Below are 55,031 nucleotides of genomic sequence, written 5' to 3' on the forward strand. Positions count from 1 at the left end.
CTGCCGGTGCCGGCTCGGAAAAGGCTTTCCTGCCGCGCGGCGAGTGCTAAGTTTCAGCGAGAGAAAAGAGGAGCGGAGAACCCAATGATCGGTCTGGCAATTGCGGCTGTTGTCGTCATCTACGCCATCATCATCTACAACGGCCTCGTGCGTGCGCGCCAAGTCAAGGAAGAGGCCTGGTCGGGCATCGACGTGCAGCTGAAGCGCCGTGCCGACCTGATCCCGAACCTGCTCGAAACGGTGAAAGGCTACGCTGCGCACGAGAAGGACACGTTGGAAAAGGTCGTGGAACTGCGCAACCGCGCCCAGGCCGTGCCGGCGGGGGATGTTGCCGGCCGCGCTGCCGCCGAGGGCATGCTGAGCCAGGCGCTCGGCCGCATCTTCGCGCTTGCCGAAGCCTATCCCGACCTCAAGGCCAACGAGAATTTCGCCGAATTGCAGCAAACGCTGGAGACCACCGAAGGCGAGATCCAGATGTCTCGGCGCTACTACAACGGCGCAGCGCGCGATCTCAACGTCAAGGTCGAAAGCTTCCCGTCGAATCTCGTGGCGAGCGTCTTCAAATTCATCAAGGCGCCCTATTTCGAAATCGACAACCCGGCCGACCGCGCCGTTCCGACTGTCAAATTCTGATCCCGGAGCTTTTCCATGACGCGGATTGCTGCGCTCCTGACGCTTTGCTTGTTCATTCTCGTCGGCGGCGCGGCGCGGGCGGAGGAGTTTTTCGACCGCTACGATTCCGATATCAGGGTGGCGAAGAATGGCACGCTGACGGTGACGGAGGTCATCCGCGTCTATGCCGAGGGCAACCAGATCCGGCGCGGCATTTATCGCGATTTCCCACTCACCTTCGTCGATGCCAATGGCCGGGAACTACAGGTCGGCTTCAAGATCCTGAGCGTCGAACGCGACGGTAAACCGGAGCCCTATCACACGGAAAGCATCCGCCGCGGCGTGCGCATCTATTTCGGCTCGGCCGATGTGCTGCTCGATCCCGGTTATCACGATTACCGCCTGACCTACGAGACGACACGGCAGATCCGCTTCTTCGACAGCCATGACGAGCTGTTCTGGAACGTCACCGGCACGGAATGGGCGTTTCCGATCCGTGAGGCGACCGCGACCGTCACCCTGCCGGAGGGCGTGAAGGCGGAGGAGCTGACCTATTTCACCGGCCCGCTCGGCGCGACGGACAAGAACGCGCGGGCGGAAAATCGTGGCAACCGGGCCACGTTCGAAACCACCCGTCCGCTCGGCGTCATGGAAGGGCTAACGATCGGCGTGAAGATGCCGACCGGCAGCATAACCAAGCCGACGGCGGCGGAGGAACGCATGCTGTTCCTCCAGGACAACAAAAGCCTCTTTCTCGCCTTTGGCGGCTTGATCCTCGTCGTCGGATATTATCTCTGGGCCTGGCTCTCCGTCGGCCGCGATCCGCCGGCCGGCGTCGTCGTGCCGCGCTGGGATGCGCCGGAGGGCATGTCGCCGGCGCTCGTCAACTATATCGACGAGAAGGGGTTCGGCGGGCAGGGCTGGACGGCCGTGTCGGCCTCCTTCCTCAACCTCGCGGTCAAGGGGCTGGTCGAGCTCAAGGACCTCAAGAACTCCATCACCGTCACCCGCACCGCCAAGCCCATCGAGGGGCCGCTGCCGACAGGGGAGGCCACCCTGATGTCGTCGCTGCGCGCCGAGGGCAGCCTCTTCGTCATCGAAAAATCCAATGGCAAGCGCGTACAGACGCTCGGCAAGGATTTTCGCGAGGCGATGGAGCGGGAACACCGCCGCAAATATTATCTCGCCAACTGGCCGCAGGCGATCGGCGGCGTGCTGCTGTCGCTCGTCTGCCTGGCGGCACTGCTGATCTTCGGCGCGCTGCCGGAGGAGGGGATCGCGCTGGTCGTCGTTCCCATCTTCGCCTCGGTCTTCATCTCGATCTTCGCCGTGGCGCTCGGCCAGAATCTGCGGCAGGCGCGCTCGCTCGGCGCGCGCATCTTCGCGGTCGCCATCATCGCTTTCGTCGGCTTCATCTTCCTCACCGTGTTCGGCGGCCTCGCCATCGGCTTTTTCGTGACGGGGGCGGCGAATGGCCATCTGCCGCTGCTCGCCGCGCTCTGCGGCATCCTCGTCACCAATCTTGTGTTCTTCTTCCTGATGGGCGCACCCACCCCGCTCGGTCGCAAGATGATGGATGGCATAGAGGGCCTGCGGCAATATCTGACGCTGGCCGAAAAGGATCGCATGAACATGGCCGGTGCGCCGGACATGTCGCCGCGCCATTTCGAGACCTTGCTGCCCTATGCCGTGGCGCTCGGCGTGGAAAAACCCTGGGCCGAGACCTTCGACCGCTGGCTGCTGGCAGCGGCTGCGGCCGGCGCGGCGGCGACCTACCACCCCGCCTGGTATCACGGCGACAGTTTTTCTTCCGGCAGCTTCTCCAATCGCATGGGCGGCTTTGCCGGCTCCATGGCTGGTACCATGACCTCTTCGCTGCCCGATCCGCCGAAAAGCTCGTCCTCCGGCTTCTCCTCCGGCGGCGGTTCCTCCGGTGGCGGCGGAGGCGGTGGCGGCGGGGGCGGCTGGTAGACTTTTCGGCATTGAGCGGATGACATTTGCGCCGGGGCTTGCTAAGTCCCCGGCCAGTTGAAAAATCAGATGTTTGTGAACGCCTATGCCCGATCTTCTGCTTGAACTCCGCTCCGAGGAAATTCCCGCCCGCATGCAGCGCAAGGCGGCAGGCGACCTGAAGAAGCTCCTGACCGATGCACTGGTCGAGGCGGGCCTGACCTATGAGGGCGCGCGCGAATATTGGACGCCGCGCCGCCTCACGCTCGACATCCGCGGCCTCAATGCCCGTTCGAGCGATGTGCGCGAGGACATCAAGGGACCGGCGACGTCGGCACCCGACCAGGCGATCCAGGGCTTCCTGCGCAAGGCGGGCCTCACCTCGATTTCCGAGGCGCATGTCCATTCGGATCCGAAGAAGGGCGATTTCTACGTTGCCCATGTCGTCAAGCCCGGTCGCCCGGCCGACGAGATCGTTGCCGGCGTGATGCCCGGCATCATACGGAATTTCCCCTGGCCGAAGCCAATGCGCTCCGGCGCCGGCTCTGCCAAGCCCGGCTCGCTGCAGTGGGTGCGCCCGCTGCAATCGATCGTCTGCACCTTCGGCTCGGAAACCGAAGAGACGCGCGTCGTGCCCTTCGAGGTTGGCGGCATCGTCGCCGGCAATATTACCTATGGCCACCGCTTCCATGCGCCCGAGGCCATCACGGTTCGCCGCTTTGAGGACTATGTCTCGAGCCTCGAAAAGGCCAAGGTCGTGCTCGATGCCGAGCGCCGCAAGCAGATCATCGCCACGGACGCCAACAACATCGCCTTTGCCAACGGCCTGGAACTCGTCGAGGACGAGGGCCTGCTGGAGGAAGTCTCCGGCCTCGTCGAATGGCCGCAGGTGCTGATGGGCACCTTCGAGGAAGAGTTCCTGGCGATCCCCTCGGAGATCATCCGCCTCACCATCAAGACGAACCAGAAATGCTTCGTCACCCGCAAGCCGGGCGCCGAAACGCTTTCCAACCACTTCATCCTCGTCTCCAATATCGAGGCGAAGGACGGCGGCAAGGAGATCGTTCACGGCAACGGCAAGGTCGTGCGCGCCCGCCTGTCGGACGCCAAGCACTTCTGGCTGCGCGACCAGGGCAACCTGCCCGATCTCGAAACGCTCGAAGCCTCAGCCGCGAAATTCAACCTCGATCTCGCCAAGCCGCTCGATCAGCGCATGGCCAAGCTCGACGCGCTGAACGTGACGTTCCACGCCAAGCTCGGCACGCAGGGCGCTCGCGTCGAACGCATCCGCAAGCTCGCCGCCGAACTCGCGCCCGTCGTCGGTGCCGATCCGGCTCTCGTTGACCGTGCCGTGGTGCTCGCCAAGGCGGACCTGCGTACCGAAGCCGTCGGCGAATTCCCGGAACTGCAGGGCATCATGGGTCGCAAATACGCGGCGCTGCAGGGTGAGGATGCCGCCGTCGCGGCCGCGATCGAGGACCACTGGAAGCCGAACGGCCCATCGGACCGTCTGCCCGCGGAGAAGGTCGGCCTGACCGTGGCGCTCGCCGACAAGCTGGATACGCTTGTCGGTTTCTGGGCCATCGACGAAAAGCCGACCGGCTCGAAGGATCCCTATGCGCTGCGCCGTGCCGCCCTTGGCGTCATTCGCATGCTGCTGGAAAAGAATGTCCGTCTGCCGCTCGCTTCGGTGGCGAAGGACCCGGATCTCATCGCCTTCTTCCACGACCGCCTCAAGGTCTATCTCCGCGACATGGGCGCGCGTCACGATCTCATCGACGCCGTGCTGACGCCCGAGGCCGATGACCTCCTGATGGTCGCCCGCCGCGTCGAGGCGCTGACGGCCTTCATCACCTCGGAAGAGGGCCAGAACCTGCTCGCCGGCACCAAGCGCGCCACGCAGCTTCTTGCCGCCGAGGAGAAGAAGGGTACCGTCGTCGATGGCGCCGTTTCGCCCGCCCTCCTGCTGCTCGATGCGGAAAAGGCGCTCTACGCCGCCGTGGAAAGCGCCTCGAAGGATGCGGCCGGCGCCGTCGCCAAGGAAGACTTCCGCTCGGCCATGGAAGCGCTCTCGACGCTGCGCGGCCCGGTCGACCAGTTCTTCACCGACGTGCTCGTCAATGACGAGGACCCGGCGATCCGCGCCAACCGCCTGGCATTGCTGGCCGCCATCCGTTCGGCGACCGGCACGGTTGCCGATTTCTCCAAGATCACGGGGTAAGGGACGGGCGCTGATGGTCGGGAAAATCCTCATCAGCGCCTGCCTTGCCGGCCTGCCGGTCCGTTACAACGGCTCGGCCAAGCCGCTGATCCACGATGCCGTCGAACGCTGGAAGGCGGAAGGGCGGCTGGTGACGCTCTGTCCGGAGCTTGCCGGCGGGTTCCAGGTGCCTCGGCCGCCGGCGGAAATCGAAAACGGTCTCGACGGAGACGACGTGCTCGACGGGCGCGCGCGGGTGCTGGAGATTTCCGGTGGGGATGTCTCCGCCGCCTATATCGACGGCGCGCGCATCGCGCTCGATGTGGCGCGTGAGAACGATTGCCGTCACGCGTTGTTGATCGACGGCAGCCCGTCCTGTGGCTCCGGGTTCGTCTATGACGGCTCGTTTTCCGGAAAAAAGCATGCAGGGCAGGGGGTGACGGCAGCGCTTCTGCGGCGCAATGGCATCGCCGTTTATTCCGACCGCGAGGTCGACCAACTCGTGGATGCGATCGGCTGACACGAATACGCCCCTGCTTGAGGTCAGGGGCGCATCGTCCGCTTGCGCGGAATCCTGTCAGTCTGGAGGGACCGAGAGGCAGGGTTCTTTCAATATGGGGTCAGTTGACCCGCAATTCAAACCCTGCCGGATCAAACTCCCGTGAAGAGGCCATCGTCGCCGTCTTGGCTGCATGCGCTGTATCGCTGTCGAGCGCGCTCGTCTTGGCGGTGTCGTCGATGGCGACGGTCGTGTCCTGCGCCGGTGCCACAGCATCGGCAGCCTGTACGGTTTCAGCCGGTGCCTTGCTGACGAAGAGTACAGGCGAGCCGCCCATCCAGGCTTCGGTGCGGAAAATCTTGCGCTCGCCGTCGGCTTCGCGGATCTCGACCTTCTGCGTACCCGGCTCGATCGCGTCGACGTGGTAGTCGGCCGCTTCGCGTTTGGGCTTCAGTGCCGGGCAGTTTGTGCAGCTTACGCTCGAAATACTTCCGGCGGAGACGGTTCCGGCCGTGGGAACGAACGAATCGGCGAAGGCGGGGGCGGCGGCGAGCACCAGAGCAAGGGTCGGCAGCAGGGTACGCATCAAAGGTTCTCCCTCATGGTTGCAGGGAGAATAGCGCCAGCCGGTTACGGTCCCGTCAGGGGAAATGGTAAACTTTGAACTACCGGGCGTTTTTAACCGCCCGGATCATGCCTGTTCGCGGGCGACGGCGCGCCAGCCGATATCGCGGCGGCAAAAGCCGTTGTCCCATTCGACCTTGTCGAGCGCCTGATAAGCTGCGGCCTGTGCCGCGGCAACCGTCGGCGCGACGGCCGTAACATTCAGCACACGTCCGCCGGTCGCAACCAGCTGGCCGTCCTTCAGGGCTGTGCCGGCATGAAACACCTTGGTCGCGGCGTCATCGGCGGGAATGGACCGGATCGGCGTATTCTTTTCATAGACGGCCGGATAGCCCCTGGAGGCCATGACGACCGTTAGCGCCGGGGCATCACGCCATTCTGCCGAAACCTTGTCGAGCCGGCCGATGGCCGCCGCGTGCAGGATCGGCAGGAGGTCGCTGTCGAGGCGCATCATCAGCACCTGGCATTCAGGATCGCCGAAACGGACGTTGTATTCGATAAGCTCAGGCCCCTTGGCCGTGATCATCAGGCCGGCGAAGAGCACACCCTGAAAGGGATGGCCATCGGCTGCCATGCCGCGGATCGTCGGCTCGATGATCTCCTTCATCGTGCGCTCGACCATCTCTGCCGTCATGACCGGGGCAGGGGAGTAAGCGCCCATGCCGCCGGTGTTCGGGCCGGTGTCGCCGTCGCCGACGCGCTTGTGGTCCTGGGCGGAGGCGAGCGGCAGCGCGTTCACGCCGTCGCAGAGGCAGAAGAAGCTTGCTTCCTCGCCATCGAGGAAGGCCTCGACCACGACTTCCGCACCGGCCGCGCCGAAGGCGCCTTCGAAGCAATCGTCGACGGCGGCCAGCGCCTCGTCGAGTGTCATCGCCACGGTCACGCCCTTGCCGGCCGCAAGTCCGTCCGCCTTGATCACGATGGGTGCACCCTCGGCCTGGATATAGGCCTTGGCGGCAGCGGCATCGGTGAAGCGCTGGTAGGCGCCGGTAGGAATGTCATATTTCGCGCAGAGATCCTTGGTGAAGCCCTTGGAACCCTCGAGCTGGGCGGCGGCGGCGGAAGGGCCGAAGACGGCGATGCCGGCGGCGCGCAGCACATCGGCGATGCCGGCGACCAGCGGGGCTTCCGGGCCGACGACGACGAAGCCGACACCGTTTTCCTGGCAGAAGGAAACGACGGCGGCGTGGTCATCGATGTCGAGCGAGACGAGTGTGGCGCATTCCGCGATGCCGGGATTGCCGGGCGCCGCATAGAGCGTATCGAGGAGCGGGGACTGCGCCAGTTTCCAGGCGAGTGCATGCTCGCGTCCGCCCGATCCGATCAACAGAACCTTCATGCCCGTACCCTCGATCCGTCCTTGGTTGTGAGGGCGGGTTAAGGGCAAAGCGGCGAAAGATCAAGGGCTGCGGGGTCTCAGAGGGTCGCCGCGCCCTTTTCCTCCACGCTGCGGCCGAGGTTTTCCAGTTCGGTGTCGATCAGGTGCACGTCCTCGTACCAGCCGTCGTCCTCCACCATGGCGCTTTCGGTGGCGGCGCGCTGGAGGGCGCGGGCTTCGGTGCGCAGTTTCTCAAGCTTGGCGATCTTCTCCTTGCGGGAAAGGCCGGTATCGCTGCGGATCGCGTTGAGTTTCAGTTCCATCGTGCTGACGGTCATAGGAATACTCCCTGTTCTCGTCCATAAAACACCGGCGCAGGCGAATCGTTCCGACGCGCATCACCCGACGGATGGTTAGCGAAACGGTAATGAAACGCGGCTAATCCTAGGCAAATCGAAGGTTCGGCGACCCGCGGCGGGTAGGCCGGTGAAGCGAGGACTTTGTTTTGCGTATCCGTATTCCGACCGCAATGATTGCGGCCGCCCTCATTCTTTCGCCCGTTTCCGCTCTGGCAGGCGACGGCGAGCATTTCTGGTCCGGTGACTGGTATCTGAAGGTTGGCGCTGCCGGCTTTGCCGCGCCGCGCTATCAGGGCGCCAAGTCCTATCTGTTCCAGGTCACGCCGATGATCTCGCTCGGCAAGGCCGGCAGCACGGTGCGCTTCTCCTCGCGCAACGACAATCCGTCCTTCGCGCTGATCGACAATGGCGGCTTCCGCGCCGGCGCCACCGGCAAGCTGATCATGCCGCGCGACGAGGATGATTCCGAGGATCTCAAGGGTCTGACGCCGGTCAAGCTCGGCGGTGAACTCGGCGCCTTCGCCGAGGCCTATCCGACCGACTGGCTGCGCGTGCGCGGCGAAGTGCGTCACGGCATCCGCAGCCATCACGGCGTCGTCGCAGACCTCTCCGCCGATGCTTTCGTCGATGTCCGCCCGGATGTGCGCATCTCCGCCGGTCCGCGTATGACGCTCGCCTCGAAGGACTATATGAACGCTTACTACGGCGTGAAGCCGAGCCAGACCGCCAAGTCGGGCCTTGCAGCCTACAACCCGGACGGCGGTGTCGAATCCGTCGGCGCGGGCGCGGCGATTACCTGGCAGGTCAACGAGAAGATCGAGACCAGCGCGTTCGCCGAATACAAGCGTCTCGTCGGCCCGGCCGCGGATTCGAGCCTCGTCAAGCAGCGCGGCGACCGCGACCAGTTCCTGATCGGCCTTTCGGCGACGTATCGCTTCGATTTCACGCTGCGCTAAAGCTCTGCGGCCTCGTGGCGGCTTGACCCCGGTCAAGCCGCTTGCGATCTAGGCTGCATGATGAGCCAGACACCCGATTCAAGCCGCCCCGATACCGGTCGTGTAGCCGATGCCCCCTCCAAGAACTGGGTCTACCGCGTCCTGCCGCGCGGTCTGTGGTCCTATGCCCAGCTCGCTCGCTGGGACCGGCCGATCGGCTGGCAGCTCCTGATGCTGCCCTGCTTCTGGTCGGCGGCGCTGGCGGCCAATGTGGCGGCCTCCGCCGGCACGTTCAGCGGCGGGCGCCTCGTCTGGCATCTCCTCCTGTTCTTTATCGGCTCGGTCGCGATGCGCGGTGCCGGTTGCACCTATAACGACCTCGTCGACCACGAGGTCGACAATGCGGTGGCGCGCACCCGCTCGCGCCCGTTGCCGTCAGGCCGCGTCACGCGCAAGCAGGCGAAGATCTTCATGGTTCTGCAGGCCCTTGCCGGTCTGGTCGTGCTCCTGCAGTTCAACACATTCTCGATGGTGCTCGGCGTTGCCTCGCTCGCCATCGTCGCGATCTATCCCTTCGCCAAGCGCTTTACCGACTGGCCGCAGTTCTTCCTCGGCATGGCCTTTTCCTGGGGGGCGCTGATGGGCTGGGCAACCGAGTTCGGCACGCTCGCGGCAGCCCCCGTCGCGCTCTACATCGCCGCCATCGCCTGGACGATCGGCTATGACACGATCTATGCCCATCAGGACAAGGAAGACGATGCGCTGATCGGCGTGCGCTCGACCGCGCGCCTGTTCGGAGAGAAGACCGCGCAATGGCTGATGGGCCTCTACGGGCTGACGGTCGCGATGATCGCCGTCGCCTTCTGGCTGGCCGGCGTCGGTCTGGTGGCGTGGCTTGGTCTTGCCGTCGTGGCGCTGCTGCTCGCCCGCCAGATCGGCTCGCTGGAAATCGACGACCCCGAACAGTGCCTGGCGCTGTTCAAGTTCAACGGGGTCGTCGGTCTGATCCTGTTTGTCGGGCTGATCGCCGCGCTGCCTTTCGCGTAAGGCCTATCCAGCCGAAGCGAGATCGCTTCGGCGTCGAACAGGCAATCAAGTCGATCAGGCGGTCTTGAGGACGTTTGCCGGTGCGCCGGAGTCGATCCGCCGCGCGCCGCCATATTCCGTCGTGCGGTCGAAACCGATGCCCGAGGCGCCGGAACGGCGGCTGGTGGCGACGACTTGGAACGCATTGAGCGCGCCACGGTGGAAGGAGAGGGCGCAGAGCGAGAGATAGAGCAGCCAGATGCGGGTCTGCGGCATGCCGACGAGGGCGGCACCCTCTTCCCTGCGGTCGTAGAGGCGGCGCACCCAGTGCTCGGTCGTGTAGCCGAAATGCTCGCGCACGGCTTCCACTTCATGCACTTCGAAGCCGGCCTGTTCCAGCGCGCCGGTGGTCATGCCGATATGGTCGAGTTCGCCGCCGGGGAAGATGTATTTGATGATGAACTGCATATAGGGCGTCAGCCGCGGGAAGTCTTCCGGGCGGGCCGTGTTGCGGCGGAAGCTGGCCTGGCCGAAATAGACGCCGCGCGGGCGCATGTGCTTGCGCAGGTACTTGTAGAAATCCTGGTGGTTGGCGATGCCGACATGCTCGATCATCTCGACCTGGGCGATCTTGTCGAAGACCTGGTCGTCGGAGAGGCTGCGGCAGTCGCGCAGTTCCACCTTCACGCGGTCGCCGAGGCCCATATTGGCGACCTTGGTCTTCACATGGGCGAACTGCTCTTCCGAGAGCGTCGTGCCATAGGCTTCCACACCGTAGTGCTGGGCGGCATAGCACAGCAGACCACCCCAGCCGCAGCCGGGGTCGAACAGCTTGTCGCCGGGCGCAAGCCGCAGCTTGCGGCAGATGAGGTCGAGCTTGTTCAGCTGCGCCTCGTCGAGCGACGAGTCCGGTGTGGGGAAATAGGCCGAGGAATAGACCATCTCCTTATCAAGGAAGAGCTCGTAGAAGGCGTTGGAGAGATCGTAGTGGAAGCCGATCATCTCCTTGTCGTTGCGGCCGCTGGAAGGCGTGGCCGCCGCCGTCTTGGTGAAGCGCTTGACGAAGGAGGAAACGGAATAGCTCTTCAGAAGGATGGGCAGCGCCATCTTCAGCATGCGCACCTTGTTGATCTTCTTCGGCAGCGAGAGGAACTGCAGGTGATCGACCCGGCGCATCGCATCGACCGGGTTGGCACCGACGATGTCGAGATCGCCCGTCGCGTAGAGTTCGGCAACGCTGATCAGCGACGGCGCGCGCAGCAGGCGGCGCAGCACGTTGGCGGAAGCGATGACGAAACGGATGTCGTCCTTGGCGCCGGTGCCGAGCGGGATGATCGTGCCGTCCCAAAGCTCAAGGCAGATATTGACGTCGAGATGTCTCGCCAATTCTCCAATGACGGCCTTGGTTGCTTGCAGTTCCCGTTCCGTACCAAGTTCACGCGACATAGAGAGGCTTTCCCGACGTTTTTAAACCGGAGTGCAATGTGCTGTTTCACTGCCTGTTGTCAACCGCTGCGGGCGAAATGTCGGGGAATACAGGAGGCTCGAAGCCCTGACTTACCGGTAGCGCGGCGCCCGCGCACCGGTCGCGCTGCGCTCTTCGAGGCGCCGCAGGGTTGCGGGGTGTACGGCCAGCTCGAAACCGCGGCGCGGCGGGCGGCCGCGCTCGATGAGGGCGGCATCGGCCTTGCGGATCTGGACGAGGAGGTGAGTGAAGAGCTTTGCCATTGTGATCGTGTCCCTTGCGTTCGTTGCGGCGTCAGCCGCTCGTGTTGAACGCTCTTTCCCACGCGCCGCGCGGCAAGAGTGTTCCGGAGGGAACAAGGCACGAAAAAAGCCGGCCGCAGGGGACGGCCGGCTTTGGGTCCATTCCCTGACGCGAGGCGGTCGCGCCCGGAATGGCCGAAGGGAAAGGGCGCCGTCGCGACTGGAGGAAAGCGCTGACGCCCCAAGGGCTCATGTTATCGGCATGCTCAACGGCGGGCGATGATCTCCCGGCCGTCGATCTTCATCTGCACGCCGAGCTTGCCCGTCGTGCGGCGGACGAGGAAGCGCGGGCGGCGATCTGCGAAATAGGAGTGGCGGCGGCGCGGCTTGGCCGGCCGGTTCGAACCGGTCAGGTGGTCGTCGAGCGGGCGGGCGACGCCGTCGGCTTCCACCATCAGCATGGGGATGCGATAGGCTTCCGCCCAGCTGCGCCAGTCGGCGGCGATGTCGCAGAGGTCATGCGCCACGAGAAGCGGGATGCAGAGATCCGGGTCGTCGTGGTGCAGTTCCAGCGTCACGGTCACGTCGCCATTGCCATGGTCGATGGCGCGGGCGGCGACACCCTTGAAGGCGCGGGCCGGCAGCGCGATGGAAAGCGGCAGGCCGCTCGACGGGAGGACCTTGCGCAACACGGCGCCGCGCTCGTCAAGCGTGATGGTGGCATCGGTTCCCTCGCCGCGCAGCTCGAAGGTCATCGCCTGCGGGAAGCGCTTGGGATCGAGCCGGAGCGTGGTGCCGGCCCAGGCCGGCTTGGAAACGGTATTCAGCATGTCTTTCGCCCTTGTTTTCCTTGAGAGCCGGTGTCCGGTCTTCTCATCGGGACTTTTCGTCCTCTGAGGGCGAGAATAGGCGGGGTCCCTTCCACGCCGCTTAAAAATCGCGGTTAAGAAAACTTTGCGCTTTCTGATGGTTATCAAAACCGCACGGGCTACGGTTTAGGAGACGTGAACATCGTGCGGAGCAATTGAACCGTCGCGGAGAAAGGCCCGGACAAGCCACGCGCGCGAGAATGGGGTAAAATCGGCCTGCGTATGATCCGAAGGAAGAGTGCCCTCGATGCTGTCGACCTATACGAGCTACAACCTCATCGCGAACGACATGCTGAAGTCGTTGAACCGGACGGCGACCGAGACGGTCAATGCCCGCGATGCGGATTACTACAAGGAAAACATCGGCAAGGTCGCCTCCGTCGACGAGTTCCTCGACGACTACCGGCTCTATTCCTATGCCATGAAGGCCTTTGGTCTCGAAGAGATGACCTATGCGAAGGCCTTTATGAAGAAGGTGCTGGACAGCGATCTGACGGACAGCGCAAGCTTCGCCAACAGCCTGACGGACGAACGCTACCGCAACTTCGCCGCGGCTTTCAGCTTTGCCGCATCGACGGCGTCCGCGCAGACCGAGGTGCAGCTCGACGAGACGATCGGCCTCTATACCGCCACCGCCAACAATGCCGGCAACGTCATCAAGGAAGAGACGCGCTACTACAACATCGTCATCGACACCACGACGAACGTCGACCAGTTCATCAACAATGAACGCATGCGCAACTACATGCTCACCGCCTACGACATCGATCCGAACACCTATTCGCGCGCGACGATCCGCGGTGTGCTGACGAGCGATCTCAACGACCCGGCGAGCTATTTCAACACGCAGTTCGAAGCCAAGAAGACGGTTGCCGTGGCGGCGATCCAGACGGCGGCGGACGAGCTTTCCACGCTGACGAACAATGCCACCAATGCCGCCCGCATTGCCGAACTCAAGGCCGAAATCACCAGGCAGAACGCCGTCGTCACCGGTGTCGAGAAGTACCGCGCACTCGCGGAAGCCTACAACTTCAACCCGGACGGAACAGCGGCGGCCGGCTCCGTGCAGAGCGCCAGCCAGAAGGCCGGGACGAACGAACTCTACACGCTCTCCAATCCGCGCGTGACCTCGGCGGCAGCGCTCCTCAATCAGAGCTATTTCGAGGAGAAGATCAGCTCCATCTCCACTGTGAGCGAGCTTGTCAGCGATGCGCGCCTGCTCAACTACATCAAGGCGGCCTTCGGGCTCGACAAGCTCTCCGTGGTCAGCTCCACCGTCACCAACATCCTGACGAGCAGCGCGGACCCCAACGACGCGACAAGCTACATCAACCTGTTCGGCGCCGAGGACAGGGCGGCCTATTTCGCGATGCGCAACGCCTTCAATTTTCAGGAGGACGGCACGCTCGCGGCCGGCGATAGCGCCCAGACGGCCACGCAGACCGCGACCACCTCCCGCGCCTACATGAACACCTACAACGACAAGGACGACGAAGCCGACGCCACGGCCATCAAGCGCTTCAAGAGCCAGATCAGCGCGGTCAAGACGGTCAACGACTTCGTCGGCGAGGCCTCGGTCTACGACTTCGCGTTGAAGGCCTTCGGCCTCGATCCGACGAAGGTTTCCGTGCTGACGATCAAGAACGTCCTGAAAAGCGACCTCAACGATCCCAAGAGCTATGTGTATCAGCTGAAGGACGAGCGTTACGTCGAGCTCGCCAAGGCGTTCAATTTCGATGCGAAGGGCAACATCACCGCGCCGAAGCTGGCGCAGTCCGAGGCCGAGATCATTGTCACGTCCCGCGCCTATGTGACGGAAAAGTCCCGTTTCGGAACGGAGGACGAGAAGGCGGCTGCCCAGGAGGAGGCGAAATATTACTCCGTCCAGATGCAGAAGATCGAATCCGTCGATGAATTGCTTTCCGACAAGCGCCTCGTCGATTTCGTGCTCGAGGCCAACGACATCGACCCCGAAAGCGTCGACAACGAGTTCCTGAAGAAGATCTTCGCCTCCGACCTCGACGATCCCGCGAGCTTCGTGAACCAGCAGGCGGATCGCTCCTACCGCAAGATCGTCGCGTCGTTCAACTTCAACGCGGAGGGTAAGGTCGAGCAGCCCGACGATGCCCAGATCCAGTCGCGGCGCGGCATCTACGAGACGATCGACAGCTATGTGCGCCAGATGCTGGAAGAGGAAGCGGGCAATGACAATGCCGGCGTGCGCCTCGCGCTCTATTTCGAACGCAAGGCCGACACGGTCTCCAGCGCCTACGACATCCTGGCCGACGACGCGCTTTTCGAGGTGTTCAAGGTACTCTTCCAGCTGCCGGACGAGGTGGGCAGCGCCGACATCGATGCGCAGGCCGACATGATCAACCGCTATCTCGAGCTTGAGGATCTGCAGGACTCGGAGAAGGTCTCCAAAATGATCGTGAAATTCTCCGTGCTCTACGATCTCGACAACCAGACGACCCAGAATCCGGCGCTGTCGGTGCTCACCAGTTCCGGCTCGAGCGGCATCAGCGCCGAGACCATGATGTCGCTCGCGCAATTGCGCACCGGCGGATAAGGCTGGGATTTCGTTTTCGCCGCATTGCCCGATGCCGAAGCGATGCGCTCCGGCGGGAAATGGTTTAGACGGCCACGACCTTGCCGGGGTTCATGATGCCGGCGGGGTCGAAGGCGCCCTTGATGCGGCGCATCAGGTCCATCTCGATGGGGGCCCGCACCGCCGCCAGCTCGTCGCGTTTCAACTGGCCGATGCCATGTTCGGCGGAAATCGAGCCGTTGTATTTCAAGACGACGCCGTGCACGAGATGGTTGATCTCCCGCCACCGGTCGAGAAAAGCCTGCTTGTCGGCGCCGACGGGCTGCGAGATGTTGTAGTGGATGTTGCCGTCGCCCATGTGGCCGAAGGAGCAGATGCGCGCGCCCGGCATCGCCGCCATCACGGCCGCATCGGCTTCCGCCATGAAGGCGGGGATGGCGGAGACCGGCACGGAGACATCGTGCTTGATCGAGCCGCCCTCCGGCTTCTGGGCCGGCGACATGCTTTCGCGCATGTGCCAGAGCGCCTTGCGCTGCTCCTCGCTTGAGGCGATCACGGCATTCTCGACGAGCCCCGCCTCGACGCCCTCGGCCAGCAGCGCTTCCATCATGCGGCTCGCCGTCTCGGCGGCATCCGACGTGGAGATATCGATCAGCACATACCAGTCGTGGCGGGTGGCGAGCGGATCGCGCACGCCGGGAATGTGCCGCGTGGTGAAATCGACGCCAAGGCGCGGCATCAGCTCGAAACCGGTGAGTGCGGTGCCGCAGCGGCTGGATGCGCGCTCGAAGAGGGCCAATGCATCCTCGACGGATTTCAGCCCGGCAAAGGCCACCTCGTGGCCAAGCGGGCGCGGAAAGAGCTTCAGCACCGCGCCGGTGATGACGCCGAGTGAGCCCTCCGCGCCGATGAAGAGATCGCGCAGGTCGTAGCCGGTATTGTCCTTCTTGAGGCGACGCAGGCCGTTCCACACCTCGCCGGTCGGCAGCACGACTTCGAGGCCGAGGCAGAGCTGGCGCATGTTGCCATAGGCGAGAACGGCGGTGCCGCCGGCATTGGTGGAAAGGTTGCCGCCGATCTGGCAGCTGCCCTCCGAGCCGAGCGACAGCGGGAAGAGCCGGTCGACGCCTTCCGCCGCCTTCTGGATCTCCGCCAGCACCGCGCCGCCATCGGCGACGATGACATTGCCGACCGGATCGACATCGCGGATGCGGTTGAGACGGGAGAGCGACAGCACGACATCCGCCATGCCCTCGCGTGGCACGCTGCCGCCGACATGGCCGGTATTGCCGCCCTGCGGCACGATGGCCGTGCCGGTTTCGGTGGCAAGCGCAAGGATGGCCGACACCTCCTCCACCGAGCCGGGGCGCAGCACCAGCGGCGAGATGCCATGGTAGAGCCCGCGGCTTTCGACGAGATAGGGCGCGATATCCTTGTCATCGACAAGCGCATAGGCCGGACCGGTGATTTCGGCGAAACGGGAAATCAGCGCGGGGGAAAGCGTTGCGGCAACCATGGTCGTCGTCTCCATATTATCCGCGCGGGGCGGCGGCCCGCTGCAAACGGTCGTTGATTGCCTCGCCGAGGCCGGTGACGGGAATGGGCGAGAAGGCGATGGATGCAGCACCCGTGGCATCCGCCTGCTTCATATAGCCGAAGAGATTGGCGGCGGCTTCCGCAAGGTCGCCGGAGGGGCTGAGGTCGAGCACCAGGGCGGCTTGCCCCTCGCCGGGAAGCGGCGTGCCCCCGAAGCGGATCAGCACTTCGCCAGGTCGCACGTCATCCGCATCGAGCCGCACCGGCGCATCGGGCGCATAATGCGAGGCGAGCATGCCGGGTGCCTCGATGGTCGCACCGGCCGTCTCGTTGCGCTGAACAGGTCGGCCGGTGACGCGCTCGATGTCCGCAGCGTCCAGACCGCCCGGCCTCAGCAAGCGGATCGTCTCGCCCTCGACCTTGATGATGGTGGATTCAAGTCCGACGACCGCCGGCCCGGCGTCGAGGACCAGCTCCAGCTTGGCACCGAAATCCTCCGCGACATGGCGCGCCATGGTCGGACTGATGCGGCCGGACGTGTTGGCGCTGGGGGCGGCAAGCGGCTTGCCGAAGGCGGCGAGCAGTCGGCTGGCAAAGCCCTTGGGAATGCGGATGCCGACTGTATCGAGCCCGGCGCGCGCCAGCGGATGGATGGCGCTCTCCGGCCGGATCGGCACAACCAGCGTCAGCGGCCCCGGCCAGAAGGCCTCGGCGATCGTGCGCGACAGCGGGTCGAAGACGGCGTGTTTTTCCGCCATGGCGAGATCGGCCATGTGGCAGATCAGCGGATTGAAGCGCGGCCGGCCCTTCATTTCGTAGATGCGGGTAATGGCGAGCGGATTGGTGGCATCGGCGGCAAGGCCGTAGACCGTCTCGGTGGGAATGGCGACCGGCACGCCGCGGCCGAGCGTCTCGGTGGCGCGCGCCAGCGCTTCTCCCGCATCCGTGCGCGTATCAACGATATCAGCCATCTCGCCCTTCCGTCTTTGCCGCTTCCTTTACAGGGCTTTGCAAGCAAATGCCAAGAGTTGGGCGGATGGCTAAAATTCGAACGGCCGGATTAGAGGGCTCGAAAGACCGGGCTGTTATGGTCACGGTGAAAAGTCTCGCAAGCAGGTCCGCATCTGAATGGCTACCAGGAAATCCTCGACCACCGACGTCGCCTTGCGCGTTGCAACGGCCATGAAACAGATGGGCATAGACGGCCTGCCACGCAATTACGAACTGGTCTACGAGGCCTATGCCGGCAGCAATCCGGATCTCGTACGCGATTTTATCGCGCTTGGGAAATACAAGACCCAGGCGGCGCTTGACGAACTCGGCCGCAAATACCTGCCGCACCAGCACGAGGCGAGCGTGCTGCAACGCTCCGTCGGTGCGATCAGCAACGAGATGAGCAATTTCATGGATCTGCTCAGCCAGGAACGCTCCTCGCTGAACGACTATGGCCGCCTGATCGGCGAGGCCTCGCAGGTGATCGGCAGCGTTGGCGGCGTGCTCGGCAGCTCGCTCGAGGCCCTGCAGCGCGCCACTGAGCTGCGCGTCACCCATACGGCGGAGATGGCGGAAAAAGTCGCCGCGCAATCGGCCACGATGGATGGAATCCAGAAGGAGATGGCGGAATTCGAGGCGATGAAATTCGTCGATCCGCCGACAAGGCTCGGCAATCGCCGCGCTTTCAACAAGGCGCTCGCCCGCGTCTATGCGAACCCCAATCTGCCGATGCTCTGCGGCGTCGTGGTGGCGGAGGTGGATGCCGAACGCCGCTTCTCGCCCGCCCAGATCGAGGCGCTGTCCGACCATCTGGTGACTTTCTACGGTGGCCTCATCCGCCAGGCCTTCCCGGCAAACGACCTTGCCGTGCGCTTCGACGGCCTGCGCTTCGGTTTCCTGTTCAACACCTCCGACGAAGGCGAGGTGGAACGGCTGATCGACCTCCTGCGCGCCGGCTTCCAGACGATGGCGCTGCGCGATCCGCGCACCAACCGCAATCTCGGCCATCTCACCCTGTCGGCCGGTGTCTGCATGTCGGATCGCGCCGACAGCGCACTCGACCTGTCCTCGGCCTGCGAAAGGGCACTTCTGGAAGCCAAGGCATCGGGCGGCGACCAGATCGTCGTCTACGGTCGCGGCGACGAGGTGCCGGCGGGCAAGGAATGGATGCTTTATAGAGCTTGAGTTCTAAAGCGCCTGTATGATCTTGCGCAGCGCCTCGTTGCGGGCGCCGAGCATCAGCACGTTCTTCATGGCGAGCTTCGGATCATCCGTGCGGAAGATCACGCCGTTTCCACGCACCTTGCGGTCGATCGCGAGGCGGCCTTCGTGGTCCGTCGGCGTGATGGCGACGGCGAAATACATGCGGCCCTGCTTTTTCGAAATGCCGGCGAAGAACTGCTCTTCCTCGCCGATTTCGGCAAAGAAATTGGCCATGTAGAAGGCCCACTGCACATTCTGGAAATCCGCAAAGCTCGAATTGGCCACCGTGATGTGGCAATAGCCGAGATGCGGCGTTTCCGCGAGCGTGCGGTGAAAAATCAGTTTTGGAAACTGGATCGAGCGGTGAAAGCCGTTGATGCGGTCATGCGTGACGGAGCCGGCGCGTTCCAGCTTGCGGCCCGTGCGTTCGGCCACCTCGGTATAGGTGAGGTAGCGCTTCTCGCTCGGGCTCCAGTTGTCGGGCGTGCGGTCGATGCGGCCGGTGCGCAGGAATTCCGTATGCACGGCGGATTTCGGCGGGTTCTCGCGCTTGTAGGCGACGGCATCGTAGTAACGAAACTTCGTCTGCTGTTGCTGCACGCCCGGCACTCCCTGCTCGCGCGGCGCTGTGTGTTCGCGCCCTGATAGCGGAAGTTTATGGAAACGCTGTTAAGCATTCCTTGCCGTTTGCCCCCTGAAACCTTGCAGGGGTGTTTTCGTGGTCGCAATATGACAACTCGCTTCTTTGTGTACCCTGTTGCCCATTCGGTCGTCATTCTGCGCGATTAAACGGCACACTATATTGATATATATCGGTAAATAAGATCGATGAGGGTGCGGTCTACATTTTTTTGACTGTCGTCAAATCATGAAAGCGCGTCGTTTTTTGACATGTCGCCCAGCGATTCTTGCGGTTAGATAAGGACACTCAAGGTGCCGCCTTCTAGGGAGGGCGGAGAATTGGGAAGCCGGTTAAATTCCGGCGCTGCCCCCGCAACGGTGTTGGAGAAAACGCGGCACAAAGCCACTGGACGGAATGTCTGGGAAGGCGCCGCATGGGTCGCAGGTCAATCCTGCAATGACCACTCCTCAGCCCGGAAACCAGCCTGGAGAAAAGATCGTGACTGGCTGCGGCGGGCGGCCGGGAAGCGTGCACGCCGGGCGTTTCGCGCCTGGATGCCGTCTCCTCCGTGCGCCTCATCCCCAAACTGGACTTATGAGGATTGCCATGGATATCCGCAGCGACGTGCTCCGCAAGCTCAAGAACCGGCGTGAAGGCCACAGCCTCGAGCAGGCATTCTACATCGACCCCGACCATTACAAGCTCGACATGGAGACGATCTGGTATCGCGACTGGCTGTTCATCGGCCATGATTGCGAAATCCCCAAGGCCGGCAATTATTTCACCGTGCAGGTCGGCGATTATCCCGTCGTCATCACCCGCGACCGCTCGGGCACTATCCGCGCGCTGCACAATTCCTGCCGCCACCGCGGCTCGCGCGTCTGCACCCAGCACAAGGGCACCTCGGCCAAGCTCGTCTGTCCCTATCACCAGTGGACCTACGAGCTCGACGGCTCGCTGCTCTTCGCCCGCCACATGGCGGAGGATTTCGACAGGACGCAGCACAGCCTGAAGCAGATCCACTGCGAGACCCTCGGCGGCTACATCTTCATCTGCCTTGCCGATCAGGCGCCGGATTTCTCCGCCTTCCGCAGCACGGCAGAACCCTATCTCGCCCGCCACCGTCTCGGTGAAACCAAGATCGCGTTCGAAAGCACGATCATCGAGAAGGGCAACTGGAAGCTCGTCTGGGAAAACAACCGCGAGTGCTATCACTGCGCCGCCAACCATCCCGAACTCTGCCGCACCTATCCCGAGGCGCCGAGCGCCACCGGCGTGCAGGGCGCCAAGGACGATCCGGTGATTGCCGAACACTGGGCCCGTTGCGAGGCAAAGGGTCTGCCGAGCGAATTCAAGATCTCGCCGACCGGCCAGTTCCGCGCCGCCCGCATGCCGCTCATCCAGGATGCCGAGAGCTACACCATGTCCGGCGCGCGGGCCGTCCAGCGCCCGCTGTCGAACGATGTGCTTGAAAGCGGCATCGGCACGCTGCTCCTCTTCCACTATCCGACGACCTGGAACCACGTGCTGGCCGACCACGCCATCACCTTCCGCGTCCTGCCGCTCGGTCCTGAGCTGACGCAGGTCACGACCAAGTGGCTGGTCAACAAGGACGCCGTCGAGGGTGTCGACTACCGCCTCGACGAGCTCACCCATGTCTGGACCGAGACCAACGACCAGGACCGCCAGATCGTCGAGGAAAACGCCTTCGGCATTCGCTCACCGGCCTATCAGCCCGGTCCCTATTCGCCGGAAGACGAGGGTGGCGTCATGCAGTTCGTCGAGTGGTATTCGAATTTCATGATCGATCGGCTCGATGGCGCCAAGGCGTCGCTGTCGCGGGTGGCCTGATATGACGGTTTCGAGCCATTTCCGTCATTTCGACGAACTTCATCCCTGGCACGATCGCCACAACCTGCTCGAATGCATCGCCGCCACCGTAGAAACGGCCGACGTGATGACGTTCACCTTCAGCTCCGATCAGAAGAACTGGTTCCGCTATCTGCCGGGCCAGTTCGTCACGTTGGAGCTGCCGGTGTCGGAAGACGAGCCGGTCATGCGCACCTACACGCTGTCCTCGACGCCCTCGCGGCCATTCTCCGTCGCGGTGACGGTGAAGGCGCAGAAGAACTCGATCGGCACGCGCTGGATGTTCGATCATCTGCGCCCCGGCATGAAGCTGAAGGCCTTCGGCCCGCTCGGCGACTTCTCCTTCGTGCGCTACCCGGCGGAAAAATACCTCTTCATTTCGGCGGGCTCGGGCGTCACGCCGATGATGTCGATGACCCGCTGGATGGCCGATTGCGCGCCACAATCCAACGTGGCCTTCGTCTCCTGCGCTCGCAAGCCCGAGGACCTGCTGTTCAAGCCGGAACTCGAATGTCTCGCCGCCCAGATGCCGAACCTCGCGCTCGGCTTCGTCGTGGAAGGTCACAATCCGCGTGACGGCTGGCACGGTCTGCGCGGCCGCATCGATGCCGCCCGCCTTTCGCTGCTCGCACCTGACTTCCGCGAGCGCACCGTCTTCTGCTGCGGCCCCGAACCGTTCATGCGCGGGGTCAAGGACATGCTCAAGGTCTGCGGCTTCGACATGAACCGCTACCACGAGGAAAGCTTCCAGCCGGCAAACGCCCCCGCTCCGGAGGAGATCGCCATCCGCGCCGGTGCCGGCGAGCAGGCCGCCGACGCCAACGCCGTCTCGACGATCACGTTCACCATGGCCGGCAAGGACGCCCAATGCCCGCCCGGCCAGACGATCCTGCAAACGGCGCGCGCTGCGGGCGTGCGCATAGGTGCGGCCTGCGAGGGCGGCCTCTGCGGCACTTGCCGGGTCATGAAGGTTTCGGGCGAAGTCGAGATGCGCCACAATGGCGGCATCCTCGATGACGAGATCGAGGAAGGTTACATCCTCGCCTGCTGCTCAAGGCCTATCGGCGACGTGCAGATCGAGGCTTGAGAGACGCGCCGGCGCAGCCAGCTGCGTCGGCGGGAATGCCTGTCAGAAATCCTGATAGTTCAGCGGCGTCACCTCGACCATGCGGCGGCCGAGCGTCGTGCCGGCCGTTCCGTTCGCCATGAGACCGGCCCGGACCTCGGCGGTGACGGTAACGGGGAACGCCGCCGCTGCGCCTGAGGCGAGCGTAACCGCACCCGCCGTCTGCGCGCCCGTGCCGGCGGCGGCTTCGGCCTTGACGGTCGCCTGGAAGGAACCGTCCGTCGGGATGGAGGCCGTCAGCATCGTATCGACCGGCTCTTCCGGCTTTTCCGGCAAAAGGCTGCCGAAGGCCCAGGTCTTGGCGAGATCCGCCTTGCTCATTGGCGCAACATTGACGTCGATATCGTTTTCCGCACCCTTCACGCGATAGGGGCAACGGCGTTTGGAGCAGTTGACGCCTGCGGAAAACTGCCAGAGTGCGTAGCTGTCCCAGTTGCCCATCGGGAATGCACCCTCGATGCCCGGCCTGTAGCGCGCGTACCAGAGCGGCAGGCGCGAGAGGATACGGTATTTGTCGCGGTTGAGCGCGATCGTGCGGGCGGTGGAATGGTTCGTGTAGAGTACCGGATAACGCCCGGTGCGCGTCTTGATATGGCCGGCGAAGATCTGGGCGTCCTCAAGCGACATGTAGTTGTCGGGATCGATGCCCTCGATATCGAGCACCATCATCTCGTCGTCCTGTGGATTGGCATAGTCGAGGAAATGGTTGGCCTGGTCGATCGGATTGCCGGGACGGGCAAGATGATAGGCGCCCCAGAGCAGGCCCTTGGAGCGCGCGAGCAGGCGGCGCGTCTCGTAGAGTTCACGGCTGACCGCGTATTTGCGCCACATGGTCTTGCAGTGCGCCACCGTGTCGCCGCTGTGCTCGCCCTTGCAGCTGTAGCTTTCCGGCAGGCCGTCGGAGGCCTTGGAGATGAAGCCGGCGATGCGCGTGTCGGAGAGCATGTCCGACCAGTCGATTTCGTTCAGCTCATAGGCGTCGATGACGATGGCGTTTTCCGGCTTCTTCCACGGTTCGACCGTCGCCGCACCTGCGGACAAGGGCAGGGAGAAGAAAAGGGCGGCAAGGCCGGAAAGCTGCTTCGGGTTCATGGACGCTCCTGTTCGATTCCCGGTCCTCCGCAAGCGACCATGGTGCGACAGGCATGGTTAATGCTTTGCTAACGCCGGTTTTCGTGGCGGACGGAACAAACGGCCGGATGGCGCATTGTCTTGCCAAACGCCGAACCTCGTTTCAGAGTGCCGGTATTTTCGGGAGAACCATCATGAGATTTTCAGGAAAATGTTTTGCCCTTGCGATGTCGGCGCTGTTTGCCTTCACGCCGGTCGTGCCGGCTGGCGCAATGCCTTTGGTTTCGGCCAATACGCAGCCGGCTGGCGGGCAGGGTGATGTCCAGCTCGTCCGCAATCACGATGGTCGTTATGAGGGGCGTCGTGTCTGGCGCGAACGGCGCGGCGATCGCCATTGGCGGGCCGACCGCCACCATCGTCGCCACTGGCGCGGCGACCGTGGCTATCGTCATGGCTGGCACCGTGGCCATCGCGGTTATCGCTATGCGCGCCCGGGTTATCGCCATCACAACGGCTACTGGTTCCCGCTTGCCGCTTTCGGCGCTGGTGCCATTATCGGCGGTGCCATTGCCAATGATCGCGGCTATGTCGGCGGCAGCTCGCACGTGAACTGGTGTGCCAACCGCTATCGCTCGTATCGCGCCTACGACAATACCTTCCAGCCCTATGGCGGCCCGCGCCGGCAGTGCGTCTCGCCGTATCGCTAAAGCTTAAAGAGGTGCCGGACGGTCCCCCCGGCACATGAAGACAGGCTGCCCGGTCCGCCAACTGGGTGGCCTGTTTTCGTATGGGACCCATAGTGGAAAGATTGACGTTTACGTAAAAATCAATAATCTTCGCGTCGAGCATAGTGCCGTCGGGCTCGAGTCCTGAAGGCGGTCGGGAGGAGAATAGTGATGTACAAGGCGCCGGTCGAGGAGATTGCGTTCACGCTGAAGCATGTGGCAGGGCTGGGAAGCGCCCTGGACAATGGCCGTCTCGGCAACCTCACGGACGACCTCGTCGATGCCATTCTCTCCGAGGCCGGCCGTTTTGCGACCGAAGAGGTGGCTCCGCTCGCCGAGATCGGTGACAGGCAGGGGGCGCGCTTCGTCGACGGCGCGGTGAAGATGCCGGATGGCTGGCCCGCGCTTTACAAGGCCTGGGCAGAAGGCGGCTGGAACTCGCTGACGGCCGCGCCAGATTTTGGCGGGCAGGGGCTTCCTCACATGCTGCATGTCGCCGCACTCGAAATGTGGAACAGCGGCTCGATGGCCTTCGCCATCGGTCCGACGCTGACCATCGGCGCTATCGAGGCGCTGACCACGCACGGCTCCGAGCATCTCAAGACAACCTATCTGCCCAGAATGGTGTCGGGCGAATGGATGGGCTCGATGAACCTCACCGAGCCGCATGCGGGCTCCGATCTCGGCGTCATGAAGACGCGCGCCGAACGCCGTGACGACGGCACCTACCGCCTCTTCGGCCAGAAGATTTTCATCACCTACGGCGAACACGATTTTACGGATAATATCGTGCATCTGGTGCTTGCCCGTCTGCCGGATGCCCCGGCCGGCACGCGTGGCATCTCGCTGTTCCTCGTGCCGAAATTCCTCGTCAATGCAGATGGTTCGCTCGGTCCCCGCAACGATGCGCACTGCCATTCCATCGAGCACAAGCTCGGCATCCACGGCTCGCCGACCTGCACCATGATCTACGGCGATGGCCGCTTCGGCGACGAGCCGGGCGCCATCGGCTGGCTGGTCGGCGAGGAAAACCGCGGCCTCGCCTGCATGTTCACCATGATGAACAATGCCCGCCTCGCCGTCGGCATGCAGGGCGTGGCCATCGCCGAAGCCGCCACGCAGAAGGCGATCGGCTATGCGAAGGAGCGCACGCAGGGCAAGGCGCCCGGCTGGCAGGGCTCCGGCATGAGCCCGATCATCGAGCATCCCGATGTTGTGCGCATGCTCCTGACCATGAAGGTGCTGACGCAGGGCGCGCGCGCCATCACCTATGCCTGTGCTCACGCGGTCGATATGGCGCATGGCGAGGATGCCAGACACTGGGCCGACCGCGCCAGCCTCCTCACGCCCATCGCCAAGAGTTTTGCCACGGATGCCGGCGTCGATGTCGCCTCGCTCGGCGTGCAGGTGCATGGCGGCATGGGGTTCATCGAGGAGACGGGTGCCGCGCGCCTGTACCGCGATGCCCGCATCGCGCCGATCTACGAGGGCACGAACGGCATCCAGGCCATCGACCTCGTGACGCGCAAGCTGCCTTTGTCCGACGGCGGCCACGTCCGCGGTTTCATCGCCGAATTACGCGACATCGCCGCCAAGGCTCGCGCGGCCAACGCGCCGGAACTCGGCGAAACCGGCGATCGCCTCGAAGCCGGTGTCGCAGACCTCGAAGCTGCCACCGAATGGCTGCTCTCCACCCTCGCTGATGGCAAGCAGGCCGAAGCGCTCGCCGGCGCAACACCCTACCAGCGCCTTTTTGGCCTCGTGCTGACCGGTGCCTATCTCGCCAAGGGCGCGCTCGCCGATGGCGGCGACGGTCGTAGCGGCGAACGCGCCGCACTCTGCCGGTTCGCGGCGGAAAACATCATCGGGGAGACGGCCGCCCTGCGCGATCGTGTCACCAGCGGTGCCGCAAGCCTTGCGGCTGCCCGCGCGGTTCTCGGTTGAGGGGAAAGAGCATGACGGACCACATCCTGATCGAACGTCCCGAAAACGCGCCCGGCGTACAGGTGATCCGCCTCAACCGTGCGGACAAGAAGAATGCCATCACGCGTGCCATGTATCAGGCGATGACGGACGCGCTGAAGGGGGGCGATGCGGATGAGGCGGTGCGCGCCACCGTCTTCCTCGGTTCGGAGGGCTGCTTTTCCGCCGGCAACGACCTCAACGATTTCATGGCCTTTGCCATGGGCGGCACGATGGGCCGCGAAGTGATCGATTTCCTGCATGCGCTTGCGGCGCATGGCAAGCCTCTGGTCTCCGGCGTCGATGGCCTGGCCATCGGCATCGGCACGACAATTCACCTGCATTGCGACCTGACCTATGCGTCGATCCGTACGGAGTTCAGGACGCCCTTCGTGGATCTCGCGCTTGTGCCGGAAGCCGCCTCCAGCCTGCTTGCGCCCCGCCTGATGGGCCACCAGCGCGCCTTCGCGCTGCTCGCCGCCGGCGATGGTTTTTCCGCGACGGCCGCGCGCGACGCCGGCCTCGTCTATGCCGTTGTGGAGCCCGGCGCTGTTGAGGAGCAGGCGCTTGCGGCCGCCGGGCGCCTGGCCGCAAAGCCGCCGAAGGCGCTCGCCATTGCCCGTCATCTCATCCGGGGCGACCGGGTAGACGTCGCCTCGCGCATTGATGAGGAGGCCGGCCATTTCGCAGCCCAGCTGAAGAGCCCGGAAGCCCGCGCCGCGTTCGAGGCTTTCATGGCGCGCAGGTAATCCGGCTTGTCATTTGTGGTCTGTCAATTTTAACAGGACCTTAAACACGTTTTCCTACGGTGCGGCCATTCTCCGGCGTTCCTTGCCGGCGGCCGCATGATGCGCCCGTTCTTCGCCTTCCCGGCATGCCGTTCAGCATCACGCTCCGCCCTTCGCCGGCGGGCGCCTCCCAGGGAACATCGCGCCCCATGTCCAAGCGCTCCAATCTGATGACCCGTATTCTGGTCGTCGCGTCGCTCGTCGTCGTCGCCGCCTTCACCGGTTTCTCCCTCTACATCGATAGCCTGCAGCGCAGCGTGCTGACCAATTCCGTCGAGGAGAGCATCGACAGCTCCGGCAAGCAGGCCGCACAAAGCATCGCCAACTGGCTGAATGCCCGTGTGATGCTGACGGAGACGGCGGCGAATGCCGCCGGCAAGGCTACGGATCCGGCGGGCATCACGGCGGTGCTGCAGAACGACGTGCTGGTCGGCCAGTTCATGACCACCTATGTCGGCGACGAAGCCGGCTCCTTCACCATGTGGCCGCAGTCTGCCATGCCCGAGGGTTACGATCCGCGCCAGCGCCCCTGGTATCAGGATGCGGTGAAGGCGAACGGCAGCGTGCTGACGGAGCCCTATATGGACGCCTCGACCAACGAGTTGATCATCAGCGCGGCCACGCCCGTCAAGCACGACGGCAAGGTGCTCGGCGTCGCCGGCAGCGACTTCTCGCTCAAGTCGCTGGTCGACATGGTCAATTCCGTCGATCTCGGCGGCATGGGCTTCGCGTTCCTCGTCAACAAGAACGGCCAGATCCTCGTGCACCAGGACAAGGCGCTTGTCACCAAGACGCTGGCCGAGGCTTTCCCGGAAGCAACACCCGCCATCGGCGGCGGCGTCATGCACACGACCTATGCCGGCAAGCCGGTGCTCGTCTCCTTCGTGCCTGTGACCGGCCTGCCGTCGGTGGAGTGGTATCTCGGCTTCACCATCGACAGCGGCATGGCTTTCGCGGCCATCGACCAGTTCCGCATCGCCGCGACGATCGCCACCATCCTCGCCGTCGTGCTGATGATGGGGTTCCTGGCGACCGTGCTGTCGCGTCTCGTCGTGCGTCCGGTCAAGGACATGACCTCGGCGATGGACAAGCTCGCCTCGGGTGACGTACGGACGGAAATCCCTGGTCAGGACCGCACCGACGAGATCGGCCAGATGGCCGCCGCCGTCGCCGTGTTCCGCGACAATGCCATCGAGCGCGCGCGCCTGGAAAACGCCGCCGAGGAAGGCCGCGTGCTCTCCGAAAGCGAGCGCCGCGAGCGCGAGGCTGTGAAGGCGCGTGACGCTGCCGAAATCCAGCATGCCGTGGACGCGCTGGCCGATGGTCTCGGCCGCCTTGCCGAGGGCGATCTCGCGCACCGCATTGAAAAGCCCTTTGCCGACCATCTCGATCGCCTGCGCGACGATTTCAACCATTCCGTCACCAAGCTGCACACCGCGATGACGACGGTTGGCCAGAATGCCCGTGCCATTGATGCCGGCGCGACCGAAATCCGCTCGGCCGCCGACGATCTCGCCCGCCGCACGGAACAGCAGGCCGCCTCCGTGGAGGAAACCGCCGCAGCCCTCGAAGAGATCACCACCACCGTGAAGGATTCGACCCGCCGCGCCGAGGAAGTCGGTTCGCTCGTCTCGCGCACCCGCACCGGTGCCGAAAAGTCGGGTGAGGTCGTGCGCCGTGCTGTCTCGGCCATGCAGGGCATCGAAAAGTCCTCGCACGAGATCTCCAACATCATCGGCGTCATCGACGACATCGCCTTCCAGACCAATCTTCTGGCGCTGAATGCCGGTGTCGAAGCGGCGCGCGCCGGTGAAGCCGGCAAGGGGTTTGCCGTCGTGGCTCAGGAAGTCCGTGAACTCGCCCAGCGTTCGGCCAATGCGGCCAAGGAGATCAAGGCGCTGATTACCACGTCCGGCGAGCAGGTCCGCTCCGGCGTGTCGCTGGTCGACGAGACCGGCGCGGCCCTTGAGGCCATCGTGCGCGAGGTCCAGGAAATCAACGGCCACGTGAACGCCATCGTGCTCGCCGCCCGCGAACAGTCGACCGGCCTCCAGGAGATCAACACGGCCGTCAACACGATGGATCAGGGCACGCAGCAGAACGCCGCCATGGTGGAAGAACAGACCGCCGCAAGCCACGGCCTCGCTTCGGAAGCCGCAGCGCTCAACGCGCTGCTGGCGCAGTTCCGGCTCGGGCAGGGTGGGGCAACCTATGCTGCCATTCCGGCGCGCCGCGCGGCCTGATTGGTCGTTTTACCTGAAGAAGAGCCCGGTCAGTTTTGACCGGGCTTTTTTGTTTGGCATTCTCGGTCGCAGCCTTAGCGGATATAGGCTGGTTGCACATTGCAGAGACGAGGATACGAAGAATGGTTGAATTGGACGGGCGAACGGTCGTCATCACAGGCGCTGGCCGCGGGTTGGGCGCGGCGCTCGCCACCTCCCTGGCCGAGACTGGGTGCAAAATCATCCTGTGCGGCCGCAGCCTCGTGGCGCTTGAAAAAGTGGCGGACGGGATTGCGGAAGCAACGGGTCGCCGTCCCGTCTGCATCGCCGTCGATCTGGCCGAGAGCGCAAGCGTGCGCGGGGCGGTCGAGGCGATCGTCGATGCACACGAGCATATCGACCTCTTGATCAATAACGGTGCGATGTGGCTGGAGGCGCGCGACGAGCCGTATCCGGCCGAGGAGGTCCTCGGTGTCATCAATTCCGCCGTCACGGGGACATTCTTGTTCAGTCAGGGTCTGCTGCCGCTTCTCCGGCGCTCCGCCAACCCGGATATCGTGACCATTGGTTCGGTCAGCGGCCTGCCGAACGGGCTACTCGATGGCGTTTCCGTCCCCTTCTACGCCGCCAAGCGAGGTCAGGCGGCGATTGCGGAAGGGCTGAGGCAAATGCTGGCGGGAACGCCGGTCCGCTCGATCATCCTGCATCCGCCGGATCTGGACGACATCCAGCCGGGTGAATTGGCATGGGGCGAGGCGCCCGGACGAGCCAAGAGCGCGCGCGCCACCAACCGGGATGTGGTGGAGGCGGTCCTCTTCGCTGTCACGCGCCCACGCAATATCTCGCTCTCCATCGTGCTGGATGCGGATGATGGCGGGGTGTTTCCCGCGCAGGTATCCTGAAGCTGGTTGCGGCCGCCTACTTATCGAGTACCGCCACCGCCTCCACATGCGCCGACCACAAGAACTGGTCGATGGGCGTGACAAGGCGGATGCGATAGCCGGCGGCCGTCAGGATGGCGAGGTCGCGGGCAAGGCTGATCGGGTTGCAGGAGACGGCGACGATGGTCTTGACGCCGGAACGGGCGAGTTCCTTGCACTGGTCCTCCGCGCCGGCGCGCGGCGGGTCGAAGACCACGGCGTCATAGGCTTTCAGTTCGGAGGCCATCAACGGGCGGCGGAAGAGATCGCGCCGCTCCACCGACACGGGCTTGAGGCCCTGCGTGTTGCGGGCGGCATGGTCCAGCGCCTTCAGTGCCTTCTCGTCGCCTTCGACGGCATGCACCTTGGCCTGGCGGGCGATCCGCAGCGCGAAGGTTCCGGCACCGGCAAAAAGGTCGGCGACGCGCTTGGCCTTGCCCAGCGCCGTCAGCACCAATTCCGCCATCGCCTCCTCGGCAGGCTTCGTCGCCTGCGTGAATCCGCCTGCAGGTGGCGAGACGCGCAAGCCGGAAAACTCGATTTCGGGCTTCTGCGGCTCGATGAGGATTTCGCCGTCGCTGGAAACCCGGTTGATGCCGGCACGAAGGGCAAGCACGGTCTCGGTAACGGCGCGGCGTTCCCTGTCGCCGACCTTCTTGACACCTTCGAAGGCGAGGTCAAGCCCGGCTAGGGTTTCCAGCACCGTCACGCGGAAAGGTTCCGCCGAGGTCGCAATCGCGGCGGCGACGCGGCGGATCGCCTCGAGCCGGGAGAGGATGCCCTCGCTCGAGATCGGACAGTGATCGATGGAGACGATATGATGGCTGCCGGCCTGGTTGAAGCCGACGAGCATGCCCTTTTCCGTCTTGCGTGCGGTGAAGACGACGCGGCGGCGCTCGCCCGGCCGGGCGACGACGAGGGGCGCGACTTCGGGTGTCAGGCCCTTGGATTTCAGAGCCTGCACGACGAGGCTGCGTTTGAAGTCATGGTAGAGCGCATCGCCGGCATGTTGCAGCGTGCAGCCGCCGCAGGTGCCGTTCCTGCCGTCCGGGCCGAAATGCGCGCAGGGCGGCTCCACCCGTTCGGGCGAAGCCGACGACATGGAGACGACCGTGCCGTGGTTTTTCACCCGCGCGACCGCCACCGTTTCGCCGGGAAGCGTGAAAGGCACGTAGACCGGGCCGCCGGGCGTGTCCGCGATGCCGTCGCCGCCACTGCCGAGACGGGCGATGGTGAGGATTTCCGTGCTCATGGCTTGCGGCCTCCCAGCAGGAATTCGACATTGCCGTCACCGCCGGTAATCGGGGAGGGGATGAGGCCAAGGCTCGTCCAGCCCATGTCTTCCACGAGCCAGCGTTCCAGTTCCGCGGCGACCGCGGGCGCGCTTTCGGGATCTTTCAGGAGCCCTGCCTTGCTGATCGCCTCGCGTCCGGCCTCGAATTGCGGCTTGACGAGCAGCACGCAGAAGGCGCCGGGTTGCGCCATGGACAGCGCCGGCGGCAAGGCGAGTTTCAGCGAGATGAACGAGACGTCGGAAACGACGGCGCCGATCTCGCGGTCCTCAAGATGATCCTCGTCGAGCACGCGGGCATTCAGGCCCTCGTAGTTGGTGATGCGCTCGTCTTCCCGCAGTCGGGGATGAAGCTGGTCATGGCCGACGTCGACGGCGATGACATGGTTCGCGCCGCGCTCCAGCAGGATATCCGTGAAGCCGCCGGTCGACGCGCCGATATCTAGGCAGTCCAGGTCAGAGGGATCGAGACCGAACACGTCGAGCGCTGCCTTCAGCTTCAGCGCCGCGCGCGAAACATAGGCCTGCGCAGGGTCGTCTATCTCGATCGTGACGTTGGCGGGAAAGGTGGAGCTCGGCTTGGTGACGGTGCGGCCGTTGACGCGCACGGTGCCGCGCGAAATGGCGTCGCGCGCCCGGGAACGGCTGGCGACGAGGCCGGCATTCAGCAGGAGCTGGTCGAGGCGGATGGTTTCGATAGGTCGGGACATTGCCTCTCATGACGCCTCGCGCGGCGGGTGGCAAGCCCCACAGCCGGCAAACCTCCCTCTATGGTTATGCCGGAACAGTCGGATACCCCAAGAAACATGGTGCCATATTCACCGTTCCTTAAATTATGACAGTCACGGTTCGTTAAGGATAACCGGGATGTGTCCGGTGTTTGGCTCCATGTGCGGACGGAGCACTTCCAAAAACTTTCAGGAAAGGGCGACCCGCCGGAAACGGGCGCAAGGAGTATCTATGACCCTACGTCTGTCCCACCGGATCGGTCTGATGGCGCCGATTGCCGTCGCGGGCATTCTGCTCATCGTCGGTATCTTTGAGGTCGAACAGCGCACGGCCGAGGACTACGGCGCGCGGGTGGAGCGGCATCGCAGCGCTGCCGACGCCCTGCGCGGGCTGGAGATCGAGTTCCTGCAGAACCGGCGCGCGGAGAAGGATTTCCTCCTACGGCGCGACGAGAAATATGTCGCCGCCCACAAGGAGATTTCGGCAAAGGCCGACGCGTCGATTGCAACGCTCGGCACGCTCGTCGACAATCCAGCGACCCGCGCCGATCTCCAGACGATCTCGGACGGCTATGCCGCCTACCTGAAGAGCTTCGCGACGCTTGCCGAAGCCAGCGTCGCGCTCGGCCTCGATCCGTCCTCCGGCCGGGAGGGCGCCATGCGCACGGCGGTGCATGCCATCGAGGAACTGCTGAACACCGTCGACGACACGGGACTGCAGGCAAGCATGCTTACGATGCGCCGGCACGAGAAGGACTTCATCATGCGCCGCGACGCGAAATACGTCGCCAAGCATGCGCAGGAACGTGCCGCCTTCGCCGGGACACCGGCTGAAAGATTCGGCGGCGCGGCAAACCAGGCGACAATCCTCGAGGCACTCGACGCCTATGGCAAGGCTTTTGACGACTATGCCGCGATCGCCGCGACGGAAGCCGCCGCTCGTCAGGGTGTATCCGATGCCTTTGCCGCCGTCGAACCGGTCTTCGACAAGATGTCGGCCGGTATTGCCGCCGACAAGGCCACGGCCGAGGTGGAGAGCGCAAGCGCCCTGCAGACCGCACATACGGTGGCCATCGTCGCGATCCTGGCCGCCATCGCCGCTATCGCCGCGACGGTTCTTCTGATCGGTCGGTCGATTTCGCGCCCCATCGTCGCCACGACGAAGGCGATGACCGTGCTTGCCGCCGGCGACACGGTTTCGGCTATTCCCTATGCCGGCCGTCGCGACGAGATCGGCGAGATGGCCGGCGCGGTGGAGGTCTTCCGACAGGCGGCCATCGCCAACCGTCGCCTTGAAGCGGAAGCGGCGGAAAACCGCGCCCGTGCGGAAGCCGAGCGCATTCAGCTCCAGGAAGAGGCGGAAGCCGCCGCCCAGGCGCGCCTCCAGCAGGCGACCTCCGGCTTGGCCGGCGGGCTTCGCCGCCTCGCCTCCGGCGATCTGAGCTTCCAGCTGACCGAACCCTTCGCTGCCGATTTCGAACAGCTTCGTCACGATCTCAACTCCGCGGTCGCCCAGCTCGGCGAAACGCTCGGTGCCGTTGCCCAGTCGAGCGGTTCCATCGATGACGGATCACGTGAGATCAGCGTCAGTGCCGACGACCTTTCCAAACGGACCGAACAGCAGGCCGCCTCGCTCGAGGAGACGGCCGCCGCGCTCGACGAAATCACCGCCAATGTCGCCTCCTCGACCAAGCGGGCCGAGGAGGCGCGCGGCGTGGCGGGCGAGGCCAACCGCAGCGCGCAGAAATCTGGAGAGATCGTCGCCGGCGCCATCGAAGCCATGAAGCGCATCGAACACTCCTCCGGCCAGATTTCCAACATCATCGGGGTCATCGACGAGATCGCCTTCCAGACCAACCTGCTGGCGCTCAATGCCGGCGTGGAAGCGGCACGCGCCGGGGAGGCCGGCAAGGGCTTTGCCGTGGTGGCGCAGGAGGTGCGGGAGCTGGCGCAGCGTTCCGCCCAGGCGGCGCGCGAGATCAAGGATCTCATCCGCAATTCGACGACCGAGGTCGAGGGCGGCGTTCGGCTGGTGCAGGACACCGGCGCCTCGCTGGAGGCGATCGGCTTGCATGTCGCGACGATCAACCAGCATATGGACGCGATCGCCATTTCGGCGCGCGAGCAGTCCGTCGGCCTTTCGGAGGTCAATACCGCCGTCAACCAGATGGACCAGGTAACGCAGCGCAACGCCGCGATGGTGGAAGAGACCAACGCCGCCAGCGCATCGCTCGCCAACGAGGCGGTGCGGCTGCGCGAGCAGATCTCCCGTTTCGTGCTGCCGGGCGTTTCCGGCGGCATGCGCGACCTCAAGGCCGTTCACCGCAGGATGGAAACGGCGGCACGCACGCCCTCGCGGCCATCAGCGCTCGCCTCGCACGGCAATGCAGCGCTCAAGCAGGAATGGACGGAGTTCTGAGAGAAGGCCGATCAGCAACGAAAACGCCCCGGTTCATGCCGGGGCGTTTTCGTTTCACGGAAAGGCTGATCACAGCCAGATGATGCGGCCTTGGAAAGCCGCAGCCGAATCGAGGTCGATCAGTGCGGATATGCCCTGCGGTTTCTCGTCGTCCCGGCCCGCGCGCACGATGACGGGATCCTGGCGGACGTCGTGCGACTTGCGGATTTCAGGTAATTTCTTCTGCAGGATGGCGATTGCCGCCGCCTCGATGGCCGGGTCGTGGTCCGGCCGCTCTTCGGCGGCCGCGATCGAGGCATGACAAAGCGTGGCGGCAAGAGCCGCGAGCAGCGCGTATCGCATGGTGAAAATCCCTGTCCGGTCTTTCTTTTCGTTGCAGGGACACTAGCAGCCGGAGGTTTCGCAACGGCCAAGGGATGTGGTTACGCGGTTGCAAAACGGGATGGTTGAGAAAGCGTGAGGAGGCTCCTTCGTGTGCTTGCCGCGGCGGGCGATTTGGGCTGTTATCGCACCGATACGCCATCGGGGATTTCCATGAAGAACGCTCTTCGCCACCTGCCGCTGCTTTTCGCGCTTTCGACCGCGCCTGTTTTTGCCCCAGCTTTTGCCAATGATACGATGGCGGAGCTGAAGACGGGCGGGCTCACCTTCGTGCGCACGCCGGAGGTGGAGATGACGAAGGAGGCGCTGTTCATTTCGCCGAGCGAAATCCGCGTCGATTATGTCTTCACCAATACCTCGGACAAGGACGTTTCCGGCCTCGTCGCTTTCCCGATGCCCGATATCGGCGGCGATCCCTATGCCAATATCGCGATCGACGATTTCGAGACGGACAACTATCTCGGCTTTACCGCCGCGCAGGATGGCAAGGCGGTGGCCGTCACCCTCCAGCAGCGCGCCTATGCCTCCGATATCGATGTGACGGAAGACCTGAAAGCCCGGAACATTCCGCTCCTGCCGATGTCCAAGGCCGCCAAGGAGGCGCTGAAGACGCTGCCCGATGACGTCGCCGCCGACTGGATCGCGCGCGGCCTGATCTTCATCGATACCTATGACGACGACGGCACGGGCATGAAGGACTACCGCACACCGCTCTGGTCGCTGAAATCGGTCTACTGGTGGCGCACGACCTTCCCGGCGGGCAAAGAAGTGACCGTACAGCACCGCTACAAGCCGAGCGTCGGCGGCACGGTCGGCATTTCCTTTCTGGAGGACGGCCAGCCGAAGGGCGAGCGCTATCAGGATTACGTCAAGCGCTACTGCATCGAGGACAACATCGTGCGCCGCGCCCAGCAGGCGGAAAAGGACATGCAGGCGGGGAAACCCTATCTCTTCGAGGCCTGGATTTCCTACATCCTCTCGACCGGCGCCAATTGGGGCGGCCCGATCAAGGACTTTTCGCTGACGATCGACAAGGGGGCTGCGGAAAACCTCGTCAGCTTCTGCGGCGAGGGCATCAAGAAGATCGGCCCGACGACCTTCGAGATGAAGGCGAAGGATTTCACGCCGACGAACGAGATCGATATTTTGCTGCTGAAGCCGAGCGGAGCGCAGTAAGGCCACGTCGTCAACAAAGGTTGACGGAGAGGTGGTCGTCAACTATGGTTGACGCATGGTCGATTTAAACACCTTGCCCGATCCCGACGATCCGGAAAGCGGCTTTGCCGCTGTCATTGCCCTCCGCCGTCTTGCGGACGGGCTGGAGCGGCGCGCGGTTCGCTCGGCCCTCAGGCAGGGCTGGTCCTGGGTGCGTATCGCGCAGGCCCTCGGCGTCACCAAGCAGGCCGCCCACAAGCGCCTGTCCGATGTCCCGACCGGCGATGAAACCCCTTAGGAGCGGTCCATGTTCAGCAGCATCAAGGCGCGTTTTCAAAACATCGGCACGATCAAGGCGCTTTGCGAGGGGGCCGAACGCCATGCGCGGGAGGACGGGCAGAGAGATGCCGGTGCCGAACATTTCCTGCTTGCCGCCTTCGATCTGCCGGATGGAACGGCACGGCGGGCTTTTGCGGCCATTGGCGCCGATTCTGCGGGTCTGCGTCCGGCCATCGAGCGGCAATATGCGGATGGATTGAAACTGGTTGGTCTCGACCCGACGCTGTCAGATGTTTTTGCCGCGCCCGCGCCGCCGAAGCAAAAGCTCTACGATGCAGCACCCTCCGGACAGGCGGTCATGCAGGCGTTGGCGGCGGAGAGGGTGGGGCACAGGCCGCTGCTCGGCGCGCATGTCGTTGATGTCGTCGCCGGCATGCCGCATGGCGTCGCCGCGCGGGCGCTGCGGGTCATGGGCATCGATGCCGCAGCCCTTCAAGCTGCGGCTCTTAATATCATCCGTGAAAAGCAGGCCAGTTGAGGCGGGCGCTTAGCCCGCCGCACCCACGCCGACGGCCTTCTGGCCGAGCGCGTTGAACACCGTCGAGACGATGCCGGCGCGGTCCAGTCCGGCCTTGGCGTACATCGCCTCGGGCTTGGCCTGTTCCATCCAGATATCGGGCAGCACCAGCGGACGCACCTTCAGCCCATGGTCGAGCAGGCCTTCCATGGCGAGGAACTGCAGCACATGGCTGCCAAAGCCGCCGACGGCGCCTTCCTCGATGGTGATCAGCACCTCGTGATGACGGGCAAGCTGGCGGATGAGATCGTGGTCGAGCGGTTTTGCGAAACGCGCATCGGCGACCGTCGTGGAAAGGCCCGACGCATCGAGGTCCTCGGCGGCCAACAGACAATCCGCAAGGCGCGTGCCGAAGGACAAGAGCGCCACCTTCGAGCCCTGCTTGACGACGCGGCCCTTGCCGATCTCCAGGATCTCACCGCGTGCGGGCATGTCGACGCCGACACCTTCGCCGCGCGGATAGCGGAACGAGATCGGGCCGGCATCATAGCTGGCTGCGGTGCGCACCATATGCTTCAGTTCCGCCTCGTCGGCGGCCGCCATCACCACGAAACCGGGCAGGGTGGCGAGATAGGTCGTGTCGAAGGAACCGGCATGGGTCGGCCCGTCGGCGCCGACGAAGCCGGCGCGGTCGATGGGGAAGCGTACGGGCAGGCCCTGGATGGCGACGTCGTGCACCACCTGGTCGTAGCCGCGTTGCAGGAAAGTGGAATAGAACGCGCAGAACGGCTTGTAGCCCTCGGCGGCAAGGCCGGCGGCGAAGGTCACGGCATGCTGCTCGGCAATGCCCACGTCGAAGGTGCGCATCGGATAGGCGGCGGCGAGCTTGTCGATGCCGGTGCCGTTGGGCATGGCGGCGGTGACGCCGACGATCTTGTCGTCGAAGCCGGCCTCCTGCACCAGGGCCTCGCCGAAGACCGAGGTATAGCTCGGGGCATTCGGCTTGGCCTTGGCCTGCGTGCCGGTGATGACGTCGAAGGTGTTGACGCCGTGATATTTGTCGGCGGCGGCTTCGGCCGGCGGATAGCCCTTGCCCTTCTGCGTCACGACATGGATCAGCACCGGACCCTTCGAATTGTCGCGCACATTGCGCAGCACGGGCAGCAAATGCTCGAAGGAATGACCGTCGATCGGGCCGATATGATAAAAACCCATCTCCTCGAACAGCGTGCCGCCGGTGACGTAACCGCGCGCATGCTCGACAGCGCGGGTAATCGCCCGGTCGACCTTCTTGCCGAGATAGGCCGTCAGCTTCTTGCCGAGTTCGCGGAAGCCCATATAGGTGCGGCCGGAGGCGAGACGCGCGAGGTAGGCGCTCATCGCGCCGGTCGGCGGCGCAATCGACATGTCGTTGTCGTTGAGGATGACGATGAGGCGCGCATCGAGCGCACCGGCATTGTTCAGTGCCTCATAGGCCATGCCGGCCGACATGGCTCCGTCGCCGATGATGGCGATGACATTGCGGTTTGCGCCCGAGAGATCGGCCGCGACCGCCATGCCGAGGCCGGCGGAAATCGAGGTCGAGGAATGGGCCGCACCGAAGGGGTCGTATTCGCTCTCGGCGCGGCGGGTGAAGCCGGACAGGCCGTCCTCCTGACGCAGCGTGCGGATACGGTCGCGCCGGCCGGTCAGGATCTTGTGCGGATAACATTGATGGCCGACGTCGAAGATCAGCCGGTCGTCGGGCGTGTTGAAGACCTTGTGGATGGCAATGGTGAGTTCCACCACGCCAAGCCCGGCGCCGAGATGGCCGCCCGTGCGCGAGACGGCGTCGATCATTTCCGCGCGCAGCTCGCTTGCGAGCTGCGGCAGGTCACGATCGTCCACGGCCTTCAGGTCTGCGGGAATGCGGACCTTGTCGAGCAGGGGGGTGGCTGGCGTCTGTGTCACTCTCATGCCTCGTCTTGTCGCCCGTGTGCTGAGGCCCCCTCGCGGAGCCCGGCCCGAACGTTACGGTTTTACGCTGTCACATGCAGAATGCGGCGCGCGATTTCAACCGTTTCGGCAAGTCTAGAGCGTATTTCGCCGGATTGATACCACGCAATCCGACGCAGCCCCGCCTTCTCCAGGGCAAATCAGGCATTTTGCGGACGTCACCGCCTGCAAAAGCCGCTTGGGACTACTTCTTCTTCTTGGCGCGGGAGACCTGATTCAGGGCGACGGCGGCGCGGATCAGCGCCTTCAGCGCGTCTTCGTCGACGTCAGCCCCCTCCGGAAAATCGATGGCACGGCGCGTGTTGCCCTCGAGGCTGGAGTTGAAAAGACCGGCGGGATCGTCGAGTGATGCGCCCTTGGCGAAGGTCATCTTCACCACGGTCTTGTAGGTCTCGCCGGTGCAGAGAATGCCGTCATGCTCCCAGACCGGCACGCCGCGCCACTTCCATTCCTCGGTCACCTCGGGATCGGCCTGCTTGATCACCGCCCGCAGCCGCGCCAGCATGGCGCCCCGCCAGTCGGCGAGCTCGGTTATGCGTTTGTCGATCAGCATCGACGGGGATTCGGTTTCAGTCGTGCTCATGGTGTCTCCCGTGTCAGAGGCGTTCGCCGGGAAGGGATGCTGCCTGCCGGATCCAGCCGGAGAGCAGCGCTTCATCGAGGTCCTCGCCTTCGTGAATATGGAAATAGCGCGTTTCCGCGGTTTTCGAGGCGACCGGCGGCACCGGATCGAGCGTGGTGCCGCGAAAGAAGGTCAGCTTTATGTATTTCGCAAAACAGTGATAGCTGAGAAACCAGCCGTCGCCCTCCTTGCCATAGAAGGGCGAGTTCCATTTCACCGCCTTGGCCACGCCGGGCACGGTCTCTTCGACCAGCGCATCCAGCCTGCGGCCGACGTCGCTTTTCCAGCCGGGCATGGTGGCGATATAGGCCTGGACCGGCCCGTCGCCATACCCCTTCGCAATCTGCGGATTGCCGCCGGATAGCAGTACCGGTTTGTCGCTCATCCTTGCCTCCTAACCGCGTCGTGCACGGGCAATATAGGGCATGGCGAAGAGATAGAGACCGCTGATCAGCAAGAGGATCAGCGGAAACAGCGCCAAAAGGCCGATCCAGAGCGGCGGCTGGCCCTGCGTCATCGCCGCGATGTTGACGAGCACGGCGAGCGTGAAGAGGATCGAAATCCAGCGGTGACCCTGGCGGATCAGGAGGTTCCAGTTCATTGCCGCGTCTCCCTATTCCAGCTCTGCCAGAACCCGCTCGAGGCTGGTGAAATGCGCCTCCCAGCCATAGCGGGCGCCGCCGAAGGCCTGCTTCTGTTCCGGCCGGAAGCCGGTCTGCTCCATTCGCAGATGCGTGCCCGTCGCGGTCGGGGTCAGGGTGAAGCTGACCACGCTCGTGAGGTTGAAGGCCGGGTCCTCATGCGGATGATCCCAGCGATAGGTCAGTACCTTGCCGGGCTCGACCGTCAGCACCTCGCAATCGACGCCGCCCCAATCGCCGTTCAGCCGGAAGGCGTGGCCGGCGACGGGCTGGAAATCGTCGTTGCGCATCAGCCATTCCGAAATCAGGTGCGGCTGCGTCAGGGCACGCCAGAGCTTTTCCGGCGGATGGGCGATGTCGCGCTCGACGATGACGGAGCGCGTCACGGATGCGGTGGTCATTGATCCATTCTCCTCAGCAAATTTTCGAGATCGTCGAAGCGCTGCTCCCAGAACCGCGCCATCTGGCTGGTCCAGTCGACCAGCGGGGTGAGTGCGCCAAGCTGCGCGCTGTAATGCGTCTGGCGTCCCTCGTGGCGATCGCGCACGAGGCCGGCCTGTTTGAGCAGGCCGAGATGTTTGGAGACGACCGGCTGCGAAACGCCGGCCTGCGCCGTCAGCGCCCCCACCGTCTTTTCCCCCTCGCGGCACAGACGCTCGAAGAGCGCGCGCCGCGTCGGATCCGCAAGCGTGCGGAACAGCATGTCATGGGCTTCCGCCATTAGATCCATACCTCGCTGGCTATGGATTTTTATATAGCTGAATGGCTATGAATTAGTCAAGAGGGTTTGCTGCTGCCGGTTTGCAATCGGCTGTTGAGATGGCGATGTCGCGGTGTGGGGATGTGAGCGGTCCACATTCTCAACGTCATCCTCGGCCTTGAGCCGAGGATCCAAGTCATGGGCAGGACGGGTGCGGATGCGTCGATATTCGGGTCAAGCCCGAGGATGACGGAGGAGAGGCGGGCGGCAGGAGATGACCGGGGCATACGGGGTCGTCTCAATAATAGCCGCAGGCCTATATATCAGCCGGCGGGAAGCGGTACGAATTCTTCCTCGTCGCCCGGCACGATGTCGAAGCGGCCGGTGCGCCATTCCTCCTTGGCCTGCTCGATGCGCTCCTTGGAGGAGGAGACGAAGTTCCACCAGATATAGCGCTTGGAGCCAAGTGCTGCGCCGCCGAAGACCATGATGTGACAGCCCTCCGGCCCGGCCTTGAGCGTGATGGCGTCGCCGGCGCGGAAGACGAGCAGCTGGTCGGCGGCGAAGACGTCGCCCGCCACATCCAGCGTACCTGAGAGCACATAGACCGCGCGCTCCTCCCAGTCCGCCGCCAGCGGTGCAGCAGCGCCCGGTGCAAGCATCAGGTCGGTATAGAGCGTATCCGTGGGCACGCTGACCGGCGAGGCATGGCCCTCGTACTTGCCGATGATCGTGCGCCCGGTAATGCCATCAGCCGAGAAGGCGGGAAGCTCGGCTTTCGTCGTGTGCGAAAAGACCGGCGCCATTTCCTCATGGCTGTCGGGCAGCGCAAGCCATGTCTGCAGCCCGGAAATCGACTGCGGTTTGCCGCGCAGGTTTTCCGGCGAGCGCTCCGAATGCACGATGCCGCGCCCCGCCGTCATCAGGTTGATGTCGCCGGGCGCGATGACCATTTCGGTGCCGAGGCTGTCGCGGTGCTTGATCTCGCCGTCGAACAGATAGGTGACGGTGGAAAGCCCGATATGCGGATGCGGCTTGACGTCGATGGCCTCGCCGGCGCGCAGCAGCGCCGGCCCCATGCGGTCGAAGAAGATGAACGGCCCGACCAGCCGGCGCTTCGCCGTCGGCAGCGCACGCCGCACCTCCAGCCCGCCGATATCGCTGGTGCGCGGAATGATCAGATGCTCGAGCGCATCGCACGCCGCCGCATCGCCGGCCTCGGGGTCTTTTCCGGGAAAGAAGCTCATTGCGCCCTCCTGTGATTGGGTTTGTTGGGTGCATGCTAGCGGGCAGGCTGGGGTGTGGATAGGGCGGCTGATGTTGACGGTGTGGTCAATCTTTTCCGCCTCTGGCCTTTGCCGTGATCCGCGCCATATTCGCCGAGAGCAGGGAGACGACAATGACCGGACAGGAACTGGCAGCACTCTACCGTGGCTATATCGCCTGCCTCAACAGGCAGGATTGGGCCAGCCTCGGCAGCTTCGTCCACGAGGAGGTGCATTACAACGGCACGCGCATCGGCCTTTCCGGCTATCGCACCATGCTGGAGGGCGATTTTCGCGCCATCCCGGACCTGCATTTCGCCATCGATTTCCTGGTGATCGAGCCGCCGCGCGTGGCAAGCCGCCTGCTGTTCGACTGCACGCCCTTAGGCGAACTTTTCGGCCTGCCGGTCAATGGCCGCAGGGTGTCGTTCACCGAAAACGTCTTCTACGAATTCGAGGATGCACGCATCCGCAATGTCTGGTCGGTCATCGACAAGGCGGCGATTGCCGCGCAGCTCTGAGCCTCACGCCCCGTCGAGCGGCTCCGTGCCCTGCGGCTTGCCCGCGCGGTCGAGGCGGATTTTTTCGATGCGGTTTTCGGCGGCGGAGAGCAGCGTTTCGCAATGTTTCTTCAGGGCCTCGCCGCGCTCGTAGATCTCGATGGAGCGGTCGAGCGGCACGTCGCCGCGTTCCAGCGCGGCAACGATCTTTTCCAGTTCCTCGACAGCCTGTTCGAAGGAGAGGGCGGAAACGTCTGGAGCAGGGGCGGCAGTGGAATTGGTCATGGTCAGCCTCTCATCAGGCGGTAGATATGGGTGGCGGCGGATTCGGCCAGGCCCTGAAGGTCGTAGCCGCCTTCCAGCAGGCTGACCACCCGGTTGTCTGCCGATTTTTCGGAAAGTTCCATCAGCTTGGCCGTCGCCCAGTCGAAATCGTCGGCGACGAGATTGATCTGCGCCAGCGGATCGCGGTGATGCGCATCGAAGCCGGCTGAGATGATGATGACGTCGGGCTTGAAGTCCGCGACACGCGGCAGGACGCGGGACTTGAACGCCTCGCGAAAATGGTCACTGCCGTCATTGGCCGAGAGCGGTGCGTTGACGATGTTGCCCGCCCCCGTCTCGGTCTTGGCGCCGGAGCCGGGATAGAGCGGCATCTGGTGCGTCGAGCAGAACAGCACGGACGGGTCGTCGTAAAAGATGTCCTGCGTACCGTTGCCGTGGTGCACGTCCCAGTCGACGATGGCGACGCGCTCGGCGCCATGAGCCTTCTGGGCGTGACGCGCGGCGATGGCGGCATTGTTGAAGAAACAGAAGCCCATCGCCCTGTCGCGCTCGGCATGGTGGCCGGGCGGGCGGGCGAGCACGAAGGCATTGTCTGCCTTGCCGGTGAAGACCGCATCCACGGCGGCCAGCGCCCCGCCGATGCCGGTCAGGGCCGCCTGAAAGCTGGCAGGGCTGGCATAGGTGTCGGATTCGACCTGTTCGATGCCCTCTTCAGGGATCGCCGACATCACGGCGCGCAGATGGCTTTCCGGATGGGCGAGCAGCACGAAATCCTCGTTGGCCTGCGGCGCCTTCTCGCGTTTCAGCGGGAGAAAGCGCTCGTGTTCCAGCGCGAGATTAATCGCGCGGATACGGTCGGACCGCTCCGGGTGGCCCTCCGGCGTGTGATGCTCGAGGAAGATCGGGTTCTCTAGGAGACACGTCGTCATGGCCGGAAGCTATCCATTGCAATTGGCGAGGTCCACGGGAAATGGGCCAGCGGCACCGTCTTTTCAACAGTCACGGTGCAAGCAGCAGTTTTCCGGTGCGGGCCGGGTCGCCCTGCCGGGCTAGTGCTGCGGGCAGGTCGGAGAGGGCAAAAACCGTATCGATGGTGGAGGCGAGATACCCCGCACGGATGCGGGCGAAGCTGCGCTCGAATGCGGCGGCGATCTCTGCGCGCGGGGCGGAATGCACCCAGTTGCGCAGCCAGAGGAAGGAGAAGGCGACATCCTCACGGCGGGCAGTGACGAGCGCCGGATCGAGCTGCGAGCCCGAAAGCGCGCCATATTGGATGAAAGCGCCACCGCGGCGGATGGCGCGGAAAAGCCCATTGCCCGCCTCGCCGCCGACGGCATCAAGGACGGCATCGAGCGACGGAGCATTGGCGATGACGATTTCGACGGAAAAGCTCTTGGCCAGCCGTTCGGCCGTCGCGGCGCTGCGGACCAGAGCGACGGGATGGAAACCGGCCTCAGCCAGAAGCGTGAGCAGCATCCTGCCGATGGCCGACGCTGCTGCCGTTACGCCGACGCGCTGGCCCGCAGCCAGGCCGAAATGCGTTTTGACTGCATCGACCAGCCGGAAGGCCGTGAGCGGATTGACATAGGCCATGGCAGCCTGATCGTCGGTGAGATCATCCGGTACGGCGAAACACCACGCGGCCGAGCGCACCAGATATTCCTGCCAGAGCCCGCTTGCGCCGATTGGCAGCACGCGCTGGCCGATGGCAAGATCGTCCACGCCCTCGCCAAGGCGGGTGATTTCGCCGACGCCCTCGAAACCGGGCACGAAGGGCAGGGTGGTGCGGCTGCGATAGGCGCCGGTGACGGGTATGAGGTCGGAGGGGTTGATCGCGGCGCGGCGGATGCGGATCTCCACCTCGCCGGGACCGGGGGCCATGCGCTCCGCCTCCTCCAGCCCGATCACTTGCCGGGGGTCGCCGAAGGCTCTAACAACGGCACGAAGCATAAATCGACCCCGGGATTAAGACGTGGAACAGGCGGCAGACATCACGGTCAGCGAAGTCAGGATACCGTTTCGCGATATAGACATGCACGGCCATATGCACAATGCCGCCTACTATGCCCATGCGGAAGCGGCCGTCGCCGGGCTGTGGCGCCACCGGCCGGTCGGGCAAAACGATCCCGTCTATTTCGTGCGCAAATCCGGCTGCACCTTCCACAAGGGCCTGCGGCTGGATGACATTGCCTGTTCCAAGGTCTCGGTCACGCGCATCGGCGCGACCTCGCTCAGCTTCGCCGTGGCGATCGCCTGCGATGGCGCAGCGGTGGCGGATCTGGAGATCGTCTGGGTCGCCGTCGATCCCGCAACCCGCCAGCCCGTCAACGTGCCGCAGCCGATCCGCGACTGGCTGAAATCATTCCTCGCCTGAGGCGGTCTCGACGCTGAGCCAGCCCGGCCGGCAATCCTCGAAGGAATGGTATTGCGGCTTGAAGGCCGGATCGGTGGGCTCGTCGAAGCCGCCGATCAGCAAGGCCACGACCGGCTCGTCGTCGATGGCACCGATGGAGCTGCCGCAGGCCAGGCAGAAGGCGCGGCTGGAATAATCCGACGAGCGCCAGGTCGAGGGTTTTGCACCCGTGCCGGTCCATTGCACGCGCTCCGTGGGAAATTCCACCCAGGCGGCGGTCGGTGCGCCGGTGTGCTGCTGGCAGAAGCGGCAGGAGCAGGTATGCGGCTTTTCCGCCGGCCCCGTCGCCTCGAAACGAACGGCGCCGCAGAGGCAGCCGCCGGTATAGATCTTTTCGCTCATCCTGTTCCCCCCAGCTTGCGAAACAAAGTCGCAATGCCCATGCCGCCGCCGATGCCCATCATGGCAAGCGCCTCGGTTCCCGCATCCGCCGCCCGCATCTGCGCGAAGAGCCGCGTGACGAGGATGGCACCGGAGGCACCGTAGGGATGGCCGAGCGCAAGCGCACCACCCTCGCGGTTGACGATCGCGTGATCGATGCCGAGCGCATCGAGACTGGCGAGCACCTGGGCGGCGAAGGCCTCGTTGAACTCGATATAGGGGATGGCCGCGGCATCGAGACCCGGATTGCGCGCGACAAGCTTTTCCATCGCCGGAACGGGGCCGAGGCCGAGCAGGTTCGGATCGACGCCGACCGTGGCGCTGTCTATGAATTCCAGGAGCATCGTCAGGCCACGCCGACGGGCTTCCGCCAGCGAGGTCACCAGCACGACGGCGGCACCGTCATTGACCGGGCAGGCATTGCCCGCCGTCACGGTCCCATCCGGGCAGAAGACCGGCTTCAGCGCCGCAAGCTTTTCCAACGAAGTGTTTTCGCGCGGGCATTCGTCCTGCGAGACGCGGCCGTTGGACGTCTCGAGCGGCACGATCTCGCCGGTAAAGCGCCCGGCCTTCTCAGCGGCCACCGCGCGGCGATGGCTTTCCAGCGCAAAAGCATCCTGCCGTGCGCGGCGGATGCCGGCATGGCGGGCGACGTTCTCGGCGGCGATGCCCATGTCGGGGTCGCCAATGGCATCGGGCGCCATGCGGGCGCGGCGCACCGGTTCCGGCGCGCCGTCGGGTGTGAGCGGCGGGCGGAAGCGCAAATGGGCGCGGCTGCTGCTCTCGGTGCCGCCGGCAAGATAGATGCGCCCGGCGCCTGCCGTCACCAGCCGGGCGGCAAGCGCGATCGCTTCCAGTCCCGAGCCGCATTGCCGGTCGATGGTCATTCCGGGCACGGAAACGGGGAGCCCCGCCTCCAGCGCCGCGAGCCGCGCCAGGTTGCCGGCGCTGTTGGCGGCATTGCCGAGCAGCACATCATCGACATCTTCGGCGGCAAGGCCGGTGTCTTGGAGGATGCGGCGGAGAAGCGGCGCGGCAAGGCTTGCCGGCTCGATGGCCGAGAGCGTGCCGTTGACCCGGCCGATCGGCGTACGGAAGGCCGCGGCGATGACGGGAATGCGTTCGGGATCAGCGGAGCGGTTCAAGGACATCGCTCTCCTCCGCCACCCATTGCCGCACGGTTTTCGCCGCCACCTTGCCCGAAGGGGTGGTCGGCATTTTCGCGCAGAGCCAGAGCCGGCGCGGCTGCTTGTAGCGCGGCAGGAGATCCGCCAGCGCCGTGGTGAGTGCCTCGGCCGTCAAGCCTGGTGCTGCGGGCTCGATCACCGCCACCAGTTCGCTGCCGAGATCGGCATGGTCGCGGCCGAAAACATGGGCGGCGCGCACGAAGGGCAGGCTTTGCAGCGCCGCCTCGACCTCGGAGGGGTAGATGTTGTTGCCGCCCGACAGAACCATGCCACCGGCGCGCCCGAGCAGATGCAGCGTGCCGTCCGCCTCCAGGAAGCCGAGATCGCCGACCGTCGCCAGCGCGCCGAATCGCGCCAGCCCCGCACCGTCGCCGGCGCCGAGATAACCGGTGGCGATGAGCGGGCTTTCGACGAAGACGGTGCCGGTCTCACCCGTGGGCAGGGGATGGCCAGCCGCGTCGAGCACTGAGATCGCAACCCCGGGAAAGGCCTTGCCGACGGCCGTGGACGAGGCCGCGTCGCTGGGCGCCGTGACAGTGATGAAGCCGAGTTCCGAGGCGCCGTAATATTCCCTGAGTGCCGCGCCGGGGAAATGGCTGCCACAGAGCGCGTGGTCGCTCGCCGTGAGCTTCGCACCTGCCACGGTGATAGCGGCGACATCGTTGAGCTGCGCACCCTCGCAGAGTCTGCGCAGCATGGTCGGCACCAGAACGAGGCGCTGCACCGCGTGCTGCCGGATCGCCTCCTGTGCGGCGTGCGCGTCAAAATGCCGGGTGGAATGGAAGGCGGCGCCGGCCAGCAGGCACTCCGTCATGGCATAGAGCGCCAGCCCGTGGGCGAGGGGGCCGGGGGCATAGGTGCTGGTCTGCGCCGTAATGCCGAAGAACGTCGCCCCGGTGGCGAGGCTGATGCGCCAGGACCTGCGGTCGCGGATGATCGGTTTGGGATCGGCCGTCGTGCCTGAGGTGAAGACGATGAGGAACGGTGCATCCGCCAGCCCCTCGGTCAAGGCCGGATCGGTCGCTTCGGCTTGCTCCGCGATGATTTCGGCAACACCTCGTCTGGGATCGATGACGCGCAGCGCGTCGCCTTCGGCCGTGACGATGAGGTCGGGATCGATCTTGTCGAGCAGCCGCTGCCGGGTGGCTTCAGGCAAATGCGGATCGATGAGCGCAGCGCACATCTGGCCCGATGTCGCGGCGGCGAAGGCGGCGGGGAACAGCGCATGGTTGCCGGCAATGATCGCGATCAGCCCGCTTTCCGGGCCGATACTGCTCCGGCCGTCCGACGCCATCGCGGAAAACGTGGCGTGGAGACGCCGGGCCGTGGCCACAAGCGCGCCATAGGACAAAACCCGGCCTTCCATCTGGACGGCCGGGTTTTCAGGGTTTTGGGCGGCGTGCCGTTCGAGGGCGCCGGAAAGCGGCATCGGCTCAGGCGCGCTGCGGCAGGAGCGGATAGCCGGCGAGCACCGCGCGGCCGGCCAGCATCGCGACGAAGGCCTTGATGAGATCGCCCGGCAGGAAGACCAGCGAGGCGGCTGCCGTCTCGAAGAACGCCTTGCCGCTCATATAGGCAAGCCAGGGCATGCCGAAGAGGTAAACGACGCCGATGCCGCCGATGACGGCGGCCGCGAGAAAGGAGAGGAGCTGCGAGAGTTCCGGCTGCTCTTCGCGCACGAGGCGTTCGGCGATCAGGCCGCAGACGAAGGCGCCGAAGACCCAGCCGACGAGATAACCCGCCGTCGGGCCGGCGAAGACCGCGAGGCCGCCACGGCCGCCCGAAAGCACCGGCAGGCCGATGGCGACGAGCAGCAGCACGAGCAGCACGGCGGCGGCACCGCGCCTGGCGCCGAGGATGCAGCCGGCCAGCATGACGCCGAGCGACTGCGCGGTGATCGGCACCGGAATGAAGCCGAGCGTGATCGGCGGCAGCAGGCCCAGTACCACGATGATCGCAGCGAAGAGGGCGATGAGGACGATATCTCTGGTTTTCATCTCGGGTTCCTGTCGGACAAAACTGGGTCGAATGTTTACTGACGCCGAAAGCCGCGCGCGTCAATCGCCATGGCGATCGTATCCGCGTCCTTCAGCGTCAGGATGATGAGCGGCACGAGCGTGGTGAGCGGCCGCACCGGCAGGCCGCGCGCCTTGTGTGCGGCCGATATCTCGCCGTAGCGCGCGAAAATCTCCGGCACGAAGCGGATGACGAGGCCGACCGCGAGACTGACATCCGCCGCCCGCACGAAACCGAATCGCTCCAGCGGCGTGATCAGCCGGGTGATCTCGTCCATGAAGGCGGAAATGCCCGTCGTCGCCGTCACGGCGGCGGCCAGCAGCACCAATGTGGAGAGCCGGCAGAAGACGACGGCGCCCTCGTGCGGCGACTGGAAGACGGTATTTGCCGCCGCGACGAGCAGCACGGTGAACAGCACGAAACGGGTGCGCCGCGCGGCCTCGGCAACACCGATGCCCGTCGAAAGATAGAGCGCAACGGAAAGGCCGAGCGCCGGCACGAGCAGGCGCAGATCGGAAAGCAGGAACAGCAAGATGGCTGCCGCAAACAGCACGATCAGCTTGCCGCGCACCGGCATGCGGTGCAGCGGCGAATTGCCCTCGATATCGAGCCCGTTCAGCATGCCGCGATCTCCCGGTAGGCGCGGATTGCCTCCGCCGGTCGATCGTCTGCCGCCAGCCGGCCCTCATGGAACACCAGTACGCGATCGAATTGCTCGATGAGATCAAGGTCGTGGGTGATCACCAGCACCTGCTCCGGCAGGCCGGCAATGGTGCGCTCGATCAGCGCGCGGTTCTTCAGGTCGAGCTGGTTGGTGGGCTCGTCGAGGATCAGGAGTTCCGGGCCGGTGACGAGCACGCTGGCAATGGCGCCAAGCTGCGTTTCGCCGCCGGAAAGCTCATGTACACGACGGCGGGCGAGATGTGAGATGCCAAACCGGTCGAGCACGGCCTCGGTGCGCTCGGCGATCTCGACCTTGCCGAGGCCGCGGTTCTTCAGGCCGAAGGCAATGTCTTCGGCCAGGATCGGCAGGATCATCTGGTGCTGCGGGTTCTGGAAGATGAAACCCGTCTTGCCGCGCGCGGCCTGCTCGTCCCCGACCGTGTCGAGCCCGCCGACCGTGACGGTGCCGGCTGTCGGCTTGACGAGCCCGTTGATCAGCCGCGCCATGGTCGTCTTGCCGGAACCGTTGAGGCCGACGACGCCGATGCGCTGCTCCGAGAGCTGCAAATCCAGCGGCTGGAGCGCCGTGCGGCTGCCATAGGCCACTGTGGCAGCGGAGAAGACGATGTCCAAGAGCACGGTCCCGGTTCGCGGATGGGTGCAGGACCTATAAGCAATTTATCGATAGGTGCGAAGGGTTTTTGCGACGGCCTTCCGCAACAATGTTGAACAATTCGCAGGAAATGTTGAGGCGTCATTCCGGGCCGCTATCGGCTTGACGGAAAACGGGTGGAACAAACCAAGAATATATGCCTATCATCCTGTATGACGATTCTTCTTTCGAATGCCGAAGCCCGACGCATCTTCCTCGCCCGCCAGGGGCTCAGCGCGCCACCCGGCAGGCAGCTCGGCAAGGATGGGCTCCTGCAGCTCATCCACGATATCGGCTTCGTGCAGGTGGACAGCATCGCCACCGTCGAGCGCGCGCATCACCAGATCCTCTTCTCGCGCAACCAGACCTACCGGCGCGAGCATCTGACGGAGCTTCTGGAGAAGGACGGCGATCTCTTCGAACACTGGACGCACGACGCCTCGATCATTCCGAGCACCTTCTTCCGCTATTGGAAACACCGTTTCCGCCGCAAGGAGGCGTCGATCCTCGAGCGCTGGAGCAAATGGCAGGGGGAGGGCTTCGACAAGGCGTTCGACGAGACCTATGAGCGCATCGCGTCCGGCGGCGCCGTGTTGTCGCGTGAACTGAAGACGGACGATCACAAGTCCGGCGGCTGGTGGAACTGGCATCCGAACAAGACGGCGCTGGAATTCCTCTGGCACACCGGCAAACTCTCAATCTCCCGGCGCGAGAACTTCCAGAAGGTCTATGACCTCACCGAACGCGTGGTGCCGCCGCACCATCACGAGCCCGCAGTCGAGCACGAGGCCTTCGTCGACTGGGCCTGCCGCAGCGCGCTGACCCGGCTGGGTTTTGCCACCCATGGCGAAATCGCCGCCTTCTGGGCGCTGATCTCGCCGGAAGAGGCGAAAGCCTGGGTGGACGCGAACCGCGACGAACTGCGCGCCGTCTCGATCGAGACGGCCGATGGCGGCAAGCCGCGCATCGCCTATGCCTTCGATGGCTTCCCGGACAATCTCGGCGATATTCCCGAGCCGCCCGCCCGCCTGCGTGTCCTCTCGCCCTTCGATCCCCTGATCCGCGACCGCAACCGCACCGAACGCCTCTTCGGCTATTACTACCGCATCGAAGTCTTCGTGCCGGAGCCGAAGCGCCAATACGGCTACTACGTCTTCCCGTTGCTCGAAGGCGACCGCCTCGTCGGCCGCATCGACATGAAGGCCGACCGCAAGGCCGGCACGCTCGACGTCAAGCGCCTCTGGTGGGAGCCGAAGGTCCGCGCCTCGGCGGGACGGCTGGAGAAGCTGGAGGCGGAACTGGCGCGGCTTGCGAAGTTTACCGGGGTGGACAGCGTGCGGTATCTGGATGGATGGCGCGGAGATGACGCTTAGCGCCAGGCTTACGTGTCCTGTCGTTTGAGCAGTTGCTGGAGCGGAGGAGGGACGTCTCGACGTTGCTCGCGAAGTGTCTTCGCAAATTTGATCATCGGTTCCGGCGCAATCGTGCCAGCGCGGAATAGTCCTGCTGACGGGTCAGATCCAGAGTTACCGTGTGTTCCTTGTTATTTACGATAAGAGAATACGTGTTTTTGCCGCGTCGGCTTTTTGTGTGCCGATAGGTGATATTGGCTTCAGCGAGCGGGATTCTTTTGGAGTATGTTTCTGTCATCTGGCATCCGGTCTCGATGAGGATCGACCCATCCGTTGCAAAACGTGTGATGCTTGGCGATGCCGCAATCGCCCACCCGATGCCGATAAACAGGCTTGTTCCAAGAACAATCGCAAGCGGGCTTTTAATCCAACGGTAATTGGGCTGCTCTTTTCCTCGTATCCAGTTCCTTAGCCAATGCAGGAAGGCAAAAAGTATCCCCAAAAGTATAAAGCCAGTCAGTTTGAAAAGCGGAATCATCACCATTCGGGAGCCGCAAGACAAAACGCTCCAAGTGCCTTCTTCCAATACGATCAATGAACGTTCCCTCGATGAGTGCGAAGGAACATAAAGGCGAATTACACAGCTTCCGGTAACGGATTCGGTAAAATTTTCTGTGTCTCGCTTGGTTTCAAGCCGTCACCGGCCGCCCGCCAAACGCGCCCTTTGCCTGCTCCGTCAGTGCGCGGAACTTCTCCGAGGCACCCGTCAGCTTGGCGTCCCAGTCGGGGTCCGGCACCTGGCCGCGGATCGTGTCGAAATAGACGGCCATCAGGGCGGCGATGGCGAAGGGTTCGAGTACGGCGGCCTTGAAGGCCCAGGCGAAGACGATGGCGACGATGAAGGTGAGGGCGGTGAGATCGCCGGGGAAGAGGTAGACCACGGCCGCGGCCGGTGCCAGCGCCAGCAGGAAGACGACGATGGAGAGGATCCAGAGGAAGACGGAGAGCCAGACGGCGTTCTTCACCATCTTAAGGCCGTTCTGCGCATAGAGCACGAGGCCGTGGCGCGAGCTTTCCCACGCATTGTCGCTGCCGGTGCGGATGTTGTAGCCGAGGATGATCTCGTCGACATAAGTGAGCGAGAGGCGGATGACGGTGTTGGCGAAGCGCACGATGCCGTCGAGGCCGGGAATGGGGAGAAACGCCGCGATGCCGCCGATGAGACCCGTGATGGCGGCAATCACGCCCTTGATGAGCTGGTCGAGCGCGAAGAGCACATTCGCCTCGCCGAAACGGGCGGTGACGACCTCACGGCCATAGGCAACCTGGCCCTTGCCATCCGGCAGCGGCTCGCCGTCGATCAGCTTGACCATGACGGCGATATGGGCAGCCTTGACCATATAGAGCAGCCATTCGCGCGCCCAGTAGACGGCGGTCCCGACCAGCCCCATGCCGAAGAAGCCACCCCAGACGGCGAAGGATTCCGGGCTGTCGGAAAGCGAACCGACGCCATAGCCGATGCCGGCGCCGGTGCCTGCAGCCAGGATAAAGGCGAGCGTGATGACGAAATAGATCACCATCCGCGTGATGATGAAGGGCATGGTCTTCAGCAGAATGCCGATAGTCTTGCCGATGCTGAAATCCCACATGCCCTGATGTCCCCGAAAATTCCGCGATCCGAACCGTCGCGCCAAGGGCAAACGTTTCGGGATCGCAGGATATTCGAAGACGGCCTGGGACCTAGCAGAGATCCGTCGCGCTGATCTGGATGCCAAACCCCTCGAGGCCGACATAGTGGCGCTCGCGCGAGGCCATCAGGCGGATCGAAGTAATGCCGAGATCCTTCAGGATCTGTGCGCCAAGACCGATTTCCAGCCATTCGCTTTCGCGCGCCTGCGCCTCGTCATGGCCTTCGCGGTCATGTTTGCCCTTGCGGGCCGTCGAGGACTGGCCGACGCCGACGGAGCCTTCGCGCAGATAGACGATGACGCCGCGGCCCTGTTCGGAAATGCGCTTCATGATCGCATCGATCTGGCGGCCCGCCCCAAAAACGTCGTCGCCGACATTTTCGAGATGCAGGCGCACCGGAATGTCGACGCCATCCCGGATATCGCCGAAGACGACGGCGAGGTGCTGCATCGGGTCCCAGGGCAGGGTGTAGGTCAGAGCCTTGGCCCTGCCGTAGGGCGTCTCGATGTCGAAACTGCCGACCTGCTCGATCAGGGTTTCCTTGCGCTGGCGGTAGGCGATGAGATCGGCGACGGAGACCTGCTTCAGGCCGTTCTTTTCTGCGAAGGCCGCGACCTGCGGGCCGCGCATCACGGTGCCGTCGTCGTTGACAAGTTCGCTGATCACGCCGATCGGCGGCAGGCTGGCGAGCCTGCAGAGGTCGACGGCGGCTTCGGTATGGCCTGAGCGCATCAGGACGCCGCCTTCGCGCGACACGAGCGGGAAGATATGGCCGGGGCGCACGAAATCCGTAGCGCCGACATTCGGATTGGCGAGGTTGCGCACCGTCAGCGTGCGGTCGTCGGCGGAAATGCCCGTCGTCGTGCCGTGCTTGAAATCGACCGAGACGGTGAAGGCGGTGGTGTGGGCCGAATCGTTTTCCGCCACCATGGCGTTGAGATTGAGGCGCTTGGCCTCCTCGCGTGGCATAGGCGTGCAGACGATGCCGGAGGTGTGGCGCACGATGAAGGCCATCTTTTCCGGCGTGCAATGCACGGCGGCGACGATGAGGTCGCCCTCGTTTTCGCGGCCGTCGTCATCCATCACGACGACGATTTCGCCAGCCTCGAAGGCACGGATGGCATCGACGACACGCTTCTGATCGTAGCTCATGGCAAAATCCTCTTTCAGGCGGCCAATTATTTCAAACGGCCAGTCTGGCCGCGGTCGCGAAGATAGTGGTCGGCAACGGCGCAGGCGACCATGGCCTCGCCGATCGGCACGGCACGGATGCCGACGCACGGGTCATGGCGGCCCTTGGTGCGCACATCGACATTGTTGCCGTCGGCATCGATCGAGCGGCGCTCGGTCAGGATCGATGAGGTCGGCTTGATGGCAAAACGCGCGACGACCGGCTGGCCGGTGGAAATGCCACCGAGAATACCGCCGGCATGGTTGGACAGGAAGATCGGGTTGCCGTCGTTGCCCATGCGCATCTCGTCGGCGTTTTCCTCGCCGGTGAGTTCGGCCGAGGCAAAACCTTCGCCGATCTCCACGCCCTTCACGGCGTTGATCGACATGAGGAGCGAGGCGATGTCCTGGTCGAGCTTGCCGTAGATCGGTGCGCCGATACCGGCGGGAACGCCTTCGGCGATCACTTCCACGACGGCGCCGATCGAGGAGCCGGCCTTGCGGATGCCGTCGAGATACTCTTCCCAGACGGGAACGATGGCCGGATCGGGGGCGAAGAACGGGTTGTTGTTGACCTCGTTCCAGTCCCAGTTGCGGCGGTCGATCTTGTGTTTGCCGATCTGCACGAGGGCGGCGCGCACGGAAAGCCCCGGCACGACCTTGCGGGCAAGCCCGCCGGCGGCGACACGCGCCGCGGTCTCGCGGGCTGACGAACGCCCGCCGCCGCGATAGTCGCGGATGCCGTATTTGGTGTCATAGGTATAGTCAGCATGGCCGGGGCGGTAGCGCTTGGCGATCTCGCCGTAATCCTTGGAGCGCTGGTCGGTGTTCTCGATCATCATCGAGACGGGCGTGCCCGTCGTGATCATCGTCTCGCCGTCGTCGTCCAGCATCACGCCGGACAGCACTTTCACCAGATCGTCTTCGCGGCGCTGCGTCACGAAGCGCGACTGGCCGGGCTTGCGCTTGTCGAGCCAGGCCTGAATTTCGGCAAGCGTGAAGCGGATGCCGGGCGGGCAGCCATCCACCACGCAGCCGAGCGCGAT

Annotated in this window: 55 protein-coding genes and 1 riboswitch (1 of these 56 only partly in view); of the genes, 22 read left to right on the forward strand and 33 right to left on the reverse strand. The window is 64.3% G+C overall.

What is annotated here, in order from left to right; genetic code table 11:
* The first annotated feature begins 84 nt into the window (after positions 1-84).
* From MUU55_RS07340 to MUU55_RS07355, 4 genes are all read left to right on the forward strand, one after another.
* Positions 85-633, forward strand: a complete 549-nt coding sequence (locus tag MUU55_RS07340; protein ID WP_244760127.1) for a LemA family protein — start codon at positions 85-87, stop codon at positions 631-633.
* A gap of 15 nt (positions 634-648) precedes the next feature.
* Positions 649-2,583 carry a DUF2207 domain-containing protein gene (locus MUU55_RS07345; RefSeq protein ID WP_244760128.1) on the forward strand — a complete coding sequence of 645 codons (1,935 nt, stop codon included), beginning with the start codon at positions 649-651 and terminating at the stop codon, positions 2,581-2,583.
* Positions 2,584-2,668: 85 nt separating this feature from the next.
* A complete protein-coding gene (glyS, locus tag MUU55_RS07350) occupies positions 2,669-4,783 on the forward strand; it encodes a glycine--tRNA ligase subunit beta (protein WP_244760129.1) in 2,115 nt (704 codons plus the stop codon).
* 13 nt (positions 4,784-4,796) lie between these two features.
* Complete coding sequence (locus MUU55_RS07355; RefSeq protein WP_244760130.1) at positions 4,797-5,282, forward strand: 2-thiouracil desulfurase family protein; 486 nt, start codon at positions 4,797-4,799, stop codon at positions 5,280-5,282.
* Positions 5,283-5,382: 100 nt separating this feature from the next.
* Here the strand turns inward: MUU55_RS07355 and MUU55_RS07360 are convergent, their stop codons facing one another.
* The 3 genes from MUU55_RS07360 to MUU55_RS07370 form a co-directional block, all read right to left on the reverse strand.
* The gene (locus tag MUU55_RS07360) at positions 5,383-5,847 is read right to left on the reverse strand and encodes a plant virulence effector HPE1-like domain-containing protein (protein WP_244760131.1); all 465 of its coding nucleotides are present in this window, start codon (positions 5,845-5,847) and stop codon (positions 5,383-5,385) included.
* Positions 5,848-5,952: 105 nt separating this feature from the next.
* Complete coding sequence (gene purD, locus MUU55_RS07365; protein WP_244760132.1) at positions 5,953-7,224, reverse strand: phosphoribosylamine--glycine ligase; 1,272 nt, start codon at positions 7,222-7,224, stop codon at positions 5,953-5,955.
* Positions 7,225-7,301: 77 nt separating this feature from the next.
* Entirely contained in the window at positions 7,302-7,541 is a 240-nt protein-coding gene (locus tag MUU55_RS07370) for a hypothetical protein (RefSeq protein WP_244760133.1), read from the reverse strand.
* 191 nt (positions 7,542-7,732) lie between these two features.
* Here MUU55_RS07370 and MUU55_RS07375 point away from each other — a divergent pair, with 191 nt between their 5' ends.
* Positions 7,733-8,518, forward strand: coding sequence for a MipA/OmpV family protein (locus tag MUU55_RS07375; protein WP_244760889.1), 786 nt, complete (start codon positions 7,733-7,735; stop codon positions 8,516-8,518).
* 60 nt (positions 8,519-8,578) lie between these two features.
* Positions 8,579-9,544 carry a 4-hydroxybenzoate octaprenyltransferase gene (gene ubiA, locus MUU55_RS07380; protein ID WP_244760134.1) on the forward strand — a complete coding sequence of 322 codons (966 nt, stop codon included), beginning with the start codon at positions 8,579-8,581 and terminating at the stop codon, positions 9,542-9,544.
* 54 nt (positions 9,545-9,598) lie between these two features.
* Here ubiA and MUU55_RS07385 read toward each other — a convergent pair whose 3' ends face one another.
* The 3 genes from MUU55_RS07385 to MUU55_RS07395 form a co-directional block, all read right to left on the reverse strand.
* Entirely contained in the window at positions 9,599-10,969 is a 1,371-nt protein-coding gene (locus MUU55_RS07385) for an SAM-dependent methyltransferase (protein WP_244760135.1), read from the reverse strand.
* A gap of 111 nt (positions 10,970-11,080) precedes the next feature.
* Positions 11,081-11,251: a hypothetical protein gene (locus tag MUU55_RS07390; protein WP_244760136.1), complete on the reverse strand. Its 171-nt coding sequence runs from the start codon at positions 11,249-11,251 to the stop codon at positions 11,081-11,083.
* Between the two features lie 245 nt (positions 11,252-11,496).
* Positions 11,497-12,060, reverse strand: a complete 564-nt coding sequence (locus MUU55_RS07395) for a DUF6101 family protein (protein ID WP_244760137.1) — start codon at positions 12,058-12,060, stop codon at positions 11,497-11,499.
* Between the two features lie 286 nt (positions 12,061-12,346).
* Between MUU55_RS07395 and MUU55_RS07400 the strand changes: the two genes are divergently transcribed.
* Positions 12,347-14,668, forward strand: coding sequence for a DUF1217 domain-containing protein (locus MUU55_RS07400; protein WP_244760138.1), 2,322 nt, complete (start codon positions 12,347-12,349; stop codon positions 14,666-14,668).
* Between the two features lie 64 nt (positions 14,669-14,732).
* Here the strand turns inward: MUU55_RS07400 and MUU55_RS07405 are convergent, their stop codons facing one another.
* Together MUU55_RS07405 and MUU55_RS07410 are read right to left on the reverse strand one after the other, a co-directional pair.
* Positions 14,733-16,178, reverse strand: a complete 1,446-nt coding sequence (locus tag MUU55_RS07405; RefSeq protein WP_425314154.1) for an FAD-binding oxidoreductase — start codon at positions 16,176-16,178, stop codon at positions 14,733-14,735.
* Between the two features lies 1 nt (position 16,179).
* The gene (locus tag MUU55_RS07410) at positions 16,180-17,154 is read right to left on the reverse strand and encodes an L-threonylcarbamoyladenylate synthase (RefSeq protein WP_244760139.1); all 975 of its coding nucleotides are present in this window, start codon (positions 17,152-17,154) and stop codon (positions 16,180-16,182) included.
* A gap of 157 nt (positions 17,155-17,311) precedes the next feature.
* Here MUU55_RS07410 and MUU55_RS07415 point away from each other — a divergent pair, with 157 nt between their 5' ends.
* Positions 17,312-18,361, forward strand: coding sequence for a diguanylate cyclase domain-containing protein (locus tag MUU55_RS07415; protein WP_244760140.1), 1,050 nt, complete (start codon positions 17,312-17,314; stop codon positions 18,359-18,361).
* Between the two features lie 3 nt (positions 18,362-18,364).
* Here the strand turns inward: MUU55_RS07415 and MUU55_RS07420 are convergent, their stop codons facing one another.
* Positions 18,365-18,979 carry a DUF6656 family protein gene (locus MUU55_RS07420; protein WP_425314155.1) on the reverse strand — a complete coding sequence of 205 codons (615 nt, stop codon included), beginning with the start codon at positions 18,977-18,979 and terminating at the stop codon, positions 18,365-18,367.
* 314 nt (positions 18,980-19,293) lie between these two features.
* Positions 19,294-19,503, forward strand: a riboswitch (cobalamin riboswitch).
* Positions 19,504-19,607: 104 nt separating this feature from the next.
* On the opposite strand from MUU55_RS07420, the gene MUU55_RS07425 reads away from it, so the two are divergent.
* Together MUU55_RS07425 and MUU55_RS07430 are read left to right on the forward strand one after the other, a co-directional pair.
* A complete protein-coding gene (locus tag MUU55_RS07425) occupies positions 19,608-20,852 on the forward strand; it encodes an aromatic ring-hydroxylating oxygenase subunit alpha (RefSeq protein ID WP_244760141.1) in 1,245 nt (414 codons plus the stop codon).
* Position 20,853: 1 nt separating this feature from the next.
* Entirely contained in the window at positions 20,854-21,957 is a 1,104-nt protein-coding gene (locus tag MUU55_RS07430) for an FAD-binding oxidoreductase (protein WP_244760142.1), read from the forward strand.
* Between the two features lie 42 nt (positions 21,958-21,999).
* Here MUU55_RS07430 and MUU55_RS07435 read toward each other — a convergent pair whose 3' ends face one another.
* Positions 22,000-23,088, reverse strand: a complete 1,089-nt coding sequence (locus MUU55_RS07435; protein ID WP_244760143.1) for a glycoside hydrolase family 25 protein — start codon at positions 23,086-23,088, stop codon at positions 22,000-22,002.
* 173 nt (positions 23,089-23,261) lie between these two features.
* Between MUU55_RS07435 and MUU55_RS07440 the strand changes: the two genes are divergently transcribed.
* The 5 genes from MUU55_RS07440 (at position 23,262) to MUU55_RS07460 (ending at position 29,666) form a co-directional block, all read left to right on the forward strand.
* Positions 23,262-23,774 carry a BA14K family protein gene (locus MUU55_RS07440; protein WP_244760144.1) on the forward strand — a complete coding sequence of 171 codons (513 nt, stop codon included), beginning with the start codon at positions 23,262-23,264 and terminating at the stop codon, positions 23,772-23,774.
* Between the two features lie 189 nt (positions 23,775-23,963).
* Entirely contained in the window at positions 23,964-25,736 is a 1,773-nt protein-coding gene (locus MUU55_RS07445) for an acyl-CoA dehydrogenase family protein (protein WP_244760145.1), read from the forward strand.
* A gap of 11 nt (positions 25,737-25,747) precedes the next feature.
* A complete protein-coding gene (locus tag MUU55_RS07450) occupies positions 25,748-26,503 on the forward strand; it encodes a crotonase/enoyl-CoA hydratase family protein (protein ID WP_244760146.1) in 756 nt (251 codons plus the stop codon).
* Between the two features lie 188 nt (positions 26,504-26,691).
* Positions 26,692-28,785, forward strand: a complete 2,094-nt coding sequence (gene mcpU, locus MUU55_RS07455; RefSeq protein ID WP_244760147.1) for a methyl-accepting chemotaxis protein McpU — start codon at positions 26,692-26,694, stop codon at positions 28,783-28,785.
* Between the two features lie 122 nt (positions 28,786-28,907).
* Entirely contained in the window at positions 28,908-29,666 is a 759-nt protein-coding gene (locus MUU55_RS07460) for an SDR family oxidoreductase (protein ID WP_244760148.1), read from the forward strand.
* A gap of 16 nt (positions 29,667-29,682) precedes the next feature.
* On the opposite strand, the gene MUU55_RS07465 is transcribed toward MUU55_RS07460, so the two are convergent.
* On the reverse strand, positions 29,683-30,936 hold the full coding sequence (locus MUU55_RS07465; RefSeq protein ID WP_244760149.1) for a class I SAM-dependent RNA methyltransferase: 1,254 nt from the start codon (positions 30,934-30,936) through the stop codon (positions 29,683-29,685).
* Positions 30,933-31,685, reverse strand: coding sequence for a TlyA family RNA methyltransferase (locus MUU55_RS07470; RefSeq protein ID WP_244760150.1), 753 nt, complete (start codon positions 31,683-31,685; stop codon positions 30,933-30,935). The genes MUU55_RS07465 and MUU55_RS07470 overlap by 4 nt, the downstream gene beginning before the upstream one ends.
* A 250-nt stretch (positions 31,686-31,935) precedes the next feature.
* Here MUU55_RS07470 and MUU55_RS07475 point away from each other — a divergent pair, with 250 nt between their 5' ends.
* Positions 31,936-34,122, forward strand: coding sequence for a methyl-accepting chemotaxis protein (locus MUU55_RS07475; protein WP_244760151.1), 2,187 nt, complete (start codon positions 31,936-31,938; stop codon positions 34,120-34,122).
* Positions 34,123-34,191: 69 nt separating this feature from the next.
* Here the strand turns inward: MUU55_RS07475 and MUU55_RS07480 are convergent, their stop codons facing one another.
* Complete coding sequence (locus MUU55_RS07480; protein WP_244760152.1) at positions 34,192-34,464, reverse strand: hypothetical protein; 273 nt, start codon at positions 34,462-34,464, stop codon at positions 34,192-34,194.
* Between the two features lie 192 nt (positions 34,465-34,656).
* Between MUU55_RS07480 and MUU55_RS07485 the strand changes: the two genes are divergently transcribed.
* The 3 genes from MUU55_RS07485 to MUU55_RS07495 are packed head-to-tail and all read left to right on the forward strand — an operon-like array spanning position 34,657 to position 36,475.
* Entirely contained in the window at positions 34,657-35,679 is a 1,023-nt protein-coding gene (locus MUU55_RS07485) for a DUF4424 domain-containing protein (protein ID WP_244760153.1), read from the forward strand.
* Between the two features lie 55 nt (positions 35,680-35,734).
* Positions 35,735-35,956: a hypothetical protein gene (locus MUU55_RS07490; protein WP_244760154.1), complete on the forward strand. Its 222-nt coding sequence runs from the start codon at positions 35,735-35,737 to the stop codon at positions 35,954-35,956.
* A gap of 9 nt (positions 35,957-35,965) precedes the next feature.
* The gene (locus MUU55_RS07495) at positions 35,966-36,475 is read left to right on the forward strand and encodes a Clp protease N-terminal domain-containing protein (protein ID WP_244760155.1); all 510 of its coding nucleotides are present in this window, start codon (positions 35,966-35,968) and stop codon (positions 36,473-36,475) included.
* Between the two features lie 9 nt (positions 36,476-36,484).
* Here MUU55_RS07495 and dxs read toward each other — a convergent pair whose 3' ends face one another.
* The 7 genes from dxs to MUU55_RS07530 form a co-directional block, all read right to left on the reverse strand.
* Positions 36,485-38,410 (reverse strand): 1-deoxy-D-xylulose-5-phosphate synthase, encoded by a 1,926-nt coding sequence (gene dxs, locus MUU55_RS07500; RefSeq protein WP_244760156.1) that lies wholly within the window; start codon positions 38,408-38,410, stop codon positions 36,485-36,487.
* A gap of 223 nt (positions 38,411-38,633) precedes the next feature.
* A complete protein-coding gene (locus MUU55_RS07505) occupies positions 38,634-39,032 on the reverse strand; it encodes a DUF1801 domain-containing protein (RefSeq protein ID WP_244760157.1) in 399 nt (132 codons plus the stop codon).
* Between the two features lie 13 nt (positions 39,033-39,045).
* Entirely contained in the window at positions 39,046-39,456 is a 411-nt protein-coding gene (locus tag MUU55_RS07510) for a DUF1801 domain-containing protein (protein WP_244760158.1), read from the reverse strand.
* Between the two features lie 9 nt (positions 39,457-39,465).
* Entirely contained in the window at positions 39,466-39,672 is a 207-nt protein-coding gene (locus MUU55_RS07515) for a hypothetical protein (protein WP_244760159.1), read from the reverse strand.
* Positions 39,673-39,684: 12 nt separating this feature from the next.
* Positions 39,685-40,113, reverse strand: a complete 429-nt coding sequence (locus tag MUU55_RS07520; protein WP_244760160.1) for an SRPBCC family protein — start codon at positions 40,111-40,113, stop codon at positions 39,685-39,687.
* The gene (locus MUU55_RS07525; protein ID WP_117368742.1) at positions 40,110-40,433 is read right to left on the reverse strand and encodes an ArsR/SmtB family transcription factor; all 324 of its coding nucleotides are present in this window, start codon (positions 40,431-40,433) and stop codon (positions 40,110-40,112) included. The genes MUU55_RS07520 and MUU55_RS07525 overlap by 4 nt, the downstream gene beginning before the upstream one ends.
* A gap of 302 nt (positions 40,434-40,735) precedes the next feature.
* On the reverse strand, positions 40,736-41,659 hold the full coding sequence (locus MUU55_RS07530; protein WP_244760161.1) for a pirin family protein: 924 nt from the start codon (positions 41,657-41,659) through the stop codon (positions 40,736-40,738).
* 152 nt (positions 41,660-41,811) lie between these two features.
* Here MUU55_RS07530 and MUU55_RS07535 point away from each other — a divergent pair, with 152 nt between their 5' ends.
* Positions 41,812-42,198, forward strand: coding sequence for an ester cyclase (locus MUU55_RS07535; RefSeq protein WP_244760162.1), 387 nt, complete (start codon positions 41,812-41,814; stop codon positions 42,196-42,198).
* Positions 42,199-42,201: 3 nt separating this feature from the next.
* Here the strand turns inward: MUU55_RS07535 and MUU55_RS07540 are convergent, their stop codons facing one another.
* The 3 genes from MUU55_RS07540 to MUU55_RS07550 all read right to left on the reverse strand — a co-directional run bounded on the left by MUU55_RS07540 (position 42,202) and on the right by MUU55_RS07550 (position 44,412).
* Entirely contained in the window at positions 42,202-42,462 is a 261-nt protein-coding gene (locus MUU55_RS07540) for an exodeoxyribonuclease VII small subunit (RefSeq protein ID WP_244760163.1), read from the reverse strand.
* Positions 42,463-42,464: 2 nt separating this feature from the next.
* Complete coding sequence (locus tag MUU55_RS07545; RefSeq protein WP_244760164.1) at positions 42,465-43,391, reverse strand: histone deacetylase family protein; 927 nt, start codon at positions 43,389-43,391, stop codon at positions 42,465-42,467.
* 70 nt (positions 43,392-43,461) lie between these two features.
* Entirely contained in the window at positions 43,462-44,412 is a 951-nt protein-coding gene (locus tag MUU55_RS07550) for a zinc-dependent alcohol dehydrogenase family protein (RefSeq protein ID WP_342346049.1), read from the reverse strand.
* A 22-nt stretch (positions 44,413-44,434) separates the two neighbouring features.
* On the opposite strand from MUU55_RS07550, the gene MUU55_RS07555 reads away from it, so the two are divergent.
* A complete protein-coding gene (locus MUU55_RS07555; RefSeq protein ID WP_244760166.1) occupies positions 44,435-44,836 on the forward strand; it encodes an acyl-CoA thioesterase in 402 nt (133 codons plus the stop codon).
* Here MUU55_RS07555 and MUU55_RS07560 read toward each other — a convergent pair.
* From MUU55_RS07560 to MUU55_RS07585, 6 genes are read right to left on the reverse strand one after another with little or no spacing between them, the layout of a single operon-like run.
* Entirely contained in the window at positions 44,822-45,217 is a 396-nt protein-coding gene (locus MUU55_RS07560; RefSeq protein ID WP_244760167.1) for a GFA family protein, read from the reverse strand. The two genes, MUU55_RS07555 and MUU55_RS07560, sit on opposite strands and share 15 nt — an antisense overlap.
* Positions 45,214-46,401 (reverse strand): thiolase family protein, encoded by a 1,188-nt coding sequence (locus tag MUU55_RS07565; protein ID WP_244760892.1) that lies wholly within the window; start codon positions 46,399-46,401, stop codon positions 45,214-45,216. The genes MUU55_RS07560 and MUU55_RS07565 overlap by 4 nt, the downstream gene beginning before the upstream one ends.
* Positions 46,385-47,872 carry a class I adenylate-forming enzyme family protein gene (locus MUU55_RS07570; protein WP_244760168.1) on the reverse strand — a complete coding sequence of 496 codons (1,488 nt, stop codon included), beginning with the start codon at positions 47,870-47,872 and terminating at the stop codon, positions 46,385-46,387. Before MUU55_RS07570 ends, MUU55_RS07565 begins: the two co-directional genes overlap by 17 nt.
* Positions 47,873-47,876: 4 nt before the next feature.
* Positions 47,877-48,440 (reverse strand): biotin transporter BioY, encoded by a 564-nt coding sequence (locus MUU55_RS07575; protein ID WP_244760169.1) that lies wholly within the window; start codon positions 48,438-48,440, stop codon positions 47,877-47,879.
* Between the two features lie 35 nt (positions 48,441-48,475).
* A complete protein-coding gene (locus MUU55_RS07580) occupies positions 48,476-49,081 on the reverse strand; it encodes an energy-coupling factor transporter transmembrane component T family protein (protein ID WP_244760170.1) in 606 nt (201 codons plus the stop codon).
* The gene (locus MUU55_RS07585; RefSeq protein ID WP_244760893.1) at positions 49,075-49,755 is read right to left on the reverse strand and encodes an energy-coupling factor ABC transporter ATP-binding protein; all 681 of its coding nucleotides are present in this window, start codon (positions 49,753-49,755) and stop codon (positions 49,075-49,077) included. Before MUU55_RS07585 ends, MUU55_RS07580 begins: the two co-directional genes overlap by 7 nt.
* 192 nt (positions 49,756-49,947) lie before the next feature.
* Here MUU55_RS07585 and MUU55_RS07590 point away from each other — a divergent pair, with 192 nt between their 5' ends.
* A complete protein-coding gene (locus MUU55_RS07590) occupies positions 49,948-51,147 on the forward strand; it encodes a winged helix-turn-helix domain-containing protein (RefSeq protein WP_244760171.1) in 1,200 nt (399 codons plus the stop codon).
* 91 nt (positions 51,148-51,238) lie between these two features.
* Here MUU55_RS07590 and MUU55_RS07595 read toward each other — a convergent pair whose 3' ends face one another.
* From MUU55_RS07595 to aroC, 4 genes are all read right to left on the reverse strand, one after another.
* Positions 51,239-51,721: a hypothetical protein gene (locus MUU55_RS07595; protein WP_244760172.1), complete on the reverse strand. Its 483-nt coding sequence runs from the start codon at positions 51,719-51,721 to the stop codon at positions 51,239-51,241.
* Positions 51,722-51,815: 94 nt separating this feature from the next.
* On the reverse strand, positions 51,816-52,775 hold the full coding sequence (locus MUU55_RS07600) for a hypothetical protein (protein WP_244760173.1): 960 nt from the start codon (positions 52,773-52,775) through the stop codon (positions 51,816-51,818).
* A 91-nt stretch (positions 52,776-52,866) separates the two neighbouring features.
* Positions 52,867-53,967 carry a 3,4-dihydroxy-2-butanone-4-phosphate synthase gene (gene ribB / locus MUU55_RS07605; protein WP_244760174.1) on the reverse strand — a complete coding sequence of 367 codons (1,101 nt, stop codon included), beginning with the start codon at positions 53,965-53,967 and terminating at the stop codon, positions 52,867-52,869.
* A gap of 26 nt (positions 53,968-53,993) precedes the next feature.
* On the reverse strand, positions 53,994-55,031 hold the 3' portion of the coding sequence (gene aroC, locus MUU55_RS07610; RefSeq protein WP_244760175.1) for a chorismate synthase. The gene runs 60 nt beyond the window's last position; only the last 1,038 of its 1,098 coding nucleotides appear in the window; its start codon lies off the right edge, out of view; its stop codon occupies positions 53,994-53,996.

It is taken from the genome of Shinella curvata (assembly GCF_022899935.1).
Taxonomy (GTDB): domain Bacteria; phylum Pseudomonadota; class Alphaproteobacteria; order Rhizobiales; family Rhizobiaceae; genus Shinella; species Shinella curvata.

What these genes read in the sequence shown, in the direction of transcription:
- MUU55_RS07520 (WP_244760160.1), bottom strand. Translation starts at nt 40,113, where the DNA reads ATGACCACCGCATCCGTGACGCGCTCCGTCATCGTCGAGCGCGACATC.
- MUU55_RS07495 (WP_244760155.1), top strand. Translation starts at nt 35,966, where the DNA reads ATGTTCAGCAGCATCAAGGCGCGTTTTCAAAACATCGGCACGATCAAG.
- MUU55_RS07415 (WP_244760140.1), top strand. Translation starts at nt 17,312, where the DNA reads ATGGCTACCAGGAAATCCTCGACCACCGACGTCGCCTTGCGCGTTGCA.
- MUU55_RS07590 (WP_244760171.1), top strand. Translation starts at nt 49,948, where the DNA reads ATGACGATTCTTCTTTCGAATGCCGAAGCCCGACGCATCTTCCTCGCC.
- MUU55_RS07405 (WP_425314154.1), bottom strand. Translation starts at nt 16,178, where the DNA reads ATGGAGACGACGACCATGGTTGCCGCAACGCTTTCCCCCGCGCTGATT.
- MUU55_RS07445 (WP_244760145.1), top strand. Translation starts at nt 23,964, where the DNA reads ATGTACAAGGCGCCGGTCGAGGAGATTGCGTTCACGCTGAAGCATGTG.
- MUU55_RS07400 (WP_244760138.1), top strand. Translation starts at nt 12,347, where the DNA reads ATGCTGTCGACCTATACGAGCTACAACCTCATCGCGAACGACATGCTG.
- ubiA (WP_244760134.1), top strand. Translation starts at nt 8,579, where the DNA reads ATGAGCCAGACACCCGATTCAAGCCGCCCCGATACCGGTCGTGTAGCC.
- MUU55_RS07475 (WP_244760151.1), top strand. Translation starts at nt 31,936, where the DNA reads ATGACCCTACGTCTGTCCCACCGGATCGGTCTGATGGCGCCGATTGCC.
- MUU55_RS07550 (WP_342346049.1), bottom strand. Translation starts at nt 44,412, where the DNA reads ATGCTTCGTGCCGTTGTTAGAGCCTTCGGCGACCCCCGGCAAGTGATC.
- MUU55_RS07345 (WP_244760128.1), top strand. Translation starts at nt 649, where the DNA reads ATGACGCGGATTGCTGCGCTCCTGACGCTTTGCTTGTTCATTCTCGTC.
- MUU55_RS07460 (WP_244760148.1), top strand. Translation starts at nt 28,908, where the DNA reads ATGGTTGAATTGGACGGGCGAACGGTCGTCATCACAGGCGCTGGCCGC.
- mcpU (WP_244760147.1), top strand. Translation starts at nt 26,692, where the DNA reads ATGTCCAAGCGCTCCAATCTGATGACCCGTATTCTGGTCGTCGCGTCG.
- MUU55_RS07525 (WP_117368742.1), bottom strand. Translation starts at nt 40,433, where the DNA reads ATGGCGGAAGCCCATGACATGCTGTTCCGCACGCTTGCGGATCCGACG.
- MUU55_RS07410 (WP_244760139.1), bottom strand. Translation starts at nt 17,154, where the DNA reads ATGGCTGATATCGTTGATACGCGCACGGATGCGGGAGAAGCGCTGGCG.
- MUU55_RS07490 (WP_244760154.1), top strand. Translation starts at nt 35,735, where the DNA reads ATGGTCGATTTAAACACCTTGCCCGATCCCGACGATCCGGAAAGCGGC.
- MUU55_RS07545 (WP_244760164.1), bottom strand. Translation starts at nt 43,391, where the DNA reads ATGACGACGTGTCTCCTAGAGAACCCGATCTTCCTCGAGCATCACACG.
- MUU55_RS07370 (WP_244760133.1), bottom strand. Translation starts at nt 7,541, where the DNA reads ATGACCGTCAGCACGATGGAACTGAAACTCAACGCGATCCGCAGCGAT.
- MUU55_RS07485 (WP_244760153.1), top strand. Translation starts at nt 34,657, where the DNA reads ATGAAGAACGCTCTTCGCCACCTGCCGCTGCTTTTCGCGCTTTCGACC.
- MUU55_RS07570 (WP_244760168.1), bottom strand. Translation starts at nt 47,872, where the DNA reads ATGCCGCTTTCCGGCGCCCTCGAACGGCACGCCGCCCAAAACCCTGAA.
- MUU55_RS07510 (WP_244760158.1), bottom strand. Translation starts at nt 39,456, where the DNA reads ATGAGCGACAAACCGGTACTGCTATCCGGCGGCAATCCGCAGATTGCG.
- MUU55_RS07575 (WP_244760169.1), bottom strand. Translation starts at nt 48,440, where the DNA reads ATGAAAACCAGAGATATCGTCCTCATCGCCCTCTTCGCTGCGATCATC.
- MUU55_RS07505 (WP_244760157.1), bottom strand. Translation starts at nt 39,032, where the DNA reads ATGAGCACGACTGAAACCGAATCCCCGTCGATGCTGATCGACAAACGC.
- ribB (WP_244760174.1), bottom strand. Translation starts at nt 53,967, where the DNA reads ATGAGCTACGATCAGAAGCGTGTCGTCGATGCCATCCGTGCCTTCGAG.
- MUU55_RS07340 (WP_244760127.1), top strand. Translation starts at nt 85, where the DNA reads ATGATCGGTCTGGCAATTGCGGCTGTTGTCGTCATCTACGCCATCATC.
- MUU55_RS07560 (WP_244760167.1), bottom strand. Translation starts at nt 45,217, where the DNA reads ATGAGCGAAAAGATCTATACCGGCGGCTGCCTCTGCGGCGCCGTTCGT.
- MUU55_RS07535 (WP_244760162.1), top strand. Translation starts at nt 41,812, where the DNA reads ATGACCGGACAGGAACTGGCAGCACTCTACCGTGGCTATATCGCCTGC.
- purD (WP_244760132.1), bottom strand. Translation starts at nt 7,224, where the DNA reads ATGAAGGTTCTGTTGATCGGATCGGGCGGACGCGAGCATGCACTCGCC.
- MUU55_RS07480 (WP_244760152.1), bottom strand. Translation starts at nt 34,464, where the DNA reads ATGCGATACGCGCTGCTCGCGGCTCTTGCCGCCACGCTTTGTCATGCC.
- MUU55_RS07395 (WP_244760137.1), bottom strand. Translation starts at nt 12,060, where the DNA reads ATGCTGAATACCGTTTCCAAGCCGGCCTGGGCCGGCACCACGCTCCGG.
- MUU55_RS07450 (WP_244760146.1), top strand. Translation starts at nt 25,748, where the DNA reads ATGACGGACCACATCCTGATCGAACGTCCCGAAAACGCGCCCGGCGTA.
- MUU55_RS07390 (WP_244760136.1), bottom strand. Translation starts at nt 11,251, where the DNA reads ATGGCAAAGCTCTTCACTCACCTCCTCGTCCAGATCCGCAAGGCCGAT.
- dxs (WP_244760156.1), bottom strand. Translation starts at nt 38,410, where the DNA reads ATGAGAGTGACACAGACGCCAGCCACCCCCCTGCTCGACAAGGTCCGC.
- MUU55_RS07470 (WP_244760150.1), bottom strand. Translation starts at nt 31,685, where the DNA reads ATGTCCCGACCTATCGAAACCATCCGCCTCGACCAGCTCCTGCTGAAT.
- MUU55_RS07600 (WP_244760173.1), bottom strand. Translation starts at nt 52,775, where the DNA reads ATGTGGGATTTCAGCATCGGCAAGACTATCGGCATTCTGCTGAAGACC.
- MUU55_RS07375 (WP_244760889.1), top strand. Translation starts at nt 7,733, where the DNA reads ATGATTGCGGCCGCCCTCATTCTTTCGCCCGTTTCCGCTCTGGCAGGC.
- MUU55_RS07465 (WP_244760149.1), bottom strand. Translation starts at nt 30,936, where the DNA reads ATGAGCACGGAAATCCTCACCATCGCCCGTCTCGGCAGTGGCGGCGAC.
- MUU55_RS07530 (WP_244760161.1), bottom strand. Translation starts at nt 41,659, where the DNA reads ATGAGCTTCTTTCCCGGAAAAGACCCCGAGGCCGGCGATGCGGCGGCG.
- MUU55_RS07435 (WP_244760143.1), bottom strand. Translation starts at nt 23,088, where the DNA reads ATGAACCCGAAGCAGCTTTCCGGCCTTGCCGCCCTTTTCTTCTCCCTG.
- MUU55_RS07425 (WP_244760141.1), top strand. Translation starts at nt 19,608, where the DNA reads ATGGATATCCGCAGCGACGTGCTCCGCAAGCTCAAGAACCGGCGTGAA.
- MUU55_RS07440 (WP_244760144.1), top strand. Translation starts at nt 23,262, where the DNA reads ATGAGATTTTCAGGAAAATGTTTTGCCCTTGCGATGTCGGCGCTGTTT.
- glyS (WP_244760129.1), top strand. Translation starts at nt 2,669, where the DNA reads ATGCCCGATCTTCTGCTTGAACTCCGCTCCGAGGAAATTCCCGCCCGC.
- MUU55_RS07360 (WP_244760131.1), bottom strand. Translation starts at nt 5,847, where the DNA reads ATGCGTACCCTGCTGCCGACCCTTGCTCTGGTGCTCGCCGCCGCCCCC.
- MUU55_RS07540 (WP_244760163.1), bottom strand. Translation starts at nt 42,462, where the DNA reads ATGACCAATTCCACTGCCGCCCCTGCTCCAGACGTTTCCGCCCTCTCC.
- MUU55_RS07515 (WP_244760159.1), bottom strand. Translation starts at nt 39,672, where the DNA reads ATGAACTGGAACCTCCTGATCCGCCAGGGTCACCGCTGGATTTCGATC.
- MUU55_RS07355 (WP_244760130.1), top strand. Translation starts at nt 4,797, where the DNA reads ATGGTCGGGAAAATCCTCATCAGCGCCTGCCTTGCCGGCCTGCCGGTC.
- MUU55_RS07580 (WP_244760170.1), bottom strand. Translation starts at nt 49,081, where the DNA reads ATGCTGAACGGGCTCGATATCGAGGGCAATTCGCCGCTGCACCGCATG.
- MUU55_RS07385 (WP_244760135.1), bottom strand. Translation starts at nt 10,969, where the DNA reads ATGTCGCGTGAACTTGGTACGGAACGGGAACTGCAAGCAACCAAGGCC.
- MUU55_RS07430 (WP_244760142.1), top strand. Translation starts at nt 20,854, where the DNA reads ATGACGGTTTCGAGCCATTTCCGTCATTTCGACGAACTTCATCCCTGG.